This is a genomic window from Rhodopseudomonas palustris, from assembly GCF_003031265.1.
GTDB classification, from domain to species: Bacteria; Pseudomonadota; Alphaproteobacteria; order Rhizobiales; family Xanthobacteraceae; genus Rhodopseudomonas; species Rhodopseudomonas palustris_H.
This window is the reverse complement of sequence record NZ_CP019966.1, coordinates 3,527,047-3,582,005: the sequence shown is the minus strand read 5'-3', so window position 1 is coordinate 3,582,005 and position 54,959 is coordinate 3,527,047. Positions and strand designations below refer to the sequence as shown.

At 65.7% G+C, this 54,959-nt stretch carries 58 protein-coding genes (2 of these 58 only partly in view); 49 read left to right on the top strand and 9 right to left on the bottom strand.

What is annotated here, in order from left to right:
• From tuf to RPPS3_RS16595, 29 genes are all read left to right on the top strand, one after another.
• Positions 1 to 1,011 carry the 3' portion of an elongation factor Tu gene (tuf, locus tag RPPS3_RS16735; RefSeq protein WP_107345079.1) on the top strand. Its footprint begins 180 nt before the window's first position, so the window shows 1,011 of its 1,191 coding nt (coding positions 181-1,191); its start codon lies beyond the left edge, outside the window; it ends in the stop codon at positions 1,009 to 1,011.
• Between the two features lie 88 nt (positions 1,012 to 1,099).
• Positions 1,100 to 1,408 (top strand): 30S ribosomal protein S10, encoded by a 309-nt coding sequence (gene rpsJ, locus RPPS3_RS16730; RefSeq protein WP_002712302.1) that lies wholly within the window; start codon positions 1,100 to 1,102, stop codon positions 1,406 to 1,408.
• A gap of 50 nt (positions 1,409 to 1,458) precedes the next feature.
• Positions 1,459 to 2,184: a 50S ribosomal protein L3 gene (gene rplC, locus RPPS3_RS16725; RefSeq protein WP_107345078.1), complete on the top strand. Its 726-nt coding sequence runs from the start codon at positions 1,459 to 1,461 to the stop codon at positions 2,182 to 2,184.
• Position 2,185: 1 nt separating this feature from the next.
• Positions 2,186 to 2,806, top strand: coding sequence for a 50S ribosomal protein L4 (gene rplD / locus RPPS3_RS16720; protein ID WP_107346648.1), 621 nt, complete (start codon positions 2,186 to 2,188; stop codon positions 2,804 to 2,806).
• A complete protein-coding gene (locus RPPS3_RS16715; RefSeq protein ID WP_011158793.1) occupies positions 2,803 to 3,102 on the top strand; it encodes a 50S ribosomal protein L23 in 300 nt (99 codons plus the stop codon). The genes rplD and RPPS3_RS16715 overlap by 4 nt, the downstream gene beginning before the upstream one ends.
• Positions 3,103 to 3,115: 13 nt before the next feature.
• Positions 3,116 to 3,952: a 50S ribosomal protein L2 gene (gene rplB, locus RPPS3_RS16710; RefSeq protein WP_107345077.1), complete on the top strand. Its 837-nt coding sequence runs from the start codon at positions 3,116 to 3,118 to the stop codon at positions 3,950 to 3,952.
• A gap of 11 nt (positions 3,953 to 3,963) precedes the next feature.
• The gene (rpsS, locus tag RPPS3_RS16705; protein WP_011158791.1) at positions 3,964 to 4,242 is read left to right on the top strand and encodes a 30S ribosomal protein S19; all 279 of its coding nucleotides are present in this window, start codon (positions 3,964 to 3,966) and stop codon (positions 4,240 to 4,242) included.
• A 10-nt stretch (positions 4,243 to 4,252) separates the two neighbouring features.
• Positions 4,253 to 4,636, top strand: coding sequence for a 50S ribosomal protein L22 (gene rplV, locus RPPS3_RS16700; protein ID WP_011158790.1), 384 nt, complete (start codon positions 4,253 to 4,255; stop codon positions 4,634 to 4,636).
• Positions 4,637 to 4,658: 22 nt separating this feature from the next.
• On the top strand, positions 4,659 to 5,366 hold the full coding sequence (gene rpsC, locus RPPS3_RS16695; RefSeq protein WP_011158789.1) for a 30S ribosomal protein S3: 708 nt from the start codon (positions 4,659 to 4,661) through the stop codon (positions 5,364 to 5,366).
• Positions 5,367 to 5,398: 32 nt separating this feature from the next.
• Positions 5,399 to 5,812 carry a 50S ribosomal protein L16 gene (gene rplP, locus RPPS3_RS16690; RefSeq protein WP_011158788.1) on the top strand — a complete coding sequence of 138 codons (414 nt, stop codon included), beginning with the start codon at positions 5,399 to 5,401 and terminating at the stop codon, positions 5,810 to 5,812.
• Between the two features lie 5 nt (positions 5,813 to 5,817).
• Positions 5,818 to 6,027 carry a 50S ribosomal protein L29 gene (gene rpmC, locus RPPS3_RS16685; protein WP_011158787.1) on the top strand — a complete coding sequence of 70 codons (210 nt, stop codon included), beginning with the start codon at positions 5,818 to 5,820 and terminating at the stop codon, positions 6,025 to 6,027.
• A gap of 12 nt (positions 6,028 to 6,039) precedes the next feature.
• On the top strand, positions 6,040 to 6,288 hold the full coding sequence (gene rpsQ / locus RPPS3_RS16680; protein WP_013501923.1) for a 30S ribosomal protein S17: 249 nt from the start codon (positions 6,040 to 6,042) through the stop codon (positions 6,286 to 6,288).
• A 63-nt stretch (positions 6,289 to 6,351) separates the two neighbouring features.
• Positions 6,352 to 6,720, top strand: coding sequence for a 50S ribosomal protein L14 (gene rplN, locus RPPS3_RS16675; protein WP_011158785.1), 369 nt, complete (start codon positions 6,352 to 6,354; stop codon positions 6,718 to 6,720).
• On the top strand, positions 6,720 to 7,034 hold the full coding sequence (rplX, locus tag RPPS3_RS16670; RefSeq protein WP_011158784.1) for a 50S ribosomal protein L24: 315 nt from the start codon (positions 6,720 to 6,722) through the stop codon (positions 7,032 to 7,034). The genes rplN and rplX overlap by 1 nt, the downstream gene beginning before the upstream one ends.
• Positions 7,027 to 7,584 (top strand): 50S ribosomal protein L5, encoded by a 558-nt coding sequence (rplE, locus tag RPPS3_RS16665; RefSeq protein ID WP_011158783.1) that lies wholly within the window; start codon positions 7,027 to 7,029, stop codon positions 7,582 to 7,584. Before rplX ends, rplE begins: the two co-directional genes overlap by 8 nt.
• A gap of 43 nt (positions 7,585 to 7,627) precedes the next feature.
• On the top strand, positions 7,628 to 7,933 hold the full coding sequence (rpsN, locus tag RPPS3_RS16660; protein WP_012496648.1) for a 30S ribosomal protein S14: 306 nt from the start codon (positions 7,628 to 7,630) through the stop codon (positions 7,931 to 7,933).
• 15 nt (positions 7,934 to 7,948) lie between these two features.
• Complete coding sequence (gene rpsH, locus RPPS3_RS16655; RefSeq protein WP_107345076.1) at positions 7,949 to 8,347, top strand: 30S ribosomal protein S8; 399 nt, start codon at positions 7,949 to 7,951, stop codon at positions 8,345 to 8,347.
• A gap of 112 nt (positions 8,348 to 8,459) precedes the next feature.
• A complete protein-coding gene (gene rplF / locus RPPS3_RS16650) occupies positions 8,460 to 8,993 on the top strand; it encodes a 50S ribosomal protein L6 (protein ID WP_107345075.1) in 534 nt (177 codons plus the stop codon).
• An 11-nt stretch (positions 8,994 to 9,004) separates the two neighbouring features.
• Complete coding sequence (gene rplR / locus RPPS3_RS16645; protein WP_107345074.1) at positions 9,005 to 9,367, top strand: 50S ribosomal protein L18; 363 nt, start codon at positions 9,005 to 9,007, stop codon at positions 9,365 to 9,367.
• A 60-nt stretch (positions 9,368 to 9,427) separates the two neighbouring features.
• Positions 9,428 to 10,003: a 30S ribosomal protein S5 gene (gene rpsE / locus RPPS3_RS16640; RefSeq protein ID WP_011158778.1), complete on the top strand. Its 576-nt coding sequence runs from the start codon at positions 9,428 to 9,430 to the stop codon at positions 10,001 to 10,003.
• A 58-nt stretch (positions 10,004 to 10,061) separates the two neighbouring features.
• A complete protein-coding gene (rpmD, locus tag RPPS3_RS16635; protein WP_011158777.1) occupies positions 10,062 to 10,256 on the top strand; it encodes a 50S ribosomal protein L30 in 195 nt (64 codons plus the stop codon).
• A gap of 12 nt (positions 10,257 to 10,268) precedes the next feature.
• A complete protein-coding gene (gene rplO / locus RPPS3_RS16630; RefSeq protein ID WP_107345073.1) occupies positions 10,269 to 10,754 on the top strand; it encodes a 50S ribosomal protein L15 in 486 nt (161 codons plus the stop codon).
• Positions 10,755 to 10,906: 152 nt separating this feature from the next.
• A complete protein-coding gene (secY, locus tag RPPS3_RS16625) occupies positions 10,907 to 12,238 on the top strand; it encodes a preprotein translocase subunit SecY (protein WP_107345072.1) in 1,332 nt (443 codons plus the stop codon).
• A complete protein-coding gene (locus RPPS3_RS16620; RefSeq protein ID WP_107345071.1) occupies positions 12,235 to 13,374 on the top strand; it encodes an adenylate kinase in 1,140 nt (379 codons plus the stop codon). Before secY ends, RPPS3_RS16620 begins: the two co-directional genes overlap by 4 nt.
• A 188-nt stretch (positions 13,375 to 13,562) precedes the next feature.
• Positions 13,563 to 13,931: a 30S ribosomal protein S13 gene (rpsM, locus tag RPPS3_RS16615; RefSeq protein WP_011158773.1), complete on the top strand. Its 369-nt coding sequence runs from the start codon at positions 13,563 to 13,565 to the stop codon at positions 13,929 to 13,931.
• A 130-nt stretch (positions 13,932 to 14,061) separates the two neighbouring features.
• Positions 14,062 to 14,451: a 30S ribosomal protein S11 gene (gene rpsK, locus RPPS3_RS16610; protein ID WP_011158772.1), complete on the top strand. Its 390-nt coding sequence runs from the start codon at positions 14,062 to 14,064 to the stop codon at positions 14,449 to 14,451.
• Between the two features lie 134 nt (positions 14,452 to 14,585).
• On the top strand, positions 14,586 to 15,605 hold the full coding sequence (locus RPPS3_RS16605; protein ID WP_107345070.1) for a DNA-directed RNA polymerase subunit alpha: 1,020 nt from the start codon (positions 14,586 to 14,588) through the stop codon (positions 15,603 to 15,605).
• Positions 15,606 to 15,761: 156 nt separating this feature from the next.
• The gene (gene rplQ, locus RPPS3_RS16600) at positions 15,762 to 16,181 is read left to right on the top strand and encodes a 50S ribosomal protein L17 (protein WP_107345069.1); all 420 of its coding nucleotides are present in this window, start codon (positions 15,762 to 15,764) and stop codon (positions 16,179 to 16,181) included.
• Positions 16,182 to 16,466: 285 nt separating this feature from the next.
• The gene (locus RPPS3_RS16595; RefSeq protein ID WP_107345068.1) at positions 16,467 to 17,261 is read left to right on the top strand and encodes an SDR family NAD(P)-dependent oxidoreductase; all 795 of its coding nucleotides are present in this window, start codon (positions 16,467 to 16,469) and stop codon (positions 17,259 to 17,261) included.
• Positions 17,262 to 17,493: 232 nt separating this feature from the next.
• Here RPPS3_RS16595 and RPPS3_RS16590 read toward each other — a convergent pair whose 3' ends face one another.
• Positions 17,494 to 18,510: a zinc-binding alcohol dehydrogenase family protein gene (locus tag RPPS3_RS16590; protein ID WP_107345067.1), complete on the bottom strand. Its 1,017-nt coding sequence runs from the start codon at positions 18,508 to 18,510 to the stop codon at positions 17,494 to 17,496.
• Between the two features lie 118 nt (positions 18,511 to 18,628).
• On the opposite strand from RPPS3_RS16590, the gene RPPS3_RS16585 reads away from it, so the two are divergent.
• The 6 genes from RPPS3_RS16585 to RPPS3_RS16560 all read left to right on the top strand — a co-directional run bounded on the left by RPPS3_RS16585 (position 18,629) and on the right by RPPS3_RS16560 (position 26,122).
• Complete coding sequence (locus RPPS3_RS16585; protein WP_012496643.1) at positions 18,629 to 19,018, top strand: winged helix-turn-helix transcriptional regulator; 390 nt, start codon at positions 18,629 to 18,631, stop codon at positions 19,016 to 19,018.
• Between the two features lie 83 nt (positions 19,019 to 19,101).
• A complete protein-coding gene (locus RPPS3_RS16580) occupies positions 19,102 to 20,493 on the top strand; it encodes a DegQ family serine endoprotease (RefSeq protein WP_107345066.1) in 1,392 nt (463 codons plus the stop codon).
• Positions 20,494 to 20,718: 225 nt separating this feature from the next.
• Positions 20,719 to 22,050, top strand: coding sequence for a replication-associated recombination protein A (locus RPPS3_RS16575; protein ID WP_107345065.1), 1,332 nt, complete (start codon positions 20,719 to 20,721; stop codon positions 22,048 to 22,050).
• 299 nt (positions 22,051 to 22,349) lie between these two features.
• Positions 22,350 to 24,320 carry a putative bifunctional diguanylate cyclase/phosphodiesterase gene (locus RPPS3_RS16570; protein ID WP_107345064.1) on the top strand — a complete coding sequence of 657 codons (1,971 nt, stop codon included), beginning with the start codon at positions 22,350 to 22,352 and terminating at the stop codon, positions 24,318 to 24,320.
• Between the two features lie 69 nt (positions 24,321 to 24,389).
• The gene (locus tag RPPS3_RS16565) at positions 24,390 to 24,809 is read left to right on the top strand and encodes a secondary thiamine-phosphate synthase enzyme YjbQ (RefSeq protein WP_107345063.1); all 420 of its coding nucleotides are present in this window, start codon (positions 24,390 to 24,392) and stop codon (positions 24,807 to 24,809) included.
• Between the two features lie 104 nt (positions 24,810 to 24,913).
• On the top strand, positions 24,914 to 26,122 hold the full coding sequence (locus RPPS3_RS16560) for an ABC transporter substrate-binding protein (RefSeq protein WP_107345062.1): 1,209 nt from the start codon (positions 24,914 to 24,916) through the stop codon (positions 26,120 to 26,122).
• Between the two features lie 128 nt (positions 26,123 to 26,250).
• On the opposite strand, the gene RPPS3_RS16555 is transcribed toward RPPS3_RS16560, so the two are convergent.
• The 5 genes from RPPS3_RS16555 to RPPS3_RS16530 form a co-directional block, all read right to left on the bottom strand.
• A complete protein-coding gene (locus RPPS3_RS16555; RefSeq protein ID WP_107346647.1) occupies positions 26,251 to 28,311 on the bottom strand; it encodes a hybrid sensor histidine kinase/response regulator in 2,061 nt (686 codons plus the stop codon).
• A 204-nt stretch (positions 28,312 to 28,515) separates the two neighbouring features.
• Complete coding sequence (locus RPPS3_RS16550; RefSeq protein ID WP_013501945.1) at positions 28,516 to 29,193, bottom strand: nitroreductase; 678 nt, start codon at positions 29,191 to 29,193, stop codon at positions 28,516 to 28,518.
• 145 nt (positions 29,194 to 29,338) lie between these two features.
• Complete coding sequence (locus tag RPPS3_RS16545) at positions 29,339 to 30,106, bottom strand: hypothetical protein (protein ID WP_107345061.1); 768 nt, start codon at positions 30,104 to 30,106, stop codon at positions 29,339 to 29,341.
• Between the two features lie 215 nt (positions 30,107 to 30,321).
• Entirely contained in the window at positions 30,322 to 30,768 is a 447-nt protein-coding gene (locus RPPS3_RS16535) for a hypothetical protein (RefSeq protein WP_107345059.1), read from the bottom strand.
• Between the two features lie 28 nt (positions 30,769 to 30,796).
• Entirely contained in the window at positions 30,797 to 34,201 is a 3,405-nt protein-coding gene (locus RPPS3_RS16530) for a CHAT domain-containing protein (protein WP_107345058.1), read from the bottom strand.
• Positions 34,202 to 34,397: 196 nt separating this feature from the next.
• On the opposite strand from RPPS3_RS16530, the gene RPPS3_RS16525 reads away from it, so the two are divergent.
• The 7 genes from RPPS3_RS16525 (at position 34,398) to RPPS3_RS16495 (ending at position 40,682) form a co-directional block, all read left to right on the top strand.
• A complete protein-coding gene (locus RPPS3_RS16525) occupies positions 34,398 to 35,294 on the top strand; it encodes a dienelactone hydrolase family protein (RefSeq protein WP_234819968.1) in 897 nt (298 codons plus the stop codon).
• Positions 35,295 to 35,366: 72 nt separating this feature from the next.
• The gene (locus RPPS3_RS16520) at positions 35,367 to 35,645 is read left to right on the top strand and encodes a hypothetical protein (protein ID WP_107345056.1); all 279 of its coding nucleotides are present in this window, start codon (positions 35,367 to 35,369) and stop codon (positions 35,643 to 35,645) included.
• Between the two features lie 205 nt (positions 35,646 to 35,850).
• Positions 35,851 to 37,218: an RluA family pseudouridine synthase gene (locus tag RPPS3_RS16515; RefSeq protein WP_107345055.1), complete on the top strand. Its 1,368-nt coding sequence runs from the start codon at positions 35,851 to 35,853 to the stop codon at positions 37,216 to 37,218.
• A gap of 157 nt (positions 37,219 to 37,375) precedes the next feature.
• The gene (locus RPPS3_RS16510; protein WP_107345054.1) at positions 37,376 to 37,738 is read left to right on the top strand and encodes a hypothetical protein; all 363 of its coding nucleotides are present in this window, start codon (positions 37,376 to 37,378) and stop codon (positions 37,736 to 37,738) included.
• A gap of 17 nt (positions 37,739 to 37,755) precedes the next feature.
• Positions 37,756 to 38,541 (top strand): ATP12 family chaperone protein, encoded by a 786-nt coding sequence (locus RPPS3_RS16505; RefSeq protein WP_107345053.1) that lies wholly within the window; start codon positions 37,756 to 37,758, stop codon positions 38,539 to 38,541.
• 69 nt (positions 38,542 to 38,610) lie between these two features.
• A complete protein-coding gene (locus RPPS3_RS16500; RefSeq protein WP_107345052.1) occupies positions 38,611 to 40,410 on the top strand; it encodes a flagellar hook-length control protein FliK in 1,800 nt (599 codons plus the stop codon).
• Entirely contained in the window at positions 40,407 to 40,682 is a 276-nt protein-coding gene (locus RPPS3_RS16495; protein WP_107345051.1) for an EscU/YscU/HrcU family type III secretion system export apparatus switch protein, read from the top strand. The genes RPPS3_RS16500 and RPPS3_RS16495 overlap by 4 nt, the downstream gene beginning before the upstream one ends.
• Before the next feature lie 3 nt (positions 40,683 to 40,685).
• Here the strand turns inward: RPPS3_RS16495 and RPPS3_RS16490 are convergent, their stop codons facing one another.
• Positions 40,686 to 41,102, bottom strand: a complete 417-nt coding sequence (locus tag RPPS3_RS16490) for a DUF4260 domain-containing protein (protein ID WP_107345050.1) — start codon at positions 41,100 to 41,102, stop codon at positions 40,686 to 40,688.
• A gap of 277 nt (positions 41,103 to 41,379) precedes the next feature.
• Here RPPS3_RS16490 and RPPS3_RS16485 point away from each other — a divergent pair, with 277 nt between their 5' ends.
• The 7 genes from RPPS3_RS16485 (at position 41,380) to RPPS3_RS16455 (ending at position 54,292) form a co-directional block, all read left to right on the top strand.
• On the top strand, positions 41,380 to 42,912 hold the full coding sequence (locus tag RPPS3_RS16485; RefSeq protein ID WP_107345049.1) for an acyl-CoA carboxylase subunit beta: 1,533 nt from the start codon (positions 41,380 to 41,382) through the stop codon (positions 42,910 to 42,912).
• A 198-nt stretch (positions 42,913 to 43,110) separates the two neighbouring features.
• On the top strand, positions 43,111 to 43,968 hold the full coding sequence (locus RPPS3_RS16480; protein WP_107345048.1) for an SDR family oxidoreductase: 858 nt from the start codon (positions 43,111 to 43,113) through the stop codon (positions 43,966 to 43,968).
• A 498-nt stretch (positions 43,969 to 44,466) separates the two neighbouring features.
• Entirely contained in the window at positions 44,467 to 49,332 is a 4,866-nt protein-coding gene (locus RPPS3_RS16475; protein WP_234819967.1) for an ATP-binding protein, read from the top strand.
• Positions 49,333 to 50,097: 765 nt separating this feature from the next.
• Complete coding sequence (locus RPPS3_RS16470) at positions 50,098 to 50,937, top strand: formate/nitrite transporter family protein (RefSeq protein WP_107345047.1); 840 nt, start codon at positions 50,098 to 50,100, stop codon at positions 50,935 to 50,937.
• A 69-nt stretch (positions 50,938 to 51,006) separates the two neighbouring features.
• Positions 51,007 to 52,740 carry a bifunctional protein-serine/threonine kinase/phosphatase gene (locus RPPS3_RS16465; RefSeq protein ID WP_107345046.1) on the top strand — a complete coding sequence of 578 codons (1,734 nt, stop codon included), beginning with the start codon at positions 51,007 to 51,009 and terminating at the stop codon, positions 52,738 to 52,740.
• A gap of 87 nt (positions 52,741 to 52,827) precedes the next feature.
• On the top strand, positions 52,828 to 53,376 hold the full coding sequence (locus RPPS3_RS16460) for a hypothetical protein (protein WP_107345045.1): 549 nt from the start codon (positions 52,828 to 52,830) through the stop codon (positions 53,374 to 53,376).
• A 106-nt stretch (positions 53,377 to 53,482) separates the two neighbouring features.
• Positions 53,483 to 54,292, top strand: a complete 810-nt coding sequence (locus RPPS3_RS16455; RefSeq protein WP_107345044.1) for a DUF1295 domain-containing protein — start codon at positions 53,483 to 53,485, stop codon at positions 54,290 to 54,292.
• A 64-nt stretch (positions 54,293 to 54,356) separates the two neighbouring features.
• Here RPPS3_RS16455 and RPPS3_RS16450 read toward each other — a convergent pair whose 3' ends face one another.
• Both RPPS3_RS16450 and RPPS3_RS16445 read right to left on the bottom strand, forming a co-directional pair.
• Positions 54,357 to 54,644 (bottom strand): GCG_CRPN prefix-to-repeats domain-containing protein, encoded by a 288-nt coding sequence (locus RPPS3_RS16450; RefSeq protein ID WP_107345043.1) that lies wholly within the window; start codon positions 54,642 to 54,644, stop codon positions 54,357 to 54,359.
• 192 nt (positions 54,645 to 54,836) lie between these two features.
• A protein-coding gene (locus tag RPPS3_RS16445) for a hypothetical protein (RefSeq protein WP_107345042.1) crosses the window boundary here: on the bottom strand, positions 54,837 to 54,959 show its end. It continues 279 nt past the right edge of the window; only the last 123 of its 402 coding nucleotides appear in the window; its start codon lies beyond the right edge, outside the window — the gene reads right to left on this strand; its stop codon occupies positions 54,837 to 54,839.

The window sequence follows — 54,959 nt, the reverse complement described above, 5'->3', positions numbered from 1 at the left end:
ATCACGATTTCGACCGCGCACGTCGAGTACGAGACGCAGAACCGTCACTACGCGCACGTCGACTGCCCCGGCCACGCCGACTACGTGAAGAACATGATCACCGGTGCGGCGCAGATGGACGGCGCGATCCTGGTGGTGTCGGCGGCCGACGGCCCGATGCCGCAGACCCGCGAGCACATCCTGCTGGCCCGTCAGGTCGGCGTGCCGGCGCTGGTGGTGTTCCTGAACAAGTGCGACATGGTCGACGATCCGGAACTGCTCGAGCTGGTCGAGATGGAAGTGCGCGAGCTTCTGTCGAAGTACGACTTCCCGGGCGACGACATTCCGATCGTCAAGGGCTCGGCTCTCGCCGCGCTGGAGAACTCGGATCCGAAGCTGGGTCACGACGCGATCCTGGAGCTGATGCGCCAGGTCGACGCCTACATCCCGCAGCCGGAGCGTCCGATCGACCAGCCGTTCCTGATGCCGGTGGAAGACGTGTTCTCGATCTCGGGCCGCGGCACCGTGGTGACCGGCCGTGTCGAGCGCGGCATTCTGAAGGTCGGCGACGAAATCGAAATCGTCGGCATCCGCGACACGCAGAAGACCACCTGCACCGGCGTCGAAATGTTCCGCAAGCTGCTCGATCAGGGCCAGGCGGGCGACAACATCGGCGCGCTGCTGCGCGGCACCAAGCGTGAAGACGTCGAGCGTGGCCAGGTGCTGTGCAAGCCGGGTTCGGTGAAGCCGCACACCAAGTTCAAGGCCGAAGCCTACATTCTGACCAAGGAAGAGGGCGGCCGCCACACCCCGTTCTTCACCAACTACCGTCCGCAGTTCTACTTCCGCACCACCGACGTGACCGGTGTGGTGCACCTGCCGGAAGGCACCGAGATGGTGATGCCGGGCGACAACATCGCGATGGAAGTGCACCTGATCGTGCCGATCGCGATGGAAGAAAAGCTGCGCTTCGCCATCCGCGAAGGCGGCCGCACGGTGGGCGCCGGCGTCGTCGCCGCGATCATCGAGTAAGCGGGGAATAGCGAATAGAGGGCGGCGGACGGATGTCCGTCCGCTGCTCACTACTCACCATTCGCGACACGAAAGAAAGAATACGGCAATGAACGGCCAGAATATTCGCATTCGCCTCAAGGCGTTCGACCATCGGATTCTCGATACGTCGACCCGTGAGATCGTCAACACCGCGAAGCGAACCGGTGCGCAGGTGCGTGGGCCGATCCCGCTGCCGACCCGGATCGAGAAGTTCACCGTCAACCGTTCGCCGCACGTCGACAAGAAGAGCCGCGAGCAGTTCGAGATGCGCACTCACAAGCGCCTGCTCGACATCGTCGACCCGACCCCGCAGACCGTCGATGCTCTGATGAAGCTCGACCTGGCCGCCGGCGTCGACGTCGAAATCAAGCTCTGAGATTGTAACGTCCGGTTATCGAACGGACAGAAAGAACAGGAAGCACGCCGATGCGCTCCGGAGTGATCGCACAGAAGGTCGGGATGACGCGGGTCTTTACAGAGGCCGGCGAGCATATCCCTGTGACCGTGCTGAAGCTTGGCAATTGCCAGGTGTTGGGCCACCGCACCACTGAGAAGAATGGCTACGTGGCGCTGCAAGTCGGTTCCGGCTCGCGCAAGACCGTGTATATGCCGAAGGCCGAGCGCGGCCAGTTCGCCGCCGCCAAGGTCGAGCCGAAGCGTAAGGTCGAGGAGTTCCGCGTTTCCGAGGATTCGCTGCTCCCGGTCGGCGCCGAGATCCAGGCCGATCACTTCGTCGTCGGCCAGTTCGTCGACGTCACCGGCACTTCGACCGGTAAGGGCTTCGCCGGCGGTATGAAGCGCTGGAACTTCGGCGGTCTGCGCGCCACGCACGGCGTGTCGGTGTCGCATCGCTCGATCGGTTCGACCGGTGGTCGTCAGGACCCCGGCAAGACCTTCAAGAACAAGAAGATGCCGGGCCACATGGGCGTCGATCGCGTCACCACGCTGAACCTGCGGGTGGTGCAGACCGATGTCGAGCGCGGGCTGATCCTGGTCGAGGGCGCCGTGCCCGGCACCAAGGGCGGCTGGATCCGCGTGCGTGACGCGGTGAAGAAGGCGCTGCCGGCGGATGCGCCGAAGCCGGGCAAGTTCCGGCTCGCCAATGGCGATGCGGCTGCGGAAGCGCCGGCCGCCGAGCAGGAAGGTGCGTGAGATGGAACTGAAAGTCACCACCCTCGAGGGTAAGGAAGCCGGTTCGGTCCAGCTCTCCGACGAGATCTTCGGTCTGGAGCCGCGCACCGACATCATTCAGCGTTGTGTGATCTGGCAGCTCGCGAAGCGGCAGGCCGGCACCCACAAGGCCAAGGGCCGCGCCGAAGTCTGGCGCACCGGCAAGAAGATGTACAAGCAGAAGGGCACCGGCGGTGCTCGTCACGGTTCGCAGCGGGTTCCGCAGTTCCGTGGCGGCGGTCGCGCCTTCGGCCCGGTGGTGCGTTCGCACGCCATCGACCTGCCGAAGAAGGTGCGTATCCTGGCGCTGCGTCATGCTCTGTCGGCGAAGGCCAAGGGCGGCGGTCTGATCGTGCTCGACAAGGCCGAGCTCGAAGCCGCCAAGACCAAGACGCTGGTCGGTCACTTCTCGGGCCTCGGCCTCGAGAGCGCGCTGATCATCGACGGTGCCGAGGTGAACAACGGTTTCGCCGCGGCGGCCCGCAACATCCCGAACATCGACGTGCTGCCGGTTCAGGGCATCAACGTCTATGACATTCTGCGCCGCAAGAAGCTGGTGCTGACCAAGGCGGCGGTCGATGCGTTGGAGGCGCGCTTCAAATGAAATCCATCGATCCGCGCCATTACGACGTGATCGTTGCGCCGGTCGTGACTGAAAAGTCCACGATGGCGTCCGAACACAACAAGGTCGTGTTCAAGGTGCAGGGCGGCGCGACCAAGCCGCAAATCAAAGAAGCCGTCGAAAAGCTGTTCGACGTCAAGGTGAAGAGCGTGAACACGCTGGTGCGCAAGGGCAAGACCAAGGCCTTCCGCGGCACCTTCGGCACGCAGTCGGACGTCAAGCGTGCGGTCGTGACCTTGGAAGAGGGCCACCGCATCGACGTCACCACCGGACTGTGAGGCGGGACCGACCATGGCATTGAAGACCTTTAATCCCACGACGCCGGGCCAGCGCCAGCTGGTGATGGTTGATCGTTCGGCGCTGTACAAGGGCAAGCCGGTCAAGCGGCTGACCGAAGGCAAGAACTCGAACGGCGGTCGTAACAACACCGGCCGCATCACCGTTCGGTTCCGCGGCGGCGGTCACAAGCAGACCTACCGCATCGTCGATTTCAAGCGCACCAAGGTCGACGTTCCGGCCAAGGTCGAGCGTCTGGAATACGATCCGAACCGCACCGCCTTCATCGCGCTGATCAAGTACGAGGACGGTGAGCAGGCCTACATCCTGGCGCCGCAGCGTCTGGCGGTCGGCGACACCGTGATCGCGGGTGCCTATGTCGACGTGAAGCCGGGCAACGTGATGCCGCTGGGCAACATGCCGATCGGCACCATCGTGCACAACGTCGAGCTGAAGATCGGCAAGGGCGGCCAGCTGGCCCGTTCGGCCGGTACCTACGCTCAGATCGTCGGTCGCGACCACGACTACGTGATCCTGCGCATGAACTCGGGCGAACAGCGCCTGGTTCACGGCCGCTGCATCGCGGCGATCGGTGCGGTGTCCAACCCGGACCACATGAACATCTCGATCGGCAAGGCCGGTCGCAAGCGCTGGCTCGGCCGTCGCCCGCATAACCGCGGCGTCGTCATGAACCCGATCGACCACCCGCACGGCGGCGGTGAAGGCCGCACCTCGGGCGGCCGTCACCCGGTCACCCCGTGGGGCAAGCCGACCAAGGGTAAGAAGACCCGTTCGAACAAGTCGACCGACAAGTTCATCCTCATCAGCCGCCACAAGCGGAAGAAGAAGTAAGGAAGCCGGACATGGTTCGCTCAGTCTGGAAGGGCCCGTTCGTCGAGGCCTCGCTGCTGAAGAAGGCCGATGCCGCGCGTGCGTCGGGCCGTCACGACGTAATCAAGATCTGGAGCCGTCGCTCGACCATCCTGCCGCAGTTCGTCGGCCTGACCTTCGGCGTCTACAACGGCCAGAAGCACGTCCCGGTGTCGGTGAACGAGGAAATGGTGGGTCACAAGTTCGGCGAGTTCTCGCCGACCCGCACTTTCCACGGCCACGCCGGCGACAAGAAGTCGAAGAAGGGTTGAGGACGAGACGATGAGCAAACCCAAGCGCGAACGTAGCCTGCCTGATAACGAGGCGAAGGCTGTCGCCAGGATGCTTCGCGTCTCTCCGCAGAAGCTCAACCTGGTCGCCCAACTGATCCGCGGCCGCAAGGCGTCGGCGGCTCTCGCCGACCTCGCGTTTTCGCGCAAGCGGATCGCGGTCGATGTTAAGAAGTGCCTCGAATCGGCTATCGCCAACGCCGAGAACAATCACGACCTCGACGTCGATGCGCTGGTCGTCTCCGAGGCCCACGTCGGCAAGGGCATCGTGATGAAGCGTTTCACCCCGCGCGGCCGTGGTCGCTCGGGTCGTATTTTCAAACCCTTCGCGCAGCTGACGATCGTCGTTCGTCAGGTCGAAGAAGCAAGCGCTTAAGCGAAGGCGCGGGAGACTTTCGATGGGTCAAAAGATCAATCCGATCGGGCTGCGGCTGGGTATCAACCGGACGTGGGATTCCCGTTGGTTCGCCGGCAAGAACGAGTACGGCAAGCTGCTGCACGAGGACGTCAAGATCCGCGAGATCCTGCACAAGGAACTGAAGCAGGCGGCGGTCGCGCGTATCGTGATCGAGCGCCCGCACAAGAAGTGCCGCGTGACGATCCACTCGGCGCGTCCCGGCGTGGTGATCGGCAAGAAGGGCGCCGACATCGACAAGCTGCGTAAGAAGGTTGCCGACATCACCTCTTCGGACGTGGTGATCAACATCGTCGAAATCCGCAAGCCCGAGCTCGACGCGACCCTGGTCGCCGAGTCGATCGCGCAGCAGCTCGAGCGCCGCGTTGCGTTCCGCCGCGCGATGAAGCGGGCGGTGCAGTCTGCGATGCGTCTCGGCGCCGAAGGCATCCGGATCAACTGCTCGGGCCGCCTCGGCGGTGCCGAAATCGCCCGTATGGAGTGGTATCGCGAAGGCCGCGTGCCGCTGCACACCCTGCGCGCCGACATCGACTACGGCGTTGCGACCGCGTTCACGACCTTCGGCACCTGCGGCGTCAAGGTCTGGATCTTCAAGGGTGAGATCCTCGAGCACGATCCGATGGCCCAGGACAAGCGCATGGCCGAAGGCGATGGTGGCGGTTCGTCCCGTCCGCGCCGCGACGCCGCCTGATCGCGCAGAATTCGAATTGAGGGCGTAAAGCCATGATGCAACCAAAGAGAACCAAGTTCCGTAAGGCGCACAAGGGCCGCATTCACGGCGTTGCGTCCTCGGGCGCGACCCTGGCTTTCGGCCAGTTCGGCCTGAAGGCGATGGAGCCGGAGCGGATCACCGCGCGTCAGATCGAAGCCGCCCGTCGTGCGCTGACCCGTCACATGAAGCGTGCCGGCCGCGTCTGGATCCGCGTGTTCCCCGATCTTCCGGTGTCGAAGAAGCCGGCCGAAGTCCGCATGGGCTCCGGCAAGGGTTCGCCGGAATTGTGGGTCGCGCGCGTCAAGCCGGGCCGGGTGATGTTCGAGATCGACGGCGTCAACCAGCAGATCGCTCGCGAGGCGCTGACCCTGGCCGCCGCCAAGCTGCCGATCAAGACGCGCTTCGTCGCGCGTATCGCGGAGTAATCCTCATGGCTGAGATGAAGACTGCCGACATCCGTGCGATGAGCGAAGACCAGATGGACGACGCGATTCTGTCGCTCAAGAAGGAACGCTTCAACCTGCGCTTCCAGCGCGCCACGGGTCAGCTCGAGAACACCTCTCGGCTGCGCGAGGCTCGCCGCGACATCGCTCGCATCAAGACCATCGCCGCGCAGAAGCGCGCCGGCAAGACGAAGTAAGGACCTTTAGACATGCCGAAGAGGACCCTGCAGGGCGTGGTCGTCAGCGACAAGCAAGAAAAGACGATCGTGGTGCGCGTCGACCGCCGCTTCACTCACCCGATCTACAAGAAGACCATCCGGCGCTCGAAGAACTACCACGCGCACGACGAGAACAACCAGTTCAAGCCGGGCGACATGGTGTGGATCGAAGAGAGCAAGCCGATCTCCAAGTTGAAGCGCTGGACCGTCGTCCGGGGCGAACCGAAGAAGACCGCCTAAGCGCGCATTTGCGCATCAGTTTAGCGCGCGAATAGCGCAGCAGAGAGAGGACGAGGTGCATCAATGATTCAGATGCAGACCAACCTCGACGTGGCCGACAATTCAGGCGCACGCCGTGTCATGTGCATCAAGGTGATTGGGGGATCCAAGCGCCGGTATGCGACCGTGGGTGACGTCATTGTGGTCTCGATCAAGGAAGCGATTCCGCGGGGCAAGGTGAAGAAGGGCGACGTGATGAAGGCCGTGGTGGTCCGTGTCCGCAAGGACATCCGCCGCGCCGACGGCTCCGTCATCCGTTTCGACCGCAACGCCGCCGTTCTGATCAACAATCAGTCCGAGCCGATCGGCACCCGTATCTTTGGGCCGGTGCCGCGCGAGCTGCGTGCGAAGAACCACATGAAGATCATTTCGCTGGCGCCGGAGGTGCTGTGATGGCCGCCAAGATCCGTAAGGGTGACAAGGTGATCGTGCTGAGCGGTCGCGACAAGGGCCGCACCGGCGAGGTGTTTGAAGTCCGTCCGGACGCCGGCAAGGCGCTGGTTCGCGGCATCAACGTGGTCAAGCGTCACCAGAAGCAGACCCAGACCCAGGAAGGCGGCATCATCTCGAAAGAGGCGCCGATCGACCTGTCGAACATCGCGATCGTCGGCAAGGACGGCAAGCCGACCCGCGTCGGATTCAAGATTCTCGCGGACGGCAAGAAGGTCCGCGTTGCCAAGCGTTCGGGAGCAGAGATCGATGGCTGAGACCGCTTACGTTCCGCGGCTGCGCACGGAATACGACCGCCACATCCGCACCCAGCTGACTGAGAAGTTCGGCTACGCCAACGTCATGCAGGTTCCGAAGCTCGACAAGGTCGTGCTGAACATGGGCGTGGGCGAGGCGGTGAACGACCGCAAGAAGGCCGAGCAGGCGGCGGCGGATCTGTCGCTGATCGCCGGTCAGAAGGCCGTCATCACCTATTCGCGCGTCGCGATTTCGACCTTCAAGCTGCGCGAAAACCAGCCGATCGGCTGCAAGGTGACGCTGCGCCAGGCGCGGATGTACGAGTTCATCGACCGCCTGATCACGGTCGCGCTGCCGCGCGTCCGCGACTTCCGCGGCCTGAACCCGAAGAGCTTCGACGGCCGTGGCAACTATTCGCTCGGCATCAAGGAGCACATCATTTTCCCCGAAATCGACTTCGACAAGACCGGCGAGTCGTGGGGCATGGACATCACGGTGTGCACCACCGCGCGGACCGACGACGAGGCGCGTGCGCTACTCACCGCTTTCAATTTCCCGTTCCGGCAGTGAGACGCTGAAAAGCCTCTCAAACGCGGAAACCCAGGAGCCTGATATGGCAAAGAAGAGTGCGATCGAGAAGAACAACCGCCGGAAGAAGATGACCAAGAACGCTGCGCCGAAGCGCGCGCGTCTGAAGGCCATCATCGCCGACAAGTCGAAGCCGATGGAAGAGCGCTTCGCGGCCACGCTGAAGCTCGCCGAGATGCCGCGAAACTCGTCGGCGACTCGCATCCGTAACCGCTGCGACCTCACCGGCCGTCCGCGTTCGGTCTATCGTCTCAACAAGCTCAGCCGTATCGCGATCCGCGATCTCGGTTCGCGCGGCCTGGTTCCGGGCCTCGTGAAGTCGAGCTGGTAAGGGGAGGGTCGTCAGATGTCTACGCACGATCCGATCAGCGATCTCATCACCCGCATCCGCAACGCGCAGATGCGCTCCAAGTCCAAGGTTTCGACCCCGGGCTCCAAGATGCGCGCCAACGTTCTCGATGTGCTGAAGTCCGAGGGCTACATCCGCGGCTACGCCACCGTCGAGCATCCGTCGGGCCGCAGCGAGCTCGAGATCGAGCTGAAGTATTTCGACGGCGAGCCGGTGATCCGCGAAATCGAGCGCGTGTCGCGCCCGGGCCGTCGGGTTTACGCCTCGGTGAAGAACTTGCCGCGCGTCAACAACGGCCTCGGCATCTCGGTGCTGTCGACCCCGAAGGGGATCATGGCCGATCACGACGCCCGCGACGCCAATGTCGGCGGCGAGGTTCTGTTCACGGTGTTCTAATCGAAAGCGCGAACGGCCGGACGGTCCGGCCCGGGCGCGCGAAAGAGCGGAAATTGGCGCATCGTCCCGGGCGGGAATTCGCCGGATGATGCAGGGTTAAGAAGGATCGACCATGTCACGCGTTGGCAAGAAGCCCGTCACGGTCCCGTCTGGGGTGACGGCGACCGTCGAGGGACAGACCGTCAAGATGAAGGGGCCGAAAGGTCAGCTTCAGTTCGTCGTGCACGACGACGTCGACGTGAAGTTCGAGGACGGTGCGGTCAAGGTGGCGCCGCGGCACGAGACCAATCGTGCCCGTGCGCTGTACGGGACGGCTCGCGCTCAGATCGCGAATCTGGTGGAAGGCGTCACCAAGGGCTTCGAGAAGAAGCTCGAGATCACCGGCGTCGGCTATCGCGCGGCGATGCAGGGCAAGAAGCTGCAGCTCGCGCTCGGCTACAGCCACGACGTGCTGTACGACATCCCGGAAGGCATCACCATCACGGTGCCGAAGCCGACCGAGATCAACGTCGCCGGCATTGACTCTCAGAAGGTCGGTCAGGTCGCCGCCGAGATCCGCGACTACCGTCCGCCGGAGCCGTATAAGGGTAAGGGCGTGCGTTACGCCGACGAATTCATCTTCCGCAAGGAAGGCAAGAAGAAGTAACGGAGCCGGTCATGTCGAAGATGAAGGTTACGAATGCCCGGCGCACCAACCGGGTCCGGACTGCGCTGCGGCGCACCGCCAACGGCCGTCCGCGGTTGTCGGTGTTTCGCTCGTCCAAGCACATCTATGCCCAGGTGATCGACGACGCCAAGGGCGAGACGCTCGCTTCGGCCTCGTCGCTGGAGAAGACGATGCGCGAGGCCGGCAACACCGGCGCGAACATCGACGCCGCCAAGGCCGTCGGCAAGCTGGTTGCCGAGCGTGCGGTGGAGAAGGGCGTCAAGGAAGTCGTGTTCGACCGCGGCGGCTATCTGTATCACGGGCGCGTCAAGGCCCTGGCAGATGCGGCCCGCGAGAGCGGCCTGAGCTTCTAAATTTCGGTTTGAACGGATACCAGGATCGGGGCGCGAGCCTCGCAAGGATTGGAACACACCATGGCAGCTGAACGCGAACGCGGCGGACGCGAACGGAGCAGGGAGCGCGAGGAGCGCGACAGCGAGTTCGTCGACAAGCTCGTCCACATCAACCGTGTGGCGAAGGTGGTGAAGGGCGGCAAGCGCTTCGGCTTCGCTGCGCTGGTCGTGGTCGGCGATCAGAAGGGCCGGGTCGGCTTTGGCCACGGCAAGGCGCGCGAAGTGCCGGAAGCGATCCGCAAGGCCACCGAGTCGGCGAAGCGCAACCTGACCCGCGTCGCGCTGCGCGAGGGCCGCACCCTGCATCACGACATTGCCGGCCGTCACGGCGCTGGCCGCGTCTATCTCCGCGCCGCCCCGGCCGGTACCGGCATCATCGCCGGCGGTCCGATGCGTGCGGTGTTCGAGACCCTCGGCATCGCCGACGTGGTCGCGAAGTCGGTCGGTTCGTCGAACCCCTACAACATGGTTCGCGCCACCTTCGACGCGCTGAAGCACCTCGACTCGCCGCGTTCGGTTGCCGCGCGCCGCAACATCAAGGTTTCCACTCTGCAGGCCCGCCGCGTCGGTGGCGATGCCGAAGTGGTGGCCGAATAACAGCGTGATCGAGGGCGATCACGCGGTCTTCTGACAAGACGCGATCGGAGTGAACGAGATGGCCAAGGCCGCAAACATGATCAAGGTCGAGCAGATCGGCAGCCCGATTCGGCGCCATCACTCGCAGCGCGAGACGCTGATCGGCCTGAAGCTGAACAAGATCGGCCGCGTCGCCGAACTGCAGGACACCCCTGAAGTTCGCGGCATGATCGGCAAGGTGCAACACCTCGTCCGCGTCGTCGACGAGAAGTAAGGAGACAGGGCGATGAAGCTCAGCGAGATCGCCGACAACGTCGGTTCGCGCAAGAAGCGCATGCGGATCGGCCGCGGCATCGGTTCGGGCAAGGGCAAGACCGGCGGCCGTGGCGGCAAGGGCCAGACCGCGCGTTCGGGCGTGCGCATCAAGGGCTTCGAAGGCGGTCAGATGCCGCTGCATCGTCGCCTGCCGAAGCGCGGCTTCAACAACATCTTCGCGCTCGAATTCGCCGAAGTGAATCTCGACCGCCTCCAGGAGGCCGTCGATGCCAAGGCGATCGACGCCGGCAAGGTGGTCGACGCTGCGGCGCTGGTCGAGGCGGGCGTTCTGCGTCGCGCCAAGGACGGCGTCCGTCTGCTCGGCCGCGGTGAGCTCACCGCGAAGCTGAACATCGAAGTGCACGGTGCGACCAAGTCGGCGATCGCCGCGGTCGAAAAGGCCGGCGGTTCGGTGAAGATCCTCGCCCCGAAGGCGGAAGAAGGCGAGGCAGCGTAATATCCCCGTCAGCGCCCGCTGCTAAAGCGGGCGCCCGGCTTCGCCGGTACGGTGGATTTTTCGACACGCGCGCACCAAATTGAGGCCCGGCGCCGACCCGACCGCCGCATCCGGCGGCGGATCGGGACGAGCAGCGCGGGAGAAAGCCGGATATGGTCTCAGCAGCTGAACAACTAGCGGCAAACCTCAACTTCTCGGCGCTTGGTAAAGCCGAAGAGCTGAAGAAGCGGATCTGGTTCACGCTCGGCGCGCTGCTGGTGTACCGCTTCGGCACGTACATCCCGCTGCCGGGAATTGATCCGAACGTGTGGGAGCAGGTGTTCCGCCAGCAGGCTGGCGGCATCCTCGGCATGTTCAATATGTTCGCCGGCGGCGGCATCCACCGCATGGCGATCTTCGCGCTCAACATCATGCCGTACATTTCGGCATCGATCATCGTGCAGCTGCTGACCACCGTGTCGCCGCAGCTCGAAGCGCTGAAGAAGGAAGGCGAGAGCGGCCGTAAGACGCTCAATCAATACACCCGCTACCTCACCGTGATCCTGGCGCTGTTCCAGTCCTACGGCATCGCCGTCGGCCTCGAAGGCGCGGGCAATGTGGTGTCCGACCCGGGCATGTTCTTCCGGCTGTCGACCACTATCACGCTGACCGGCGGCACCATGTTCCTGATGTGGCTGGGTGAACAGATCACCTCGCGCGGCATCGGCAACGGCATTTCGCTGATCATTCTGGCCGGCATCGTCGCCGAGCTGCCGTCGGCGCTCGCCAACATGCTCGAGCTCGGCCGTCAGGGCGCGCTGTCGACCGGCCTGATCCTGGTCGTGCTGGTGATGGCCGTCGTCGTGATCGCCTTCATCGTGTTCATGGAGCGTGCCCAGCGCCGGCTGCTGATCCAGTATCCGAAGCGCCAGGTCGGCAATAAGATGTTCGAGGGCCAGTCCTCGCATCTGCCGCTGAAGCTCAACACCTCGGGCGTGATTCCGCCGATCTTCGCGTCGTCGCTGCTGCTGCTGCCGACCACGATCGCGAACTTCAACGCCGGCAGCGGGCCGGAGTGGTTCCAGTGGATCGTGACCCAGTTCGGTCACGGCCGGCCGCTGTTCTTGCTGTTCTACATCGGCATGATCGTGTTCTTCGCGTTCTTCTATACCGCGATCGTGTTCAACCCGACCGAGACCGCGGACAATCTGAAGAAGCACGGCGGCTTCATCCCGGGCATCCGGCCGGGCGAGCGCACCGCCGAGTACATCGACTACGTGCTGTCGCGCATCACCGTGGTCGGTGCGATCTACCTGGCGATCGTCTGCTTGATCCCGGAGATCATGATTTCCTACGCCTCGGTCCCGTTCTATTTCGGCGGAACTTCGCTTCTGATCGTCGTCAGCGTGACGATGGATACGGTGGCGCAGGTGCAAGGCTATCTGCTGGCCCACCAGTATGAAGGCCTGATCAAGAAGTCGAAGTTGCGGGGGCGCAAGAAATGAGACTGATCCTCCTCGGACCGCCAGGCGCGGGCAAGGGCACGCAGGCGGGCCGACTGGTCGAGCGGCACGGCATCGTGCAGCTCTCCACCGGCGACATGCTACGCGCCGCGGTCGCGGCCGGCACGCCGATCGGCCTCAAGGCCAAGGACATCATGGCGGCCGGCGGTCTGGTGCCGGACGAGGTGGTGATCGGGATCATCTCCGACCGAATCGATCAGGACGACGCCGCGCAGGGCTTCATCCTCGACGGTTTCCCGCGCACCGTGCCGCAGGCCGAGGCGCTCGACCGTCTGCTCAAGGACAAGGGCTTCGATCTCGACGCCGTGGTCGAGCTCAAGGTCAATGAGGGCGCGCTGCTCGACCGGGTCGAAACCCGCGTCGCCGAGATGCGCGCCCGCGGTGAGGAGCCGCGCGCTGACGACAACGCCGAAGCGCTGGCGAAGCGTCTGTCCGCCTATCGGGCGCAGACCGAGCCGCTGGTCGACTACTACTCCGAGAAGCGCAAGCTGCTGACCGTCGACGGCATGATGACGATCGACGAAGTCACCCGCGAGATCGGCCGGGTGCTCGAGGCTGTCCGCGCTGCGGATGCCAAGAAGGTGACCAAGGCCTCCCGCGCCAAGCGCACGGTCAAGACCGGCGCCAAGAAGGCTGCGACCAAGGCCAAGGGTTCCAAGGCTGCAACCAAGGCCAAGGCTCCGAAGAAGGCTGCGGCGAAGCCCGCCGCCAAGTCGGGCGCGAAGCCCGATTCGGCCAAGAAGGCTTCAGCTAAGAAGCCTTCAGCCAAGAAGTCGTCGGCCAAACAGACGGTTGGCAAGAAGGCTTCAGGCAAGACCGCCGTTGCCAAGAAGGCCGCCGGCAAGCCGGCCGCTTCCAAGGCAGGCAAGGCTGCGGTCGGCAAGACTGCAAAGGCCGGTCTGAAGAAGGCGGCCAAAGCCGTTGCAAAGGCTGGCAAAAAGGCCGCCAAGGCAGTCGTGAAGGCCGCCAAGGGCGCGGCCAAACCGGCAGCCGGTAAGAAGGCGGCTGGCAAGAAGGCGACCAAAAAGGCCGCCGCGACCTCGAAGGCCAAGGCGGTTGCCAAGGCCCCGGCGCGCGGCAACAAGAAGGCCAAAAAGGTCACGAAGAAGCGAGCTTGAATTGGGATTCGGTTGACGAAGCGAAACTGAATCCTTTAATAAGGCCCGAAATCCCGTCGGATTGTTTCAGACGATGCCGGGCCCCAAAACTGAGCGAGGGGTCGGCGTCGTGTTCGCGTTTGTGAACGCCAGCCCGAGTTAGCAAGGAATTGACCGGCCCGTTACGGTCGGTGACAGGAGAGAAGTCTGTGGCCCGTATAGCCGGCGTGAATATCCCGACCAACAAGCGCGTGCTGATCGCGCTTCAGTACATCCATGGCATCGGCCAAAAGAACGCGGCCGACATCCTGGAGAAGGTGAAGATCCCGCTCGATCGTCGCGTCAATCAGCTCAGCGACGCCGAGGTGCTGCAGATCCGCGAAGTGATCGACCGCGACTATCTGGTCGAGGGTGACCTTCGCCGTGAGACCGGCATGAACATCAAGCGTCTGATGGACCTCGGCTGCTATCGCGGCCTGCGTCATCGTCGCGGCTTGCCGGTGCGCGGTCAGCGCACCCACACCAACGCCCGTACCCGCAAGGGTCCGGCGAAGGCGATCGCGGGCAAGAAGAAGTAAGTTTGCGAGTTGCGAATGGCGAATGGCGAGTAGGGGACTTCCCCTATTCGCCACTCGTTGTTCGCCATTCGTCGTTTCGGTGGAGCCGCTGGCGTTACGGCGGCGTTGAGATCACGTAGAAAGGTAGACTATGGCCAAGGACGCCACCCGCATTCGCCGTCGCGAGCGCAAGAACATCGCTTCCGGCATCGCGCATGTGAATTCGTCGTTCAACAACACCACCATCACCATCACCGACGCGCAGGGCAATGCGATTGCCTGGTCGTCGGCCGGCACGATGGGTTTCAAGGGCTCGCGCAAGTCGACCCCGTACGCTGCGCAGGTCGCGGCCGAGGACGTCGCCAAGAAGGCGCAGGAGCACGGCATGCGCACCCTCGAAGTCGAGGTGGCGGGCCCCGGTTCGGGCCGTGAGTCGGCGCTGCGCGCGCTGCAGGCGGCGGGCTTCACGGTGACCTCGATCCGCGACGTCACCACCATTCCGCACAACGGTTGCCGTCCGCGTAAGCGTCGTCGCGTCTGAGTTTTGTTCGCCGGCGGTGTTCACCCCGCCGGCGATTCCATTCGTTGTTTCCCGCGGATTGATCCGCAGTTTCCAATGCTAGCAGCGATGCGCCGGGGCCCCGGCTTCGATCGCCTGGCCAGGAAGGTGACACAGTGACGATCCAGAAAAATTGGCAGGAATTGATTCGGCCGAACAAGCTCCAGGTCACCCCCGGGAGCGATGCCACCCGGTTCGCGACGCTGGTCGCCGAACCGCTCGAGCGCGGCTTCGGCCAGACGCTCGGCAACGCGCTGCGTCGCGTGCTGTTGTCGTCGCTGCAGGGCGCGGCGGTGCAGTCGGTCCACATCGACGGCGTTCTGCACGAGTTCTCCTCGATCGCCGGCGTGCGCGAGGACGTCACCGACATCGTGCTGAACATCAAGGACATCTCGCTGAAGATGCAGGGCGAAGGCCCGAAGCGGATGGTCGTGAAGAAGCAGGGTCCGGGCGTCGTCACCGCTGGTGACATCCAGACCGTCGGCGACATCGTCGTGCTGAACCCCGACCTGCAGCTCTGCACGCTGGACGACGGCGCCGAGATCCGCATGGAGTTCACCGTCAACACCGGCAAGGGCTACGTCGCCGCCGAGCGCAACCGTCCCGAGGACGCGCCGATCGGCCTGATCCCGGTCGACAGCCTGTACTCGCCGGTCCGCAAGGTGTCGTACAAGGTCGAGAACACCCGCGAGGGCCAGATCCTCGACTACGACAAGCTCACCATGACGGTCGAGACCAACGGCGCGATCTCGCCGGAAGACGCGGTGGCGTTCGCCGCCCGCATCCTGCAGGATCAGCTCAACGTCTTCGTCAACTTCGAAGAGCCGCGCAAGGAAGTCACTCAGGAGATCATTCCGGATCTCGCCTTCAACCCGGCCTTCCTCAAGAAGGTGGACGAGCTCGAGCTGTCGGTGCGTTCGGCGAACTGCCTGAAGAACGACAACATCGTCTACATCGGCGACCTGGTGCAGAAGTCGGAAGCGGAAATGCTCCGCACCCCGAACTTCGGCCGCAAGTCGCTGAACGAGATCAAGGAAGTGCTGGCGCAGATGGGCCTGCATCTCGGCATGGAAGTGCCGGGCTGGCCGCCGGAGAACATCGACGAGCTCGCCAAGCGCTTCGAAGATCACTACTAAGCAACTCGGCCTCATGGTTCGCCATGAGGCCTCTTCCTCGGCCTGAAGGAGCGGCGCTGCCGCTCTCGAGGGGTGAGGCTCCACCAGGGCGAACGCAGGTAGCCCGCCTGCAACTCCGACGAACCGTCGGGTATCATCGAGTGAAGGACTGACAACATGAAGCACGGCAAGGTTCATCGGAAGCTCAACCGCACGGCCGAACACCGCAAGGCGATGTTCGCCAACATGTGCGCCGCTCTGATCAAGCACGAGCAGATCGTCACCACGCTGCCGAAGGCCAAGGAACTGCGGCCGATCGTCGAGAAGCTGGTCACTCTCGGCAAGAAGGGCGGCCTCGACAAGCGCCGCCAGGCGATCGCCGAAATGCGCGACATCGAGCAGGTCAAGAAGCTGTTCGACGTGCTGGCGCCGCGCTACGCCGATCGCAACGGCGGCTACACCCGCATCATCAAGGCCGGCTTCCGCTACGGCGACAACGCCGCGATGGCGGTGATCGAATTCGTCGATCGCGACGAAGACGCCAAGGGCAAGGATTCGGGCCCGACGCAGGACAGCAGCGAAGCCGAAGCGGCGTAAGCTGCTTCCTTCCAGTCTGAGTTTTCAAAAGGCGGTGCCGCAAGGCGCCGCCTTTTTCGTTGCGGCATAAGGTTCTGTCCCTACGTCATCCCCGCCCATGCGGGGATCTAGTATTCCAGAGCGCCGGTGATGAGCATGAAGGCTCTGCGATATCGGGTCGCCCGCCTTCGCGGGCGATGACGGCTGGTGGGTGAGGGCGCACGTCCTCGTGTCTGGCGCTGGCGATCGGCGGTCCTGATCGTTACTTCCGTCATCAACGTTGATGATTGAAAACGGGAGCACTCCATGCACATCGATCTTTCCGGCAAGACCGCGCTCGTCACCGGTTCGACCGCCGGCATCGGCCACGCCATCGCCAAGGGCCTCGCCGCGACCGGAGCCAATGTGGTGATCAACGGCCGCGGCCAGGCCAAGGTCGACGCGGCGGTCGCCGCAGTTTCCAAGGTCGCCAAGGGCGGCAAGGTCAGCGGCGTGGCGGCCGACGTCTCGACCGCGGATGGCTGCGCCAAGCTGGTCGCGGCCCAGCCCGACGTCGATATCCTGATCAACAACACCGGCATCTTCGAGCCGAAGCCGTTCTTCGAAATCCCGGATGAGGATTGGCAGCGCTTCTTCGACGTCAACGTGATGAGCGGCGTGCGACTGTCGCGGGCCTATATGCCGGCGATGTTGAAGCGTAACTGGGGCCGCATCGTCTTCATCGCTTCGGAATCCGCCCTGATGATTCCGCAGGAGATGATCCACTACGGCATGACCAAGACCGCTCAGCTCTCGGTCTCCCGCGGCCTCGCCGAACTCACCCGCGGCACCGCGGTCACCGTCAATGCGGTGATGCCCGGTCCGACGATGAGCGAGGGCGTGCAGACCTTCGTGGCCGATCTTGCCAAGCAGAACGGCCAGTCGGAGAGCGAAGCCGCCGCCAACTTCATCAAGCAGCATCGCCCCGGCTCACTGATCCAGCGCTTCGCCACCGTCGAGGAGATCGCCAACATGGTGGTCTATGTGAGCTCGAAGGAGTCCGCCGCCACCAACGGCGCCGCACTGCGGGCCGAAGGCGGCCTGCTGCAGACGATCGCGTAGTTAGGTTCTCGAGTCACAGCCCGCGGCAGCCCTCACCCCAACCCTCTCCCGCAAGCGGGAGAGGGAGCCCGCCGTCGCTCGGGCGGACGCTCCGGACAACAACAATGTTGATTAGCACGACGCCATCAAATGAGCCGTGCAGCGTCGCCTCATCGGCAGCCTGCTCCCTCTCCCGCTTGCGGGAGAGGGGTGGGGTGAGGGCGACGCGGGCACGGCGCTCGTTGAAGAGCGCCTAACCCCATCCCTCCAACACAATCTTCCCGATCGACGTGCCGCTCTCCAGCAACGCATGTGCGCGTTTCAGGTTGGCGGCGGTGATGGTGCCGAAGGTCTGTTGATGGGTCGTCCGCAGCACGCCGGTGTCGATCAGGCCGGCGACCTCGTCGAGCAAATCGTGCTGCGCGATCATGTCGGCGGTCTGGTACGAGGAGCGGGCGAACATCGCTTCCCAATGCAGCGACGCTGATTTCGGCTTCAGCAGCATCGGGTTCAGTGCCGCCGGATCGTCGATCAGTCCAATCTTGCCCTGCGGCGCGAGGATATCGATCAGGCCGGCGAAGTGCCCTTCAGTGCCGGTGAGGCTGGCGATCAGCGCGACCGGCGGCAGCTTCAGCGCGTCGACCTGCGGCTTCATCGGCTTGGAGTGATCGATCACCGCGTGGGCGCCGAGGTCGAGGCACCATGCCTGCGTTTCGGGCCGCGACGCCGTGGCGATGATGGTCAGCCCGGTGAGCCGCCGCGCGAGCTGGATCAGGATCGAGCCGACGCCGCCAGCGCCGCCGACGATCAGCAGCGTGCGCGGATCGAACGCCTTGCTCGGCACCACGCCGAGCCGGTCGAACAGCAATTCCCAGGCGGTGATCGAGGTCAGCGGCAGCGCCGCGGCCTCGGCAAAGCCCAGCGTCTTCGGCTTGCGGCCGACGATGCGCTCGTCGACCAGATGCAGTTCGGCATTGGTGCCGGGCCGCTGGATCGAGCCGGCGTAAAACACCTCGTCGCCCGGCTTGAACAACGTCACCTCGGCGCCGACCGCCTCGACCACGCCCGCCGCGTCGTAGCCGAGGATCTTGTGTTCGCCAGCGGGTGGGGCGGCGCGCTTGCGCACCTTGAAGTCGACCGGATTGACGGAGATCGCCTTCACCGCCACCCGCAGGTCGCGTGGACCCGGCTCGGGCGTGGGCAGCTCAAGATCCAGCAGCGCCTCCGGATATTCGATCGGGAGGCTCTTGGTGTAGCCGACAGCTTTCATGGTTGGGCTCCGTGCAGGGACGTTTGTCGCCGTGCAAGGTCGCCTTCACCGGCCTTTATTGCAAGTACTGTCGTTTTGGGGATATAGTCACCGATCGGATACTATTGGGCCACTCCGCATGAAACGTCGCAACTTTGCCTGTGCGCCGGGCTGCTCGGTCGAGGTGACGCTCGACCTGATCGACGGCAAGTGGAAGGGCGTCATCCTGTACCATCTGCAGGACGGCCGGCTGCGGTTCGGGGAGCTGCGCCGGCGGATGCCGGGCATCACCCAGCGGATGCTGACCAAGCAGCTGCGTGCCCTGGAAGACGACGACCTGATCACCCGCGAGGTGTTCGCCGAGGTGCCGCCGCGGGTGGAATACGCGCTGTCGGAGACCGGCGAGCGGCTGCGCCCGGTGATCGACGCGCTCAAGCGCTGGGGCGAGGAACACCGTGCCCGCCAGCAGCAGCTCGCGCCGCGCGCCGCCGAGCCGCCGTCCGAAACCGCCGAGGCTCAGCCGGCGTGAGCGCCGGCCGCTTTTCCTTCTCCTGGCTGGGCCGGCGGACTATATCTGCTGCGCCATCGATGCCCCCTGTAACGGATTCCCGCATGAACCCGATCCGCACCTTCGCCGTCCTCTGTGTGTCACTCGCCCTCACCACGCCGCTCGCGGCGCAGGATCGGCGGGTGCCGTCGTCGCCGGCGGAGCTGAAGCTGTCCTACGCGCCGATCGTGCAGCACGTGCAGCCGGCGGTCGTGAACGTCTATGCCGCCAAGGTGGTGCAGAACCGCAATCCGCTGCTGGAAGATCCGATCTTCCGCCGGTTCTTCGGCGTGCCCGGCCAGCCGGAGCAGATCCAGCGCTCGCTCGGCTCGGGCGTGATGGTCGATGCCTCGGGCCTGGTCGTCACCAACAACCACGTCATCGAGGGCGCCGATCAGGTCAAGGTCGCGCTCGCCGACAAGCGCGAGTTCGAGGCCGAGATCGTGCTGAAGGACAGCCGCACCGATCTGGCGGTGCTGCGGCTGAAGGACACCAAGGAGAAGTTTGCCACGCTCGACTTCGCCAACTCCGACGACCTGATGGTCGGCGACGTGGTGCTGGCGATCGGCAACCCGTTCGGCGTCGGTCAGACCGTGACGCACGGCATTGTCTCGGCGCTGGCGCGGACCCAGGTCGGTATCACCGACTATCAGTTCTTCATCCAGACTGACGCGGCGATTAATCCCGGCAATTCCGGCGGCGCGCTGGTCGATGTCTCGGGCAAGCTGGTTGGTATCAACACCGCGATCTTCTCGCGCTCGGGCGGCTCGCAGGGCATCGGCTTCGCGATCCCCGCCAACATGGTGCGCGTCGTGGTCGCCTCGGCCAAGAGCGGCGGCAAGGCCGTGAAGCGGCCGTGGCTCGGCGCGCGGCTGCAGGCGGTGACGCCGGAGATCGCCGAAACCCTCGGGCTGAAGCGGCCGGGCGGAGCGCTGGTCGCCAGCGTCACTAAGGGCAGCCCGGCGGAGCGGGCAGGGCTGAAGCTGTCCGACCTGATCGTGTCGATCGACGGTTTTGCGATCGATGATCCGAACGCGTTCGATTATCGCTTTGCCACCCGTCCGCTCGGCGGTGCCGCGCAGCTCGACGTGCAGCGCAGCGGCAAGGCGGTGAAGCTGTCGATCCCGCTCGAGACCGCGCCGGACTCCGGCCGCGATGAGCTGGTGATCACCTCGCGCTCGCCGTTCCAGGGCGCCAAGATCGCCAACATCTCGCCGGCGATCGCCGATGAGATGCGGCTCGATCCGAGCGTCGAAGGCGTCGTGGTCACCGAGCTTCCAGAAGACAGCACGGCGGCGAATGTCGGCTTCCAGAAGGGCGACATCATCGTTGCGGTCAACAACACCCGCATCGCCAAGACCAGCGACCTTGAACGCGTCGCCGGCCAGACGGCGCGGCTGTGGCGCATCATGCTGGTCCGCGGCGGCCAGCAGATCCAAGTCACCCTGGGCGGATAGCCCTTCGGGACACGACCCCCTCCAGAGAGCTCTGCCGATGAATTCCGGCACTGACTTCGCCCCACGTCATGCCCGGCCTTGTGCCGGGCATTCACGCCTTGCAGCGGCCGTTGCAGGGAAGACGTGGATGGCCGGGACAAGCCCGGCCATGACGAAGGTGAGTGGACGGGGCAACTGTCCAGTCGGCACGCAGAATCTTCGCGAAGCGGATGGGGGCACAACGGCATGAGCCCCAAGCGCCCGCAGCAATCCGAGAACCTGTTCGCCGCCGCCGGGCTGGAGCGGGAGGCGCCGCGTCCGTTGCCGGATCGGCTGCGGCCGCGCTCGCTCGCCGACGTGGTCGGCCAGGATCACATCCTCGGCCCGGACGGCGCGCTGACGCGGATGCTGCAGACCCGCACACTCGGCTCGCTGGTGTTCTGGGGCCCACCCGGCACCGGCAAGACCACCGTGGCGCGGCTGCTCGCCGACGCCACCGAGCTGCAGTTCGAACAGATCTCCGCGGTGTTCTCCGGCGTCGCCGATCTGAAGAAGGTGTTCGATGCCGCGCGCGCCCGCCGCGAGATGGGCAAAGGCACGCTGCTGTTCGTCGACGAGGTGCACCGCTTCAACAAGGCGCAGCAGGACTCGTTTCTGCCGGTGATGGAAGACGGCACCGTGGTGATGGTCGGCGCCACCACCGAGAACCCGTCGTTCGAACTCAACGCGGCGCTGTTGTCGCGCGCGCGCGTTCTGATCTTCAAGCCGCTCGATGCGGCCGCAATCGAGCAACTCTTTGCCAAGGCGGAAGCCGCCGAGGGCCGCAAGCTGCCGCTCGACGACGAGGCGCGGGCGGTGCTGGCGCGGATGGCAGACGGCGATGGCCGCGCCTCGCTGACGTTGGCCGAGGAGGTCTGGCGCTCGGCCCGCGAGGGCGAAGTGTTCAATGCCGCGCAGCTTCAGGAGATCCTGCAGCGCCGCGCGCCGATCTACGACAAGAGCGCCGACGGCCACTACAATCTGATCTCGGCGCTGCACAAGTCGGTGCGCGGTTCCGATCCGGACGCAGCACTGTACTATCTGTGCCGGATGCTCGACGCCGGCGAGGACCCGCTGTTCCTGGCGCGGCGGGTGGTGCGGATGGCGGTCGAAGACGTCGGGATGGCCGATCCGCAGGCGCTGGTGATCGCTAACGCCGCCAAGGACGCTTACGATTTCCTCGGCAGCCCCGAGGGCGAGCTGGCGATCGCGCAGGCGGTGATCTACGTCGCCACCGCGCCGAAATCGAATGCGGCCTACACTGCCTACAAGTCGGCGATGCGGCTCGCCAAGCAGGCCGGCTCGCTGCTGCCGCCCAAGCACATTCTCAATGCCCCGACCGGACTGATGAAGAACGAGGGCTACGGCTCGGGCTATCAGTACGACCACGACACCCCGGAAGGTTTCTCCGGCCAGGACTACTTCCCGGAAACGCTCGGCCGCCAGACCTTCTACGATCCGCCCGACCGCGGCTTCGAACGCGAGATCCGCAAGCGGCTGGACTATTGGGCCAAGCTGCGCGCCGCCAAGGGCAGTTAGTCCGCAACTTGTTCGCAGTTGCGGCGAGTTCCAGGTAGCTAAGCCACCATTGAAATCTGCGTATTAGTCGCATTCGAGCGTCGAGAGGCGGGGGGCTGGCCGCTTAGTGCACGCGAAGGCCGAATGCCGACGTCCGCGGTTGCTTTGGCTGGTTGATCTTTCCAAACCGGAAACCAATCGGTTCGGATTGTCACGGCGCGGTCATTTTACCGCTGCGTGCAAAGCCAATGTTAAAAAGCCGCTGGTTGATTAGCTGGCGTGAAGATCAGCCGCATTTCCCATCACCGATAGTTTGCCGCATGACCCGTGCCGACAGCAGCTTCAAGGCGATCGCTCTCGCCAAGGCCCAGGCCCGCACGGCGCTGCGCAATGTCCGGCTCACCTTGATCTCCAACATCGCGATCGCACTGTCGCTGGCCGCGCTGCTGTATCGCGAGAACGGCGAGACGCCGATCCTGTGGTGGCTCGGCGTCGCGATCTCGCTGGCGCTGTTTCGTGCCTGGTGGGTGTCGCGATTGGCAACGGGCGGGGCGGTCGAGACCGCGCCGTATCAGGTGCTGCGCCATTTGACGCTGCTGGCGCTCGCCAGCGGTTTGTTGTGGGGCTTCGTGCCGGCCGCGGTCGGCCTGTTCACCGCGTATCAAGGCATCGACTACGTCACCTTCATCATGATCGGCGCCACCACCGGCGCGATCATTCAGGGCGCGGCCTATTCCCCCGTCGCACTCGCTTTTGCGACGCCGGTGATGGCGGCGACGCTGTTCCGGATCATGATGTCGGGCAACAGTTCCGACTACATCATCCTGTTCGACGGGGTGTTCCTCACCTTCATGCTATTCCGCGCCGCGATCGGCGGCGAGCGGGAGTTCACCGCCAGCCAGATGACTGCGCTGGAGGCGACCGACCTCGCCAATTCGCTGGCGAGCGCCAACAATGAAGTGCTGAGTTCGAACCGCGCGCTGGAGCAGATCGCGCGGGCCGATCCGCTCACCGGGCTGGCCAACCGCAGTCACTTCCGCGACGCCGCGGCGGCCGCGTGTCGCTCCGGGCAGGGCGTCGCCTTCGTGCTGTTCGACGTCGACAACTTCAAGACCATCAACGACACCCGCGGCCACGACGCCGGCGACCGCGTGATCGCCGCAGTGGCTGAGCTGTTGCGCTCATCCTGCGGGCCGCACGATCTGCCGGTGCGGCTCGGCGGCGACGAATTCATCGTGGTGCTGCAGGGCGACGACGTTGCCGCGCGGGCACTGGCGTTGGCGCGGCGGCTGAGCGGCGCGCTGACGCGGCCGCTGCGGGTCGCCGGCCAGCCGTTGGCGATCAGTTGCTCGATCGGCATCGCGGCGCATCCGGGCGGCCCGATCGATGTCGAGGACGTATTCTCCCGCGCCGACGCGGCGCTGTATCGCGCCAAGGACGACGGCCGCGCCTGCATCCGGCTGTTCGACGCGCGGATGCAGGAGGAGTTTCTGCTGCAGCGCTGCATCGACGGCGATCTGCCGGGCGCGCTGGCGCGCGGCGAACTGCATCTCGAATTCCAGCCGCAGGTGGTGCTCGCCACCGGGCAGGTGGTCGGGTTCGAGGCGCTGCTGCGCTGGCGCCATCCGACCGCCGGGCTGATCCCGCCGCCGGACATCATTCACGCCGCGATCCGGCTGCAGCTCTCGGCGCGACTGCTGTCGTTCATCGGCGATGCGGCGTGCGACTTCCTGCGCGCGCTCGACGCCAGCGGCGCGCCGCCGGTCAATGTCGCGGTCAACGTCTCGCCGCGCGAGCTGACGCTGCACTCGCCGGCCAAGATCCTGATGGATCTGACGCAGCGCCACGGCATCGATCCGCGCCGGATCGAAATCGAGATCACCGAAGAAGCGCTGTTCGATCCCAAGCAGTGCGCCCGCGAATTGCAGCGCATCGAGCATTACGGCTTCGGGCTGGCGATCGACGATTTCGGCGTCGGACACTCGTCGATCTCGAATTTGATGAGCGTGGCGCTCGACACCATCAAGATTGACCGCTCGTTCGTGCACGGCGTTAGCGCCAACCGCCAGAACCAGCAACTGATCGCCGCGATCACCGCGGTGGCGCGGCCGCTCGGCCACCGCATCATCGCCGAGGGCGTCGAAAGCCAGGGCGAGGCCGAGACGCTGCGGATGCTCGGCTGCTCCTACGGCCAGGGCTGGCTGTACGGCCGCCCGATGCGCGCCGCCGACGCAGTGGCGTGGCTCGCCGGGCTCGACGAGGAGCGGCGCAGCGAGCGGCAGCTCGCCTAGGCTTGATGCTGCGCCGCGGCCGCCGCATGGTTCGCCGCAACCGATCACACGCAAAAGGAGAACCGCGCGATGAAGTCGTATCGCAAGGAGCTGTGGTTTCAGACCCCGGGGCGGCGGGCGTTCATCAACATCACCGGTGAGGTCGAGCAGGCGCTCCGCGACAGCGGCGTGCGCGAGGGGCTGGTGCTGGTCAATGCCATGCACATCACCGCGTCGGTGTTCATCAACGACGACGAGAGCGGCCTGCACGCCGATTACGAGAAGTGGCTCGAACAGCTCGCGCCGCACGAGCCGGTGTCGTCCTATCGCCACAACCGGACCGGCGAAGACAACGCCGACGCGCATATGAAGCGGCAGGTGATGGGCCGCGAAGTGGTGGTGGCGATCACCGAAGGCCGGCTCGATTTCGGCACCTGGGAACAGATTTTCTACGGCGAATTCGACGGCGGCCGCCGCAAGCGGGTGCTGATCAAGATCATCGGCGAGTAAGATGATACAGCGGCTGCGCGCAAGACCCGGTTAGTTCCGGTTTCCCATCCTCCCTGAAAACAAAAGCGATCACCGCATCGCAACAAACAACAGGGAGAGAACAAATGAGGAGTCTTCGGCTCTGGCTCGGCGCTGCCGTCGCGGCGGCGCTCGCCACCACGGCGCAGGCGCAACAGAACGCGCCCGGCGTCACCGCCACCGAGATCAAGATCGGCAACACCATGCCGTATAGCGGCCCGGCCTCGGCGCTGAGCTCGACCGGCAAGGCGATCGCCGCCTATCTCGACCAGGTCAACGAGCAGGGCGGCGTGAACGGCCGCAAGATCACGATGATCTCGCTCGACGACGGCTTCTCGCCGCCGAAGACCATGGAGGCGACACGCCGGCTGGTCGAAGGCGACGGCGTCGCGTTCATCGCCGCCACCATGGGCACCGCGCCGAGCTCGGCGATCGCCAAATATCTCAACACCAACAAGGTGCCGCAGATCTTCCTGATCAGCTCGGCGTCGAAGTGGAACGACCCCGCCAACATGCCGTGGTCGATGGCGCTGCCGTGGGCGCCGAACTACATGAGCGAGGCCAAGATCGAAGTCGCCTATGCGCGCGCCAAGAACCCGAACGCGCGGTTCGCGGTGCTGTATCAGAACGACGACGCCGGCAAAGACTTCATGCGCGGCGTCAAGGATGCCCTCGGCCCCGACGCCGACAAGGCGATCGCGCTGGCGTCGAGTTTCGAGGTCTCCGATCCCACCGTCGACTCCCAGGTGCTGACACTCGCCAACACCAAGGCCGACGTGTTCATGATCTATAGCGTCACGCCGCGCGCCTGCGCCCAGGCGCTGCGCAAGGCGCACGAGATCGGCTGGCGGCCGATCCGCTTCCTCGCCAGCGGCTGCGCCAACAAGGCGACCGTGATGGACCCGGCCGGCGTCGACGCCGGCAAGGGCGTTCTGTCGCTCGGCTCGCTGAAGCCCTATGTGGCCGAGCCGAAGGACGACAAGGCGATGAGCGCCTATATCGCGTTCATGAAGGCGCGGTTGCCGGGCCTCGACCCGAACAACATCGGCATGGTGTACGGCTACACGGTGGGCGAGGCGCTGGTGGCGCTGCTGAAGCAGTGCGGCAACGATCTGTCCCGCGACAACATCATGCGGCAGGCGGCGAATATGAAGAACGTGCCGCTGTCGCTGCTGCTGCCCGGCATCACCCTGAACACGTCGCCGACCGACTTCCGCCCGATCAAGGACGGCTACCTGCTCGAATTCAACGGCAACGACTGGGTGGTGGTCAGCGAAATGCTGCGCGGTACCTGATGTCCGCGCTGTAGCCCGCTGCAGCCCGCGTCAGCACAGCGATATGCGGGGATCGGACTTCCCACGGGTTCGGTCCCCGGATTTCGCGCCGCTGCATCCGGGCTACTCGGCGTGTTTGCACGACCTTGCTACTTCCCGATCAGCTCGCGGATCCGCGCCGCCAGCGTGTCGACCGCGAACGGCTTGGTCAGCACCGCCATGCCGGGTTCGAGCTGGCCGTTGTTGAGCAGCGCGTTCTCGGCGAAGCCGGTGATGAACAGCACGTTGAGCCCGGGGCGGATCTGGCGGGCGGCGTCTGCGAGCTGGCGGCCGTTCATGCCGCCGGGCAGGCCGACGTCGGTGACCAAGAGGTCGATCCGCGCGTCGGATTGCAGCAGCTTCAGGCCGCCGACGCTGTCGGAAGCTTCCAGCGCGGTGTAGCCGAGGTCTTCGAGCACGTCGGCGACCAGCATTCGCACCGTGGGTTCGTCGTCGACCACCATCACGGTCTCGCCGGTCTGGGCGAACGGGATCTCGGTGGAGTCGGGGAAGCGTTCGTCCTCGGCGGCCTCGCCGCGGTGCCGCGGCAGATAGATGCACACCATCGTGCCCTGGCCGACCTCGGAATAGATCCGCACCTGGCCGCCGGATTGCTGCGCGAAGCCGTAGATCATCGACAGCCCGAGCCCGGTGCCCTGGCCGATCGGCTTGGTGGTGAAGAACGGATCGAACGCCTTGGCGATCACGTCCGGCGTCATGCCGGTGCCGGTGTCGGAGACGCACAGCGAGACGTATTGCCCGGGCGGGATATCGTACAGCCGCGACTGCGCCCGGTCGATCCAGCGGTTGCCGGTCTCGATCGTGATCTTGCCGCCGCTGGGCATCGCGTCGCGGGCGTTGATACACAGATTGAGCAGCGCGCTTTCAAGCTGCGGCACGTCGACCAGCACGCTCCACAGCCCGGCGGCGCCGACATGCTGCACGTCGATGCCGGGGCCGACGGTGCGCTGGATCAGGTCGATCATGCCGCTGACCAGCCGGTTGACGTTGGCGGCGGTCGGCGTCAGCGTCTGGCGGCGTGCGAAGGCGAGCAGGCGGTGGGTCAGTGACGCGGCGCGCTTCACCGCGCCTTGCGCCGCCACCACGTATTTGTCGATCTCGCCGATGCGGCCCTGGCGGATCCGCGAACTCATCAGTTCGAGACTGCCGGAGATGCCGGCGAGCAGATTGTTGAAGTCGTGCGCCAGCCCGCCGGTGAGCTGGCCGACGGCTTCCATCTTCTGCGACTGGCGCAGCTGCTCGGCGGAGCGCAATAGCTCGGCGCGGGCTTCGGCGACGCGCTGCTCGAGCGTCTCGTTCAGCGCGCGCAGCTCGGCGATGGCGCGGTCGCGCTCGGCCACCAGCGCGCGGCGGTCGTCGACGTCGATCAGCACGCCGGGAAAGCTCAGCGGCGTGCCGTCGGGGCCGTGCTCGACGCGGCCGTTGGCCTCGAGCCAGTAGTACTTGCCGTCGGCGCGGCGCACCCGATACTGATGCGCGTAAGGCCCGCCGCGCTTGACTGCTTCCTCGATCGCGGCCGCGAGGCCGGCCTGATCGTCGGGATGCACGGTGGCGACGACCTGCGCCAGGCTGAGACCGTCGCGGCCGAGTGCCGGATCGAGCCCGAACGCGCGCGCAAACGCTTCGTCGACGGTGAAGCGGTCGCTCGCCAGGTCCCACAGCCAGGTGCCGATGATCGCGCCGGCGGCGAGCGCGAGCTGCACCCGCTGCACGTTCTCGCGCGCCAGCTTCTCGCTGTCGCGCAGCGCTGCCTCGGCGCGCTTGCGCGCGGTGATATCGCGGAACAGCACCGAGACCTGACGCAGCTCGGGCGGCTCGATCCGCGTCGCCGATACTTCGATGATGCGGTTCACCGCGATGAACTCGCGCTCGAAATGGATCGGGCGGCCGGTCAGCAGCACGCTGCGATACAGTTCCGCCCATCCGTCGGCCTCGTCGGGCACGAGATCGCGCAAGGTACGGCCGATGATGTTGGGAATCCCGGTCTGCTTCTCGTAGCCGGCATTGGCTTCGATATGGCGATAGTCGCTGAGCGGACCGTGCGGGCCGTCGAAGAATTCAATGATGCAGAAGCCGTCGTCGATCGCTTCGAACAGCGCACGATAGCGCGCCTCGCTCTGGCTGACCGCGGGACTGGAGGGGGACTGCATCGGGATCGACAACCGGCGAGCGTGACACGAACTGTGCGATACAGGACGGGAAGGGCGGCCGCGTTGTTGCGGCCGGCCCGTGCGATGACCGCTCGGGCGCGGCTGCTTGCATTACTCTCCGAATTGCGAGGGTTTGTCAAAGCTGCTTGACACACGCCGCACCCCGCGGCCCCGGGCCGCGGAGCGATGTCACGTCACATCTTGTCAGCCTTCGAAGCCGACGAAACGCGCGGCGTCGCGCACCGGCTTGCGCTCCGACACCACCGCGTTGGCGGGGAACTCGTCGTCCGGCCAGCCGAGCGCGATCGCCTTCATGATCACCTGATCGTCGGCGATGCCGGCATGTTCGCGCACCACCGGTGATTGCATGATGCCCTGGCTGTTGATCACCGCCCCTAAGCCGCGCGACCACGCCGCGTTGACCAGTGCGTTGGTGACTGCACCGCAATCGAATGCGGTGTCGTCGCTGTCGCTCAGCACGCGGTCGTAGGTGATGATGATGCACACCGGCGCATCGAACTGGCGGAAGCCGCGCAGCACCCAATCCTGCCGTTTGGCCTGATCGTCGCGCGCGATCCCCATCGCCGAGAAAAGCTGCTTGGCGACGGTGACCTGCCGCTCGCGATGAGGGCCGGCGAACGGCTGTCCGATCCGGAATTCGCGGCTGTGCGGCACGCCGGCGAGATTGCGCTCGGTGTTGCCGGCGCGAATGCGGTCGAGCGGCTCGCCGGTGAGCACAGTGAAATTCCACGGCTGGCTGTTCATCGAGGAGGGCGCCCGCATCGCCAGTTCGAGGATTTCCTCTATCAATTCCCGCGGCACGGGATCAGGCTTGTAGCCGCGGATCGAGCGGCGGCCGCGGACCACATCGTCGTATTGCATGCGTCTGGTTTCCCCCAAAGCTTCTGATTGGTGGTGATCTTCTGTGGTTTGCGAAGCTTGCGCAAGACGATGCTGCGAATTGCCAAATGCGAATGCAGCTCATCGCGCGAGCTTCGCCTCAGCCCATTCCGAAGACCAAGCGATGCTACCCGCCGATGACGCCCTTCAGGCCGGTGTAGAGCGATCCGACGCCGGTGGCTACCACACCAGCGAGGGGGCCGGCGGTCTGCAGCAGATCCTGAATCATCCGCGCCCTGCGGCGCAGCTGATCTTCGCCGACGTGTGGGCCGAGGAGCCGTGCCACGCGGAACGCAGCGGCGTTAGGTTTGCCAGTCTGCGCCAGGGTCGTCGGCAGCACGCGGAACACCGTGAGGCCGAGAATATGTCCTGATAAGAAGGCGAGCAAGATGCTGGCGCCGTATTCGATCACTTCGCGCCACTCCACCCACACCGTCGGTAGGATCGGCACGTTGTCGTGCAGTCCGGTCACCATCAGCATCGATAGCACGCTGACCAGTGAGGTGCAGAAGCCGAGCAGCGCGGCGCCAAGCAGTCCGACCTTATGGATCGGATAGGTGGCAAGTCCGAACAGCAAGGGGATCGCCACCGAGGCGATACGCAGCCACACCGGAGACACGTCGAGGACGATGGTCACCATCCAATGCGCGCCGACCAACAGCAGGACCGGCAGCAGCATGTAGATGAACGTGTGGAGGCCGTAGTAGCGCAGCGGATGTGCCAATCGTTCGAGCGTTACGCGGGCGCGATCGAGCTGGCGCTGTAGATCGTCAAGTTCGGAGACCAGCTCCTCGATCTCCAGCAATGTCGGTCGGACGTAGCGGAGGTCGCGCGAACAGTTCTTGCAGGCAATCGCCTCGTCCTTGATGGTCTCTACGCAGAACGGGCATTCCATCAGATGTCTCGTCGGGTCTTTGAAGGACGCAGGGCGTCTATCTGCTCGCAGACTCTCCGCAACTCTTCCCGCAGCGCGTCGCGCTTGCTGGCGAGCTGGTCACGCTCCGTAATCAGAGAGGCGGGGATCGCGATGTCGCGCGAACACACGCTGCATACCAGCACATCCGGCGGGTTCTGGCTCTGGCAGTAGAAGCAAGTGATCATTGCTGGCGATCAGGGTGAGACCTTGAGCACGAAGCTGGTCGTACCTGGGCGCCCATCGGAATCCTTTAGGTCGACTCGCAGCATGTGTTCGCCCTGCGGCAGCTCGGCATCCGGTATGTCGATGCCGTTGGCCTGGATGAACGGCTTTAACCGCGGCGTCAGATCGACGTTCGGTGTACGCAGATAAGTCACCTTCACCGAATCCGGATCGATCTTGGTCCCGCCGAAGGACTCGAATTTTAAATGGAGCCTCGTCGGCGAGTGCACGGTATCGCCATCCGCGACGAACTGGATCTTGGGTCCGCGCAGGATGCCGCGGCGGTCGGCCGCGACCGCGCCCTTGGGCGGCGGCAGCTTGGCTTCGTCCTCGGTGATCAGGACCTGACCGGCCATCCCCGGGCCGGCCATCGGAGCAAGAGCGATGCAGGCGACGAGGCCGCGTAGCAATGTCTTCAAGGCAGTATCTCCCGTCAAAAACCGATCGTCAGCGAACACCGCCGTCTCCGATGATGGTGTATGGCGCCCAGAACAGCGGATGGGCGTAGGTGAAATCGGTTTTGCCGTCGCTGCCGACATGGCCGGGGCCGTCGACCAGCGCCATCATCGCCTGCCGCAGGGCTTCGCTGCGCGCCAGCTTGGCGTCACCAGCCTGGCGCTTGAACAAATCGGAGACGAGTTCACGCGCCGACTGCGAGTGTACTGACCAGTTGGTAACGAGCAGGGCTCGCGTGCCGGCGTAGAAGAACGCTCGGCCGAGACCTGAGGCGGCCTCGGCACCGGCGCCGGCGGCCGCGCCGGTGTTGCAGGCCGATAGAACCACCCAGTCCGCATCTAGCTTGAGGCCGAGGATTTCCTCCATGGTCAGCAGGCCGTCGCCGCTGTCGCCAGTGACGGAAGGCGACGACAGCGCCAGCGCCGGCTGCTGCAGCCCGTTGAGCTCGCCCGGGACGAGGCCGTGGGTAGCGAAGGCCAGGACCTTGAAGCCGGACAGGTTCATCGACTTCACGGTCTTCTCTGAGGCGTCCTTGCCGAGGAATAGCACTTTGGACGGATCGGCCTGCAGCGCCAGCGCGATCGATTTGAGCTCGTCGGACGTATCGGGGAGTCGCGGCAGCAGGCCGATTTCGGCGCTGTCGACACCGTCGAGCTTTGGGCTGTTGCGCCGCCTCAGCGGGCCCCCGCGCGTCAGCGTTTCGGGCGCCGTGTTGCCGCCGACATCAGCAACCTTGACCGTGGCGGCTTCCGCCGCCTGTTCCGTGTTGAAGTAGGGATCGCCAAAAGCCACTAGGTCGCCGCGATTCGGTTTGCTGGCCGGCAATTGCCGCAGCGTTCGCAGCGCCGCGGCGGACGGCACAGTGGTCACCGCATGGCTACGCGCCAGCCACGGCACGTCGCGGTAGGAGGCGAACAGAGGATCGGCATCGGGAGCGGCTTCCGCCGGCGCGACCGGCAGCAGTGACAGGGGCAACAGGCCCAGCGCGCCATTAGTGACCACGATCAGCTTCTTCGCTGGCTTCCAGCCGCTTTCGACCGGCTGCAGGAGGAGCGCGTAGAGTTCGTAGCCGAGCTTGAGGTCGAACTCGGGGATATCGGAGATCATCGCCGCCTGGGGCTCGAGTGCCTCGCGCAGCTTGCGTACCTTGCTCTCGATGTCGCCGGTGCTCGCCTTGATCGCCGCGAACGCCACCGGCCCGGATTTCGGCACGGCCCAGACGAAGCAGCCGCTCTGGCCGAAATAGAACGACAGCATCGCCTCGTCATCGGACAGTGTCGCGCGGATCTCCGCCACCGTGGGCGGCTTCGGTGACACCAGGTCGGCATAGGCCGGGAACTTCTGATTGATGTCCTGGCGCGCCTTGTTGCGCTCCGTGCGCAGTGCGTTAATCGATGCGTTGATCGCCTGCACGCTCTTGTCGTCGCGCTCGGAAGAGGGCAGCGACAGCACGTTGTTCAATGTGCCGAGCTGGGCGTTGACCTGCTTGGAAAGGTCCTGCTCCTTTCGCACTAGTGCGGCCAGCGCCGGGTCCTTTGCCGCCGCGCGCGCGCTGGAAGCGGCGAGCGCTTGCTGCACCGAGCGGCCGCGCACCGCATCGGCTAGGCCGAATGTTTCTTCGCCGACCTCACTACGCGACGATGCATTGCGCGCTAGCATCAGGAAATAGGATTCAACCACACCCTGCAGCCGCTGGCTTCGCGCTGCGACGCCGGTGGTGTCGTCGTCGTCCGCGGCCTCGCGCGCCGCCGCCATCATCACCGGGATTGCGGCCTGGAACTCGCGCGTCGCCTCGGCATCGCGACCAGCGCGCATCAGGCCCACTGCTAGCGTGCCGCGCGCCGACGCCGTGTCGAAATGTGTCTCTCCGACGCGGGCAATTTGCCGTTGTACCAGCTGTTCGGCAGCGGCGATGCCCTTGTCGGTCTGGCCTGATGCATAGAGCGAGATGATGCGCGCCGGATTGAGCTCGAAGGAGCGGCGCCGCTGCGGGTCCCAATTAGCGATAGCCTTGTCAATCTGCGCAAACACTGCATTGGCCTCGCGGCCCTTGCGCTGCAGGTTGAGCACGCCGCCGAGCTGCGTCAGCAGCTGGACGTTGGTGACGGCGTCGTCGGCGACGCCGACGGTGGCGTTGATCTCGAGGCAGGCGCGCGCCAGCTTCTCGGCCTCGGCGTAGCGGCCCTGTTCGATCAGGATGTCGGTCAGCGCCATGATGTAGCGCGGCGTGGACGGGTTGTACTTGCCAGTGTCCTTCAAGCGCGACAGCAGCGCGCGGCGGGCATCGGTCTCGGCCTCGGCGAGCCGGCCTTGTCGCGCCTTGGTCCGCGCCTGACTAATGATGGTGAGATCGACCGCCTGCAGTAATTGCGATTCAGATGGCGGGTTTTCCGAGCCGAGGAGCGGCTTGATAGCGGCCCTCCGTCGTTGCTCGCCGAGCCGATAGGCAGACTCGGCCTCGCGGACCTGGCCGCGAGCCTCGAACAGCAGGGCGCGGCCGGTCTCGATTTCGGCTTCCCAGCTCTGGCCAAACACGGCGTAGGACTTGCGCCACCCGGGCAGGAAGCTGGTCCGCGCTTCCTTGATCAGCGCATCGTTGCGGCGAAGATAGGCCTCCGCCTGCGGGATGTCGCCCATCTGGATCAAGAATTGCGCGATGCTGCGGTTGGCGCCGAATTGATAGCCTTTGGAGCCCGCCTGAGTGCCGATCTCCCTGTTCTGACGTAGATAGAGATCGAGCGCCTTCTTCGGATCGCCGGCGCCGGCGTATTGGAGGGCGGCGAGCTGGATCAAGCGACCCATGAGGTTAGGGCTCACCGCGCCGCGGCCGACCTCTATCGCCTTGTCGGCGTCGGCCAGCGTGTCGGCCAGACGGCCAAGCTGGGCGCGGGCATTCGCGCGGTCGAAATAGAACTGGGCCAACTCCGCCTTCGATTCCTTCCCTGTTGGAATCGCGTCGGCAGCAGCCTTGACCTCGGCGATTTTGGCGGCGTTCGGCTTCTCGCTATCGAGAATGGCGGTGATGTCGGCGATGGTGCGGGGCGGCGCGACGAAGCCTGCACTGGCGGCGGTGCCGGTTGGCAGTTTGGGAGCAGCTTCGGTCGGGATCGCTACCGCCACATTGGCCCGCCCGTTGGCGGATTGCATCGCTGCCATCACGCAGGCGCGTACCCGCGGCGTCGCCCGCGCGCGGCACGCTTCGAGACCGCCGCCGCTGCGCATGCACTCCATCACGATCGGACGGCCGACCGACATGCGGCATTGTTCCACAGCGGCTTCCTTGGTCAGGGCGAGTGCCGGCGAGCTTGCGATACTAATTAAGCCGGCCGCGAGGAGACGGCGGCGGAGCCTTGAGCCAACATGGCACTTGCGGAGGAGGAGGGCCTGCTGTTGCATGGCGCTGCTTTCGACAAATGCATTCTCTAAAATACTAGTATTCTAGCGACATCCTGCTTTCGATCACAAGCGAAATAGCGACCCGGTAATTCCGAAAATCCGGAACAATCGTGGTGATCGTCGGGTGCCTTGTGCGCGACGAACCTGGTTTGGAGTGGGGAACCGGACCGCTGGAGGACAGGAAGTGCTCCTGCCGATGCTGTTAGGTGCTGCCTGGATTATCCTCGCGCTGGCGCAGCCGGCGGCAGCGGGAGAGGACGCCGATACGCTCGTGCTGCCGCACGACATCGTGCAGCGAGCGGCATCCTTCGCCGATGACCTGGTGCTGCCTGATCACGCCGAGGCGATCGATGCGCTCACCGCGCCGCGAATGGCGTTGCTGAAGCCGTCCGGCGATGGGCCATTTCCCGCGCTAGTGCTGCTGCATCAATGCGCTGGACTAAATAGTGCGGTTGCGGCTTGGGCGCGGCGGGCGGTCGCGCGAAACTACGCGGTTCTATTGCTCGATGCGTTCAGCGCGCGCGGCGTCACCAGCGTGTGCTATGGCCCGAAGGCCGGGGTCAATCTCGTGCGCGGCGCCAAGGACGCGTTGCAGGCGGCGCAGCATTTGCGCCGAAAGCCCTTTGTTGATCCCAAACGAGTTGCGCTGGTCGGGCTTTCCTGGGGCGGCATGGTCGGCCTGTTGGCCGCGCGCCGCCACTATATAGACGCCTTCGGAACGGGACCGGGCTTTGCGGCCGTCGCTAGCTTCTATCCTGGCTGCTTCCGCATCAAGCCGCCCGGCGGCCGCGACTACGAGCTGGTCGGCCCCGACATCGCCCAGCCGCTGCTGTTGATGATGGGCGACGCCGACACCGAGACGCCCGCCGCCGAATGCGTCGACAAGCTGACGCCGCTCAAGGCCGCCGGCGCCCCGGTGGAGTGGCACGTCTATCCCGGCACGACGCATTGCTGGGACTGCCAGCAGCTCGACGGGCGGAGCAAGACCGATGTCCGCGGCAACCACGTTGTCTACCGCTATCAGCCGGACGTGGTCGCGGATTCGGAGCGGCGGCTGTTCGCGTTTCTGGAGCGAAGCTGGGCGCGAAAGTAAGCGGGCGTCGCCGCACGATTGCAGCCTTTGCCGGTGCGTGCAAGATTGCCAGCCGTGAGGACAGGGGGGCAGGTGCTGAAGACCATCGCGACGCTGGCCGTCGGCCTGCCGCTGGTTGCGTTGACGACGGCGCTGGCCGCATCCCGCCTGTATCAAGGCCTGGCGATCGGACGGATCTCCACTCGCATCAGCGGCCTCGACACCGGCTACGCCCGGCTGATCAGCTTCGACAGCGACCCAATCCAGTTCACGCTCGCCCTCATCGCCGCCGCCCTTGTGGTGGCCTTCGGGCTGTTTGTATTCGCCGGGGTGATGGCGAAGGGTTGGCGGTGGTTCAGTCGCCGTCAATAGCCCTCGGTAGCCCGCATGAGCGCAGCGACATGCGGCGCGGGCTACGCTTCCTGATGCCTAGCCTGGAGATAAGTTAGCCGAAGCGTGGTCTTTGACATGCTGTCGGTCAGAAGAAGTGGCGATCGGGCCCGCGGCGCGGCAAATCCACCGTGACCGGCGGCCGCTTTTGCGCTAGGCACGGCACGAATTTCCCCCGGAGCATCCCATGAGCCGCCGCGTCAAGAAACCTCTCGCCAAGCGTGGCCCCGACGGCGCGCGCGGCAAGCCGGCGCGCGCCGGGCTGGGCGCTAAGACCGGGAAGCCGGGGGCCGGCAAGGCGATTGCGGGCACGCCTGGCGCGGGCAAGCCCGGTGGCGCCAAGCCGTCGCGCGATGCCAAGCCGTTGCGCGCGGGGGGGCCTGCGAAGACCTCGCGCGGCGAGGGAGCGGGGCGGCCGCCGCGGTCCGGCGACAAGCCGGTGCGGTTCGGTGCGGGGCCGGCGCGATCGTCGCTGCCCGCGGGCGAGGGCAGGCCGCGCGCGGCGCAGCCGGCGCCGGTCGAGATCCACGAGCGGCCCGAGGCCAAGCCCGAAGCGCCGCTGCCGACCAAGGTTGAGACAGTCACCGTCACCGCCGACGAAAACGGCATGCGGGTCGATCGCTTCCTCGAAGCGCGGTTTCCCGGCCTGTCGTTCTCCCACATCCAGCGCATCGTCCGTAAAGGCGAGCTGCGGGTGAACGGCAAGCGCGCCGATTCGAAGGACCGGCTGGAAGAAGGCCAGAGCGTACGGATTCCGCCGCTCAAGCTCGATACGCCGAAGCTGCCCGGGCATCTGTCCGAAGCCGAGCAGAAGACGCTTCAGACGCTGAAGGCGATGACGCTGTTCGAAGACGCCGACGTGCTGGTGCTGAACAAGCCGGCCGGGCTAGCGGTGCAGGGCGGCTCGGGCACCACCCGGCACATCGACCAGATGCTGGAAGTGCTGCGCGACAGTAAGGGCCAGAAGCCGCGCCTGGTGCACCGGATCGACAAGGAGACCGCTGGCTGTCTGCTCGTCGCCAAGACCCGCTTCGCCGCGACCGCGCTGACCGGTTCGTTCCGCCACCGCTCGGCGCGCAAGATCTATTGGGCGCTGGTCGCCGGCGTGCCGAAGCCGAAGCAGGGCCGGATCTCGACCTATCTGGCCAAGGACGAGAGCGAAGAGGATTCGATCATGCGCGTCGCCAAGCACGGCGACGACGGCGCCAGCCACGCGGTGACGTACTACGCGGTGGTCGAGACCTCGGGGCAGAAGCTGGCCTGGGTGTCGCTGAAGCCGGTGACCGGGCGCACCCATCAGCTGCGCGCCCACATGGCGCATATCGGCCACGCCATCGTCGGCGATCCGAAGTACTTCAATATCGAGAACTGGCAGCTCCCCGGTGGCCTGCAGAACCGGCTGCATCTGCTCGCGCGCCGCATCGTGATCCCGCATCCGCGCGGCGGCGTGATCGACGTCTCGGCGCCGTTGCCGCCGCACATGCTGCAGAGTTGGAACCTGCTCGGCCTCGAGCACGACCGGTTCGATCCGATCGAACATGCGCCGGAAGAATGACGCCCCGGCGCCGCTTGCGGCGGGGCGCGGCGATGCCGACATGGCTAAGATGACAGCGCTTCCTCTCCACTCACTCTCCCGTCATGGCCGGGCTCGTCCCGGCCATCCACGCCTTGCGACGGCGGCCAAGACGTGGATGCCCGCGACAAGCGCGGGCATGACGAAGGTGAACTATCTGGCCGGTTGCGCACTCGCTGGTCTGATCACCTTGTTTGTCCTCGCCGGCCCGGCCGCCGCGCAGATCATCATTCCGGGCACCGCGCCGTCGAGCATCACGCCGCCGCCGCCACCTCCGTCTGCGCCGCCGCCGGTGATCACCGTGCCGGTGGTGCCGAAGCTCGCCGATCCGCCGCCGCTGACGCATGAGCGGATCCAGCCGGCGCCGGATCTGCCGAAGGCGCAGCTGCGGCGCGGCCGCTCGTTCGGCGACCGGATTCAGGACTGCCTGAACGACTCCACCGCGGCCCAGCTCAATTCGGCCGACCGCGCCGCGTATTCGCGCGCCTGTGCTCAACAGTAGTAGTTCGAGAAACCAAGATGCGTGATCTGTTCGACGAGGTGGCAGGCAAGTCGCCGCTCGATCCCAACGAAGCGGTGCGGCGCACCAGCCGCGCGCAACTGCCGAAGCGGTTCTACACCGAGGCCGGCGTTGCCGAGGAGAACGGCGGCTTCGCGGTGCGGCTCGACGGCCGCTCGGTGAAGACGCCGTCGCGCAATGCGCTGGCGGCGCCGGAGCGGGCGCTCGCCGAAGCGATCGCCGCTGAATGGCAGGCGCAGGGCGAGACCATCGATCCGTCGACGATGCCGCTGACCCGTCTCGCCAACAGCGTGATCGACGGCGTTACCGGCCAGATCGATGCGGTGACCGACGACATCGCCAAGTACTTCGGCTCCGACCTGCTATTCTATCGCGCCGAGCATCCGGAAGAACTGATCGCGCGCGAAGGCGCGCATTGGGACCCGGTGCTGTTCTGGGCCAAGGACGCGCTCGGGGCGCATTTCATCCTGGCGCAGGGCATCGTCCATGTCGGCCAGACGGAGACCGCGGTCGCCGCGGCCGGCGCGGCGCTGCCGGCCGATCCCTGGCTGCTCGGCGCGCTGCATGTCGTCACCACCATCACCGGCTCGGCGCTGCTGGCGCTGGCGCTGGCGCACGGCCGGCTCGAGGCCGATCAGGTGTGGGCCGCGGCGCATGTCGACGAGGATTGGAACATCGAGCAGTGGGGCCTCGATGAGGAGGCCGCCGCGCGCCGCGCCGCCAAGCAGGCGGAGTTCGCCGCCGCCGCCCAGGTGATCGCAGCGCTGGGTTCCCGGAGAAGTTAACGACGGGTTTACGTCCCTCGCTTAGTCTGGGCGGATCGCACTCAGCGCAGCCGCCCGCAAAGGACAGCGATGGCGATTTCGGTCAATCCGAACCTTTCCCTCGTTGCGCTGCAAGGCGTGACCGCAGACGTGCTGCTGCAGCCCGGGTCGGTGCTGCAGGCCAAGGTGCTGTCGGTCGGCGATAACAACCAGGTTCGAATCGCGGTCGGCGGCCAGACCGTCGAAGCCACCACGCAGGTGCCGCTGCAGGCCGGGCAGACGCTGCAGGTTTCGGTGTCGCAGACCGATGCCGGGGTGCGGCTCGCGATCGTCAATCAGCCGGTGACCACCACGACCGCGCAGGCGGCGTTGGCGGCGTCCGGGGCCGCGATCGACAGCGTCACGCTCGGGCCGCAGGCGATCGTGCTGGCCTCGGCGCAGGCGGCGCCGAGCATCGTGCCGACCACGACCGCGCTGACGCCGCAGCAGGCGGCCGCGGTGGCGACCGCCGCCGAAACCGCGGTGACGCAGCAGACCGGGCTGTCGGCGCTGTTTGCCAATCTCGGCGCGGTGGCGAATTCGTCCGGGCTGCCGGCGGCGGTGCGCGACGCCGCGGCGCAGGTGCTGGCGCAGCAGCTGCCAACCGGAGGCGGCCTGACCGGCGCCGACATCCAGAAAGCGTTTCAGAATTCCGGGATCTTCCTGGAAGCCGCGCTGGCGACCGGGTCCGCCAGCACCGGCGCCGGCACCGACCTGAAGGCGGCGCTGCTGGTGCTGCGTCAGGTGCTGACCACCGCTCTCGGGGCCGCGACCGCGCAGGCCGGCGGTCCCACGGCGACGCCGGTTCTGCAGAACGGGCAGGGCACCTCGCTGCTGGCGCTCACCGCCAAGCTCGAGGCCGAGGCCAATCTGCTCGGCGCCACCACTTCGACCGCTGCCGCGACGACCGCGAATGGCACCACCACCTCGCTGCCGCTGACCGCGTCGCCGTCGCTGGCGGCATCGGCCACCGCTGCGGGCGCGGCCGCAACCGGCAGCGCGACTGCCTCCGAGCAATCGCTGGTGCAGAACGTGATCGCCCAGCTCACCGGCACCGCGACCTCGGCGACGGCGTCCACGGCGCAGGCCCAGACCGCGGCGACCAGCACTGCGGCGACGCTGAGCGCGTTGCAGCAGGCGCTGCAGGCCGATCCGCAGACCGCGGCGGTGCTGGCCAAGGCCGGCCTCAGCAATCCGGTGCTGCTGTCGCTGCTGCCAGCGCTGACCGGTAACCGGGTCATCAAGGACGACAGCGGCATCGCGCGCACCAACACGCCGCCGCCGCCGTTTCCCGGCGCGCTGCCGGCCGCCCAGCCGGTGATGCCGGCCAATCTGACGCCGCACGCGCCGGTCGACGCCAATTTGCGCCGGATTCTGACCGAGACCGAAGGCGCGCTGGCGCGGCAGACGCTGCTGCAGGTCGCCTCGCTGCCGGATCGTACCGACGCGGCGCCGGCCCGGGTCGATGCCGCGCAGCCGCGCTGGGCGTTCGAGATTCCGCTCGCCACCCCGCAGGGAACGGCCGTGGCGCAGTTCGAGATTTCGCGAGACCGCGACGAAGCCGCTCAGGCCGGGACGTCGTCCGGGACGGTGTGGCAGGCGCGGTTTTCGCTCGACGTCGAGCCGGCCGGGCCAGTGCACGCCCTGATCTCGCTGCGCGGCGAGAAGACCTCGGTGCGGCTGTGGGCGGAACGCCCCGCCACAACCGCGCTGCTCCGCGCCGGCGCCGCCGACCTCGGCCGCGCGCTGGCTCGCGCCGATCTGGTCTCCGGCGACATCGTGGTGCGCGACGGCGCGCCGCCCGCGCCACGCCCGGCGGTCGCCGGCCATTTCCTGGACCGCGCGCTGTGACCGCAACCGACACCAAGAACCCGCTCGCGATCGCGCTGCACTATGACTACGCCGGAGCCCCGCGCGTGGTCGCCAAGGGCAAGGGCGTGCTCGGCGCCAAGATCATCGAAGTCGCCAAGCAGCACGACATTCCCATCGAGGAGAACGAAGTGCTCGCCGGCGCGCTGTCGCACGTCGAGCTCGGCGACGAAATCCCCGAGGAGCTTTACAAGGCGGTGGCCGAAGTTCTGGCCTTCGTGCTGCGGCTGTCGGGGCGCGGCCCGGTGCGCTGAGCCTCAGCGCGGCTGCGCCGGCGCCTTGCCGATCGGGCCGAGATGGGTGAAGCGGAAGCCGGTCTTGTATTTCAGGCCGTAGCCGAGCGCCCGGTCGAAGCCGATATGGGCCAGCCAGATCATCGCCACTGTGCCGGCATAGGGCACCACCAGCACGATCCCGGCGATCGCCAGCAGCAGCGGCCCGATGGTCGAATGCAGCACGTTGTAGACCACCGCGCCGACTTTGGGCCCGGCCAGATAGCCGAGGAAGCCGAGATCGGGCGCGAAGAACAGCAGCGCATACAGCTCCCAGGGCGCGTCCGAGATCACATAGAACAGCGTGCAGCCGGCAAACACCGCCAGCCCCTCGGCCCGCAGCACGGTCATGATGCCGCCGCTGGCCACGGACGGATCGGCGGAGGGCAGGGCGACGGTCATCGGTCGGCTCCAGCTGGCGGCCCCGCGATATACAGGGCTCGCGACCGAAGCCGCCATCGCGGTTTCGCATCCGGCCGATGCAGATTTGGGGGCGGTGTCGGGGTGCCGTCCTCCGGTCCCGGCCGAACCGGCTCAGGACACGCCAAAAGGGCTAGGCCGGTTCGGTCCAAGGCGGTTTCCTCCTGCGAGGCGCCCTGCTAGAAGGCCTTGATTGTTGCGGTGAAAAGGGCAAAACCTCCGCACGCCCAACCAAGAAAAGAAAACCGGCTTATTGATCATGAAGCACATCCTGGAAGCATTGGACGAACGGCGCACGGCAGCCAAGCTCGGCGGCGGCGAAAAGCGCATCAATGCGCAGCACGCCCGCGGCCGGCTCACCGCGCGCGAACGGATCGACCTGCTGCTCGACAAGCATTCGTTCGAGGAGATGGACATGTTCGTCCAGCACCGCTCGACCGAATTCGGGATGGCGAAGACCAAGATCCCCGGCGACGGTGTCGTCACCGGCTGGGGCACGGTCAACGGCCGCAAGGTGTTCGTGTTCGCCAAGGACTTCACCGTGTTCGGTGGCTCGCTGTCCGAGACCCACGCGGCGAAGATCACCAAGATCCAGGACATGGCGCTGAAGGCACGGGCCCCGATCATCGGCCTGTACGACGCCGGCGGCGCGCGCATCCAGGAGGGCGTCGCGGCGCTCGCCGGTTACTCCTACGTGTTCCGCCGCGTGGTGCAGGCCTCCGGCGTGATCCCGCAGATCAGCGTCATCATGGGCCCGTGCGCCGGCGGCGACGTCTATGCGCCGGCGATGACCGACTTCATCTTCATGGTGAAGAACACCAGCTACATGTTCGTCACCGGCCCGGACGTGGTGAAGACGGTGACCAACGAAGTCGTCACCCCGGAAGAACTAGGCGGCGCGTCGGTGCACGCGACCAAGTCGTCGATCGCCGACGGCGCATTCGAGAACGACGTCGAGACCCTGCTGCAGATGCGCCGGCTGCTCGACTTCCTGCCGGCGAACTCCTCCGAAGGCGTGCCGGAATGGCCGAGCTTCGACGATATCGAGCGTGAGGACTTCTCGCTCGATACGCTGATCCCCGACAATCCGAACAAGCCCTACGACATGAAGGAGTTGATCCTCAAAGTCGTGGACGAGGGCGACTTCTTCGAGCTGCAGGACACCTTCGCCAAGAACATCATCACCGGCTTCGGCCGCATCGCCGGCCGCACGGTGGGCTTCGTCGCCAACCAGCCGATGGTGCTGGCCGGCGTGCTCGACAGCGATGCCTCGCGCAAAGCGGCGCGGTTCGTGCGGTTCTGCGACAGCTTCAACATCCCGATCGTCACCTTCGTCGACGTGCCGGGCTTCCTGCCGGGCACCGCGCAGGAATATGGCGGCCTGATCAAGCACGGCGCCAAGCTGCTGTTCGCGTTCTCGCAGTGCACCGTGCCGCTGGTCACCGTGATCACCCGCAAGGCCTATGGCGGCGCGTTCGACGTCATGGCGTCGAAGGAAATCGGCGCCGACATCAACTACGCCTGGCCGAGCGCGCAGATCGCGGTGATGGGCGCCAAGGGCGCAGTCGAGATCATCTTCCGTCAGGACATGGACGATCCGGAGAAGATCGCGGCGCGGACCAAGGAATATGAGGACCGCTTCCTGTCGCCGTTCATCGCCGCCGAGCGCGGCTATATCGACGACGTCATCCTGCCGCACGCCACCCGCCGCCGCATCGCCCGCGCGCTGGCGATGCTGCGCGACAAGAAGATGGAAATCCCGCAGAAGAAGCACGACAACATGCCGCTGTAACGGCATCGGCTCGTTCGAGTTTGGAAAAGGGCGGTGATCGCGACACGATCACCGCCCTTCGTGTTTGAAGGGGCCGCGTGGCTCCTCGCCTGGCTTATTTCATGGTCCAATCACGATGCGGACTTATAAGGACGCAGCCATTGGCTCAGATGTCTGGTATCCGTGCGCATCGTCGGGCCTAGATGAGATGATGTCCGGATGAGAATTCTGATTTTTGGCTTGGGCTATTCGGCCAGCTACATCGCGCAGCATTTGCAGGACGTCGGGATCGAGGTCACTGCAACCGTCAGAACAACTGCCAAGGCCGAAGAGTTGGGTCGGCGCGGGATCACTGCGCGGGTGTTTTCATCCTCTTTTGCCGATCCTCTGATCGTTGATGATATCAAGTCGAGCGACGCCATTCTGTCGTCGGTCCCTCCGAGTGAATCCGGCGATCCGGTTCTCGCGTCCTTCACTCGCGCGATCACTAGTGATTCCAGGTCGCGGTGGATCGGCTATCTCTCGACGATTGGCGTGTACGGTGATCACCTCGGCAATTGGGTCGACGAAACAACGGCTGCGACGTCGGAAAAACCCCGCTCGCAGCTCCGGATCGCCGCCGAGCAGGCCTGGCTGGCGTTGGGCGCGCAAGTCTTTCGTCTATCCGGGATCTACGGCCCGGGCCGCAACCAATTGGAGAAGCTCGCAGCCGGAACGGCGACGCGTATCATCAAGCCCGGCCAGGTCTTCAATCGAATTCACGTTGCCGATATCGCCGCGGTGGTCGCCGCGTCACTTTCGCGGCCGCGACCCGGCGCCATCTACAATGTCACCGACAACGAGCCGGCACCGCCGCAGCAGGTCGTCGAATTCGCTGCGAAACTATGCGGACGAACACCGCCTCCTGAAATTGCCTTCGAGCACGCCGATCTGTCCCCGATGGCGCGCAGCTTCTATCTGGAGAACTGCCGAGTCCGCAACGATCTGATCCGTACCGAATTAGGGGTTACCTTGGCCTATCCATCCTACCGGGAAGGACTCTCGGCCTTGCGAGCGCTTGGGGAGGGGCCAGCTTAGAGCGGTGCGGAGAGCTTCTGTGCTGTTGGAGCCCTATTCTGGAGCTGAATGCGGGACTGCGCTGCCTTACGCTGTAACGGCAGCTGAACCGAGAATCGGACTAACAAAGGCGTGGTCATAACCTGCTTGCCGCGAGTTGAACGGCAAGATTAAGGCCGCCGGCCTGTTATACTTCGTTGGTTGGGCTGTCCTTCAACAGGGTTAAGTGATCCCGTCGGGTGGCGGCGGGACGAAAAGACCCAGTGGTGAGATTCAGGGCCGGGCGCTCGTGTCTCGAAGCGGCTCTGCATTCAGGCGACGTTGTGCGACCGGACTGGGCTGGCTTCGAAGTGCAGCTAACGCGCCCGAAGTTGGCAACCTCCACCCTCCACAGCCAACGCGTTGCAAAATTTGTGAGTCTCGAAATAACTTCGACGCCCAGTTTTAGGGAATGCCATGGCTAGCGGAGCTCCTCAGACATCTAAGATGCGGGCGGGTGGACGGGCGACTGAAGCCGGGATGGCTTTTCAAGCGGAAGTTGGGACATGGCTCGCCGCCCATCTGCTCGCACGGATGCCGGTCGGCGGGCGGTTCGGCCTCGCCAACGCACCATTGCCGGTCTCGATCCAGCTCGAAACCGGCGACGGGCTCGACGACATCCGCGTGGATCAGGACGATTGCAGCCGTATCGACTTGCAGAGCAAGACCAGCGCCGGGCTGGCCACCAGTCTCAAGAGCCCGCTCGGCAAGACTATCAGCCAGCTTGTTCGCGTCATGATCGACGCCCGCGCCGCCGGCGTCGCGGTCGATCCAGCGAAAGCGCGCGCCGTGCTAGCGGTTGCCGCCGACGCACCGCGCACGCTCGATGTGCTGGAGCGCGGGTGCCGAGCGTTCGATCTAGGCGGCAGCTGGGCAACTACGAAGGCTGGGCGGTCTTCGGCCGAGCGCGACGCGCTCGATCTCTTCGAGACCCATGCGCGGGCAGCATGGGCGACGCATTCGGCCACGACGCCGACCGACGAAGAACTCGCGGCGATGGCACGGCTGTTCCGCATTGTGCGCTTCTCGATGACCGAGGGCGAAGACAATTGGCGCGAAGTCTCGCGTCTGCTCGGCGCACGTCTCTATGGTGCCGAAGCTGCCGGCGATGCGCCGTTGCGCGAGTTGAAGGGCATCATCCGGGGCATGATCGGCAGCGGCGCGCCCGCGAATCGCGCCGGACTGCTGCGCGAGCTTCGCCGGCTAGGGCACAATGACGTCGGCGCCGCCGACTACACCGCCGACCTGGAGCGTCTGTCGGCCGCGACCGAGGTCGAGCTTGCGCGCCTCGAAGGACATACGCGCCTGCCGATCGGCGGGGGCGTTCCCATCACGCGGGCCAGCGATGGTCCCCTCAGTGCGGCTGTCAATACCGGCTCGTTGATCGTCATAGGTGAACCCGGTGCGGGCAAGACCGGCGCGCTCGTGGCACTCGCGCAGGCCCGCCGCGCAGCAGGCGATAAGGTTGTATTCCTCTCGGTCGATCGCTTCCCCGGCGTGGCCATTGCCGCCGATCTCCAGTCTGAGCTGAAGTTGGCGCATCCGCTGACCGAGGTGCTTGCCGCCGCGCCCGGTTCAGGGCGCAAGCTGCTTATCATCGATGCTCTTGACGCCGCGCGTGGCGGTCCGGCTGAAGGCGTCTTCGCCCAGCTGATTGAGGTGCTGGGAGCCTCGGCGCCAGATTGGACCGTGATCGCCTCGATCCGCACGTTCGATCTGCGCAACGGTCGGCGATTCCGTGACGCCATGCCCGGCTCGCCGCCTGATCCGACCTTTGCGGAGTCGGGTCTTGCCTCAGTGCGACATTTCCAGGTGCCGCGGCTTGCGGATGCGGATCTTGAGGCTGCGGCCGTGGCCGCCGCCGATGTGGGCGCTTTGCTTGCCGCCGCGCCGGACAAGCTGCGGGATCTGCTGCGCAATGTCTTCAACCTCTCGCTTGCCGCGCAACTGCTCGCCGATGGCGCGAGCCCCGACAGCATTCGGACCGTCGCCACCCAGGCAGACCTGATCGACGCCTATGAGGATCGCCGCCTCGTCGGCACCGCAGTGCATCAGGCCGCGGCTGCTACCGTCCGCGCCATGGTTGATCGGCGCCGGCTTGCGGTGCGCAAGGTTGTCGTTGGGCACGATCAGCTCGACGCAATCATCCGGACCGGCGTGCTTGCTGAATCCGGCGATCTAGTCAGCTTCGCCCATCACGTGCTGTTCGACCATGTCGCCGGCCGTTTCTTCCTCGAATGGGACGATCCCGAGCGGCTGATCCCCCAGCTCGGCGGCGACAGCTCCATTGCGCTCATGCTCGCCCCGGCGCTCCGCTTCGCGATCGAGCGGCTGTGGCGGCAGGATGATGAGGGCAAGGCGCATGTCTGGCGCCTGATCGCAGATATCTACGCCGATCCGGTAGTTGATCCAGTGCTAGCCAATGTCGCGCTGCGCACCGCGATCGAGCGGGTGGGCGCGAAGGCCGATATCGCCGGGCTGGTCGCGCTGATCGCGGCCCGCCCGAATGACGCAGCGCTGGCCACCATGCTTTCGCGGCTTGCCCGCTTCGTCGGTCTTGCGGTCGATACCGCCGGCACCGTCGCACCGGGGGAAGCACTCGCCTGGGCGTCGATCGCGGACGCTGCGATTAGAGCGGGTTCGCGCGACCTTTCCGACGCCACGCGTGTTCTGCTCCACACCCTGTTCGACAAGGCCGATCTTGCCGAAGCTGAATTGCTCGGCGTGTTCAACCGCGCGGCGCGGGCGCTGCTCGCCTTTGCCTGGGCCGCCGATCCGCCGATGCAGCAGACGGCGACCAACTCGATCCGCTTCGTTGGCAAGAGCTTCGCGGCCGATCCCACCGAGTCGCGGGCATTGCTCGACCGGATACTCCGCGACCCGCATTTCTCGGCCCATGCCGATAGGGAAGCGGCTTGGCTTTCTGAGCAGATCATGCCGATCGCGCGCGCCGACGCCAATTTCGCGATCGAGATTTACCGCGTCCTCTATTCGCGCGACATCACAGACGACAGCACCTCGTTCATGGGCGGGCAGGCGAGCCGGATCATGCCGCTCTCGTCCAACCGCCGCCAGGATTACCGTCGCTGCCGCTACGATCTGGGCCGGCGGGTCACGCGCCTTCTTGAACTGTCGGTGCCACTCGGCACGCGCGCGATCGTCGAGGCATCGCTCGGTGATACTGATCGCGCGATGCCCTTGGGCGAAAATCGCAAACAGGTCGTGGTGCCGGGCCGCGCGCCGTTCGACCTACTCGGCCACGATCGTGAGTATAAGGCCTGGGACGACACTGAGGATCGCCACGGCACGCAGGACGACGATGTGCGCCAGCAACTCGTCGCGCATCTGCGTACCTGCTCGTCTGCGGCCTTTGCCGAGACAGTCGATGCGGCCGCAACCGGCTATGCCGGACCGGCGGTGTGGACGCGTATCCTCGGCGTCGGCGCCGAGCGTATCGGCGAGGTCGCCGACCTGTTGTGGCCGTTCGCCTGCAATATCACGATCCTGGCGCACGGCGACATCGTGCGCGACGCCGTGCGCTTTCTGGCCGCGGTCTATCCGTCGCGTTCGCTTGCCGAGCGGGCGGCATTCGATGACAAAGCGCTGCAGGCCGGTCTATTTACGGACGAAGCCGAGCAGCGCTGGTGGCGCCGCACGCTCAGCCGGTTCCTGTCGCTGGTCGATGCGGACGCGATCGCGACCGATCCGATGCATGCGCTGCGCGAGGAACTTGTCGCGGCCGACGAACTGACCGGCAATCCGCCGACGCGCTCGATGTCGATGCGCTGGGGATCGTCGCGCGGGGTCGTGCGCAGTTTGCTTGCCGGCGAAGGCGTCAATGTCGAGGAAGGCATGGACGCGCAGATGTTGTCCTGGTCCGAGGCGCTCTACGAGAAAGTGGAGGCCACTCCCTCGGGTAGCGGCGGCACGGGGCTGGCAGAGCTTTGGACGGAAATGTCGGCGACCATCGCCTTCTATGACGCCCACACCGATACTCTCCACGAGAAAGTCGAGGAGCCGGTCTGGGGGCATGTAAGCAATGCCGTCGAACGCATCGCCGGTGCCAAGGCCTATGCCCCCGGTGTCGATGGCATGCCGCCGATCGAGGAACTGCTCGCCGTGTTGCGGCGGCTTTGGGCGAGCCGCTTCCCGGAGGCCAAAGAGAAGGACGAAAATTCCAGCCTAAGCGGGGGCAATTGGCAAGTCCGCGTTTATGCGGCCGACGCCTATGTCTCGCTCGCTGACCGATTCGGCGAAGATCATGGCGCGATCGTAGAAATGTTCGACGCGATCCTCGCCGATCCAGCGCCGCAGGTCCGTCTGCGGGCCGCGCAGAACCTGCAGGTGCTGAGCCGCATTGCGCTCGGTAAAATGTGGGCGCTGGCCGAGCGTGTCGCGCGCGACGAGCCACACATCGGCGTGCTCTGCGCCTTCCTGCACCATGTCATCCCGCGCTTTACCTGGCATGATGTCGAGAAGTGCAAGGCGATCATCGAGATTGTCCGCGCACGCCGCGAGGCGGTCGAGCGCGACGGCAAGCCCGGCCGCGACAACGTCGCCGAACAGCTCGGCAGCCTGACCGCGCAGCTCTGGTGCTGGCAGGAAGATGCCACCGCACTCGAATGGCTCAAGGCCTGGGCCGGCGATCCCGCCTTGCACCGCGAGTTCTTCATCTCCTTCCTATCGATGCTGCGCGGCGCCTTCTTCGCCCGCTATGTGGGTGGGCAGGAGCGCGACGCCGGGCTTGCAGATCGCTCGCAGCAAGCGGCGATGGCCATCCTGGAAGCGTGCTCTGCGAAGGCCGAAGCCAGCCATGCCGCGGTGATGGGCGGCCGGGTCGAGGGCGCCGAGCGCGAGGCCGCCATTGCCACCTACCAGGCTGCGGAGTCAGTGATCGGCCACCTCATGAACCAACTCTATTTCGGCTCGGGCGCGCATGCCGACAATCGCGCGGCGGCGGTAGGACTCGCTTCAGCGGACGTAATGCGCCGGTTCCTCGGCGATTATCGCCCGATGCTCGCGCTGCTGGCGGCGTCGCACGAACCGTCGACGCACCATCACCTCGTCGAACTTTACGAGTTTCTGATTCCCGGCGATCCGGCCGGCGTCTTCGACGCGCTCCATGCGCTGCTGACAGGCCCGGCCGCGCGCGAGGGCTATCATCACGAAGGCCTCGCCGCGCCGGTCATCGTGCGGATGATCACCCGTTACATCGCTGATTACCGCTCGATCTTTGAGGACGACAAGCGGCGCGCCGCGCTCGTAGAGATCCTGCGCTTGTTTTCGGACGTTGGTTGGTCAGACGCGCTAAAGCTGCTCTACGAACTTCCGGATCTGCTTCGCTGACGTGACCCTACTTTGCGCCGCCTGTTGCTATGCTGTTCCCGTGGCTCGCTCCAGGCAACCTTCGATCTGATCGATTGAGCCTCTTCAGTTCGTCGGCGTTGTCGTCTTTCGCGACTTCCAGCAAGCGTAGCCAGGATGAGCGAAGCGACTTCCAGATTTGGCGGTCCCGCATGTCGCTACGTTCATGCGGGCTACTGATTCACACTACGCTTTTCCAGATTTGCACGACAGGCCAGACCTCATCATGAGGAAAGCGCGAATTGCCGTCTTGAACTATGTGCCGCGGGTCCATGCGTGGCCGCATCCCTCGAGACCTCGGCTCCTTGTATTCGTGCGATCTGCTCAGGATGAGGACCAAGTAGCCAGCGAAGGTCCAGATCCGCGCCCACCATCGAGACGCGCTTAGGGGGCCCCAGGGGCTAATTGTTGGGCTGCCTCAAATGCGAGCTATGCGCGGGCCTGTTGCGCAGAGTCTGGGCATCGGTGCCGCCGGCGGCTGAGCCGGAGGGGCGTTATCTGAGGAATTTCTCGGGGGAAATGCGCGTAGCCGGAGCCGTCAGGCGCTGGCACGGCGATTGCTTAGTAAGTTCCGGTCAACGACGACCGCCGTCCGAGAATTGCCAAGCCGGTGTCCGGCAGACAGCAATGGGACAGCTCTCCCGCCGATGGAGAGCCGCGGTGTCGTCGAGGCTCCGCCCCCTTGTTGCTTCCTCCGCTTGTGCGTTCCGACGCGGCCTTTTCAGCAGCAAACGGAGCACGGAGCAGATGTCCTACCTCGCGCCTTCTGAATTCGTCACCAAGATGGTCGACGCTGGCGAATCCAAGATCTTCATGTCCACCCGCGACACGGTGATCCGCGCCTATATGGCCGGCGCCATTCTGGCGCTCGCCGCCTGGTTCGCGGTCACGATCAACGTCAATACCGGCCAGCCGCTGATCGGCGCACTGCTATTCCCGGTCGGCTTCACCATGCTGTATCTGCTCGGCTTCGATCTGCTCACCGGCGTATTCGTGCTGTCGCCGCTGGCGTGGCTCGATAAGCGTCCCGGTGTCACGATCGGCGGCGTGCTGCGCAACTGGGGCCTGGTGTTCATCGGCAACTTCGCCGGTGCGCTGACGGTGGCGTTCCTGATGGCGTTCGTGACGACGTTCGGCTTTACGCAAGATCCCGACAAAGTCGGCACGGTGATCGGCAATATCGGCGAGGGGCGGACGCTCGGCTATGCGGCGCACGGCGCGGCCGGCATGGCGACGCTGTTCTTCCGCGGCATGCTGTGCAACTGGATGGTCTCCACCGGCGTGGTGATGGCGATGATCTCGACCACGGTGCCGGGCAAGGTGCTGGCGATGTGGATGCCGATCCTGGTGTTCTTCTACATGGTGTTCGAGCACTCGGTGGTGAACATGTTCCTGTTTCCGTCGGGCCTGATGTTGCACGCCAAGTTCTCGATCCTCGACTATTTGGTTTGGAACGAGATCCCGACCGTGCTCGGCAATCTGGTCGGCGGGCTCGCCTTCACCGGGCTGACCCTCTACACCACCCACGTCCGCACCGCGGCGAAGCGCCGGATCGAAGCTGCGCCGATGCCGCGGGTTGCGGCATAATCCGATCGCGTCCGGGAGCTTCGCCCGCGTAGGGTGAAGCTCCCATTTTCTTGGGTCGCAGCAGGGCGCATGGCGCAGCAGCTCACAGTCTCGATCGGGCAGGCGTCGTCGCCAGGGCGCAAGCCCGTCAATCAGGACTTCTATGGCGCGCTGATTCCGGCCGAGCCGCTGCTGACCACGAAGGGCATCGCGCTCGCGCTCGCCGACGGCATCTCGTCGAGCGACGTCAGCCAGGTCGCGAGCGAGTCCGCGGTCAAGAGCTTTCTCACCGATTACTACTGCACGTCGGAAGCCTGGTCGGTGAAGTCGTCGGCGCAGCGGGTGATCGCGGCGACCAACTCATGGCTGCATGCCGAGACCCGGCGCAGCGATTATCGCTACGATCGCGACAAGGGCTATGTCTGCACCTTGAGCGCGGTGGTGCTCAAAGGCGCGGCAGCGCATCTGTTTCACATCGGCGACAGCCGGATCTACCGGCTGGCCGGCGCCTCGCTGGAGCAGCTCACCGAGGATCACCGCGTTCGGCTGTCTGCCGAGCAGAGCTATCTGGGCCGCGCGCTCGGCGTCAATCCGCAGGTCGAGATCGACTATCTGGCGGCGCCGGTCGCCCCCGGCGATCTGTTCGTGCTGGCGACCGACGGCGTGTACGAGCATGTGACCCAGCGCTTCGTCGTGCAGATGCTGCGCGATCATGCCGACGACCTCGACGCCGCGGCGCGGGCGATCATCGGCGAGGCGTTCGCCAACGGCAGCGACGACAATCTCACCGTGCAGCTGGTTCGGATCGAGACCGTGCCGGATGCGGATTCGATCGACCTGTTCGGCCGGGCGGCCGACTTGCCGTTGCCGCCGCTGCTCGAGCCACGCGCCGAGTTCGATGGCTATCGGATCCTTCGCGAGCTGCACGGCTCGAGCCGCAGCCACATCTATCTCGCCAGCGACCTCGCCACCGAAGAGCTGGTAGCGCTGAAGATTCCCTCGGCCGATCTGCGCGACGATCCGGATTATCGCAAGCGTTTCATGCTGGAGGAATGGGCGGCGCGGCGGATCGACAGTCCGCACGTGCTGAAGCCGTGCGCGGTGCAGCGGCCGCGCAGTTATCTTTACGTCGCCTTCGAGTACATCGAAGGCCAGACGCTGGCGCAATGGATGATCGACCATCCGCGCGCGGAGCTCGAAACCGTCCGCGGCCTGATCGAGCAGATCGCCAGGGGCCTCTACGCGTTCCACCGCAAGGAAATGGTGCATCAGGATCTGCGTCCTGCCAACGTGCTGATCGACCGCAGCGGCACGGTGAAGATCATCGACTTCGGCTCGGTGCGTGTCGCCGGCGTCGCCGAGCTTGGACCGGCGGGGGGCGACGAGCTGCTCGGCACGGTGCAATACATGGCGCCGGAATATTTCGCCGGGCAGGGCGGCTCGGCGCTGTCGGATCAGTTCTCGCTCGGAGTGATCGCCTATCAGATGCTGACCGGCCGGTTGCCCTATGGCGCCGAGCTGGCGCGCGCCAACCAGGCGCTGAAATCCCGCAAGCTGCGCTACAGCCCGGCCGCCGACCACAATGCCAAGGTGCCGGTCTGGGTCGACCGCGCGCTGCAACGCGCCGTCAGCCTGGAGCCTGCCAAGCGCTATCCGGCGCTGTCGGAATTCGTCCACGACCTGCGGCATCCGCGGGCCGACTATCTCGACGCCCGGCCGCAGCCGCTCGCCGCGCGCAATCCGCTATTGTTCTGGCAACTGTTATCGGCGCTGCTCGGATTGATCGTGGTGGCGCTGCTGGCGCGGCTGCATGGCGGCATTTGAGCGATCACGCCGCGACTGGAGCGATATTGAACAGGCTGCGGTTCTCGGGCAAGCTTCGCCGCCTTCAATCATCCGGGCTCATCGTTCATGCTCCGCATTGCCGTTCTGTGCCTGATCGCGACGGTTGCCGCCGCCTGCGCCGCGCGCGCCGCCGATACCGAGAAGCTGCTGCTGCAATCGCCTAAGGGCTTCAAGGTGGCGGCCGAAGCCAGCAACGCCAAAGAAAGCACGACTGTGTTGGTGCCCGGCACCGAGAACATCGCCAGCGCCAGCACGCGGATCACGGCGCAGACGCTGTTCAAGCAGACCGACCAATCGCCCGAGGCGTTTCGCGAGGCGAGCCAGAAGAGAGCTGCGGCGGAGTGCCCGGGCGCGCGCTTCGAGCAGCTGCGGCACGGCAATGAAAACCTGTATCCGATGGTGATGTGGAGCGAGAGTTGCCCGCAGGCCAAGGAGGCCGGCAAGCCGGCGCTGACCTGGTGGAAGGCGGTGCAGGGCCGCGAGAATTTCTATGCACTGCGGATGACCGCGGTCGCCGAGCCGGATGCCAAGCAGCGCAAGCTGTGGACTCGGTTCTTCGAGGTGACGCGGGTCTGCGACAGCCGCGTTCCCGGCCAGCGCTGTACGACCAAATAATCGGGCGGGCGGCCGGCCGATCGGGTGCGGCTTTGATGCCGGACATGGCGGGGTCATCATCGGCGGCCTATAAGGTCGTCACCGGGGCAAGGACGCGTGCATCGACATGACTGTACCGTGGCATCTCGTTGCGCTGGCTTTCGCCGTCTGCCTCGTCGTTGCGGCACCCGGGTTCCGGCGCGTCTATTACTTCGTTAGCCTGTGCTATGCGGGCGCGATCGCGGCGCAGAGCCTGGTGTTCGCTCTGCTGTTCGCCACCACCATCTCCGGCTGGGTGATGCTGCAGCTGTTGCTGCTGCTGGTGTACGGCGTGCGGCTCGGCGCGTTCCTGGCGGTGCGCGAGCGCAATCCCGCTTATGCGGCCGAACTCGCCCGCGCCGAGCGCCGCACCGCCGAGCTGAAGCTGTGGCATCAGATCGCGATCTGGCTTGGCGTCAGCCTGCTGTTCACGCTGCTGTTCCTGCCGGCGCTGCTGACGTTGTCGCTGCAGGCGCAGGGCGTGTGGCCGGTGTCGACGCCGCTCGGCGTGATGATCATGGTGGTGGGGCTGTGGGTCGAGAGCCTCGCCGACTGGCAGAAGTATCGCTACAAGGCAGAGCACCCGGCGCATTATTGCGACACCGGGCTGTATCGCTTGGTGCGTTGCCCGAACTATCTCGGCGAGATGGTGTTCTGGTTCGGCGTGTGGTTCTCCGGCCTGTCGGCCTATGGCTCCGGCGCGGCCTGGGCGCTGTCGCTGCTCGGGATGCTGTACATTCTGGCGCTGATGACCGCCGCATCCGCTGGGCTTGAGCGCAAGCAGGACGAACGCTACGGCGATCGGCCGGACTATCAGGAGTACGTTCGGACCGTGCCGATCCTGTTTCCGTGGGTGCCGCTCTACACCTTGCGCAAGCTGCTGATCCGGTTTCGCTGAAGTTGGCCGGACGCACAAAAAAGCCCCGCGCGAGCGGGGCTTTTCGTGAGCGATGCGAGGCCGATCAGAACCGGCGGAAGCAGCGGCCGTGACGCCAGGCGTAGCCAGGAGGGCAGGCGCGGGGCGCGACGACGCGCGGCGGCACAACGACCGGACGGCCATAGCCGGGACGCGCATACATCGGACGGCAGCGGCCCATCGGACCACGCGCCCAGCCCGGACCGCAGCCTTGCGCGACCTGGATCACGTCGCCGGACGCGGGCGAGCCCAGCGGCGCCAGCGGCATCGCATTGGCGGCACCGGCTCCCACCAGCGTTGCGGCAAACAAGGCTGCGGCAAAGATCTTCTTCATTTGTCAGTTCTTCCCTTCACTGGCCGATCAGCGGCTCTGTGACCCTCGCGGCCGCTTCGATCCGAAGCCGGCACGCGTGTTATTCGTCCCCAGATTTCGTTTAGCCGATTCGGTCTGAACACGGCATGAATGCAGCCGCACCCGTCTGCACGCTGGCGGACACAGCGATGCGGTGAAGTCGCGAGCGAGCTGTTAGTTGGCGTTGCCGCTGCTCGGAGCGGCGCGGGGCGCGGGGGCTGCGCCGGTGGTGACGCCGTTCTGGGCGTTCGGATCGGCGCCGCGAGGCGTCACGTCGCGAACGCCCGGCGGCACCGG

What these genes read in the sequence shown, in the direction of transcription:
- rpsK (WP_011158772.1), top strand. Translation starts at nt 14,062, where the DNA reads ATGGCCAAGGACGCCACCCGCATTCGCCGTCGCGAGCGCAAGAACATC.
- RPPS3_RS16515 (WP_107345055.1), top strand. Translation starts at nt 35,851, where the DNA reads ATGAGCCGCCGCGTCAAGAAACCTCTCGCCAAGCGTGGCCCCGACGGC.
- RPPS3_RS16585 (WP_012496643.1), top strand. Translation starts at nt 18,629, where the DNA reads ATGAAACGTCGCAACTTTGCCTGTGCGCCGGGCTGCTCGGTCGAGGTG.
- rpsS (WP_011158791.1), top strand. Translation starts at nt 3,964, where the DNA reads ATGGTTCGCTCAGTCTGGAAGGGCCCGTTCGTCGAGGCCTCGCTGCTG.
- RPPS3_RS16590 (WP_107345067.1), bottom strand. Translation starts at nt 18,510, where the DNA reads ATGAAAGCTGTCGGCTACACCAAGAGCCTCCCGATCGAATATCCGGAG.
- rpsE (WP_011158778.1), top strand. Translation starts at nt 9,428, where the DNA reads ATGGCAGCTGAACGCGAACGCGGCGGACGCGAACGGAGCAGGGAGCGC.
- rpsC (WP_011158789.1), top strand. Translation starts at nt 4,659, where the DNA reads ATGGGTCAAAAGATCAATCCGATCGGGCTGCGGCTGGGTATCAACCGG.
- rpsQ (WP_013501923.1), top strand. Translation starts at nt 6,040, where the DNA reads ATGCCGAAGAGGACCCTGCAGGGCGTGGTCGTCAGCGACAAGCAAGAA.
- secY (WP_107345072.1), top strand. Translation starts at nt 10,907, where the DNA reads ATGGTCTCAGCAGCTGAACAACTAGCGGCAAACCTCAACTTCTCGGCG.
- rplB (WP_107345077.1), top strand. Translation starts at nt 3,116, where the DNA reads ATGGCATTGAAGACCTTTAATCCCACGACGCCGGGCCAGCGCCAGCTG.
- RPPS3_RS16510 (WP_107345054.1), top strand. Translation starts at nt 37,376, where the DNA reads ATGACGAAGGTGAACTATCTGGCCGGTTGCGCACTCGCTGGTCTGATC.
- rplC (WP_107345078.1), top strand. Translation starts at nt 1,459, where the DNA reads ATGCGCTCCGGAGTGATCGCACAGAAGGTCGGGATGACGCGGGTCTTT.
- RPPS3_RS16550 (WP_013501945.1), bottom strand. Translation starts at nt 29,193, where the DNA reads ATGCAATACGACGATGTGGTCCGCGGCCGCCGCTCGATCCGCGGCTAC.
- RPPS3_RS16565 (WP_107345063.1), top strand. Translation starts at nt 24,390, where the DNA reads ATGAAGTCGTATCGCAAGGAGCTGTGGTTTCAGACCCCGGGGCGGCGG.
- rplP (WP_011158788.1), top strand. Translation starts at nt 5,399, where the DNA reads ATGATGCAACCAAAGAGAACCAAGTTCCGTAAGGCGCACAAGGGCCGC.
- RPPS3_RS16460 (WP_107345045.1), top strand. Translation starts at nt 52,828, where the DNA reads ATGCTCCGCATTGCCGTTCTGTGCCTGATCGCGACGGTTGCCGCCGCC.
- RPPS3_RS16470 (WP_107345047.1), top strand. Translation starts at nt 50,098, where the DNA reads ATGTCCTACCTCGCGCCTTCTGAATTCGTCACCAAGATGGTCGACGCT.
- rpsH (WP_107345076.1), top strand. Translation starts at nt 7,949, where the DNA reads ATGTCTACGCACGATCCGATCAGCGATCTCATCACCCGCATCCGCAAC.
- rplD (WP_107346648.1), top strand. Translation starts at nt 2,186, where the DNA reads ATGGAACTGAAAGTCACCACCCTCGAGGGTAAGGAAGCCGGTTCGGTC.
- RPPS3_RS16570 (WP_107345064.1), top strand. Translation starts at nt 22,350, where the DNA reads ATGACCCGTGCCGACAGCAGCTTCAAGGCGATCGCTCTCGCCAAGGCC.
- RPPS3_RS16465 (WP_107345046.1), top strand. Translation starts at nt 51,007, where the DNA reads ATGGCGCAGCAGCTCACAGTCTCGATCGGGCAGGCGTCGTCGCCAGGG.
- rplQ (WP_107345069.1), top strand. Translation starts at nt 15,762, where the DNA reads ATGAAGCACGGCAAGGTTCATCGGAAGCTCAACCGCACGGCCGAACAC.
- rplV (WP_011158790.1), top strand. Translation starts at nt 4,253, where the DNA reads ATGAGCAAACCCAAGCGCGAACGTAGCCTGCCTGATAACGAGGCGAAG.
- RPPS3_RS16485 (WP_107345049.1), top strand. Translation starts at nt 41,380, where the DNA reads ATGAAGCACATCCTGGAAGCATTGGACGAACGGCGCACGGCAGCCAAG.
- RPPS3_RS16620 (WP_107345071.1), top strand. Translation starts at nt 12,235, where the DNA reads ATGAGACTGATCCTCCTCGGACCGCCAGGCGCGGGCAAGGGCACGCAG.
- rplE (WP_011158783.1), top strand. Translation starts at nt 7,027, where the DNA reads ATGGCTGAGACCGCTTACGTTCCGCGGCTGCGCACGGAATACGACCGC.
- rplF (WP_107345075.1), top strand. Translation starts at nt 8,460, where the DNA reads ATGTCACGCGTTGGCAAGAAGCCCGTCACGGTCCCGTCTGGGGTGACG.
- RPPS3_RS16575 (WP_107345065.1), top strand. Translation starts at nt 20,719, where the DNA reads ATGAGCCCCAAGCGCCCGCAGCAATCCGAGAACCTGTTCGCCGCCGCC.
- rpmC (WP_011158787.1), top strand. Translation starts at nt 5,818, where the DNA reads ATGGCTGAGATGAAGACTGCCGACATCCGTGCGATGAGCGAAGACCAG.
- RPPS3_RS16530 (WP_107345058.1), bottom strand. Translation starts at nt 34,201, where the DNA reads ATGCAACAGCAGGCCCTCCTCCTCCGCAAGTGCCATGTTGGCTCAAGG.
- RPPS3_RS16475 (WP_234819967.1), top strand. Translation starts at nt 44,467, where the DNA reads ATGGCTTTTCAAGCGGAAGTTGGGACATGGCTCGCCGCCCATCTGCTC.
- RPPS3_RS16455 (WP_107345044.1), top strand. Translation starts at nt 53,483, where the DNA reads ATGACTGTACCGTGGCATCTCGTTGCGCTGGCTTTCGCCGTCTGCCTC.
- RPPS3_RS16555 (WP_107346647.1), bottom strand. Translation starts at nt 28,311, where the DNA reads ATGCAGTCCCCCTCCAGTCCCGCGGTCAGCCAGAGCGAGGCGCGCTAT.
- RPPS3_RS16480 (WP_107345048.1), top strand. Translation starts at nt 43,111, where the DNA reads ATGAGAATTCTGATTTTTGGCTTGGGCTATTCGGCCAGCTACATCGCG.
- rpmD (WP_011158777.1), top strand. Translation starts at nt 10,062, where the DNA reads ATGGCCAAGGCCGCAAACATGATCAAGGTCGAGCAGATCGGCAGCCCG.
- RPPS3_RS16715 (WP_011158793.1), top strand. Translation starts at nt 2,803, where the DNA reads ATGAAATCCATCGATCCGCGCCATTACGACGTGATCGTTGCGCCGGTC.
- RPPS3_RS16545 (WP_107345061.1), bottom strand. Translation starts at nt 30,106, where the DNA reads ATGGAATGCCCGTTCTGCGTAGAGACCATCAAGGACGAGGCGATTGCC.
- rplN (WP_011158785.1), top strand. Translation starts at nt 6,352, where the DNA reads ATGATTCAGATGCAGACCAACCTCGACGTGGCCGACAATTCAGGCGCA.
- rpsN (WP_012496648.1), top strand. Translation starts at nt 7,628, where the DNA reads ATGGCAAAGAAGAGTGCGATCGAGAAGAACAACCGCCGGAAGAAGATG.
- rplR (WP_107345074.1), top strand. Translation starts at nt 9,005, where the DNA reads ATGTCGAAGATGAAGGTTACGAATGCCCGGCGCACCAACCGGGTCCGG.
- RPPS3_RS16505 (WP_107345053.1), top strand. Translation starts at nt 37,756, where the DNA reads ATGCGTGATCTGTTCGACGAGGTGGCAGGCAAGTCGCCGCTCGATCCC.
- rplO (WP_107345073.1), top strand. Translation starts at nt 10,269, where the DNA reads ATGAAGCTCAGCGAGATCGCCGACAACGTCGGTTCGCGCAAGAAGCGC.
- RPPS3_RS16560 (WP_107345062.1), top strand. Translation starts at nt 24,914, where the DNA reads ATGAGGAGTCTTCGGCTCTGGCTCGGCGCTGCCGTCGCGGCGGCGCTC.
- RPPS3_RS16500 (WP_107345052.1), top strand. Translation starts at nt 38,611, where the DNA reads ATGGCGATTTCGGTCAATCCGAACCTTTCCCTCGTTGCGCTGCAAGGC.
- RPPS3_RS16525 (WP_234819968.1), top strand. Translation starts at nt 34,398, where the DNA reads ATGCTGTTAGGTGCTGCCTGGATTATCCTCGCGCTGGCGCAGCCGGCG.
- RPPS3_RS16580 (WP_107345066.1), top strand. Translation starts at nt 19,102, where the DNA reads ATGAACCCGATCCGCACCTTCGCCGTCCTCTGTGTGTCACTCGCCCTC.
- rpsJ (WP_002712302.1), top strand. Translation starts at nt 1,100, where the DNA reads ATGAACGGCCAGAATATTCGCATTCGCCTCAAGGCGTTCGACCATCGG.
- RPPS3_RS16450 (WP_107345043.1), bottom strand. Translation starts at nt 54,644, where the DNA reads ATGAAGAAGATCTTTGCCGCAGCCTTGTTTGCCGCAACGCTGGTGGGA.
- rplX (WP_011158784.1), top strand. Translation starts at nt 6,720, where the DNA reads ATGGCCGCCAAGATCCGTAAGGGTGACAAGGTGATCGTGCTGAGCGGT.
- RPPS3_RS16490 (WP_107345050.1), bottom strand. Translation starts at nt 41,102, where the DNA reads ATGACCGTCGCCCTGCCCTCCGCCGATCCGTCCGTGGCCAGCGGCGGC.
- RPPS3_RS16595 (WP_107345068.1), top strand. Translation starts at nt 16,467, where the DNA reads ATGCACATCGATCTTTCCGGCAAGACCGCGCTCGTCACCGGTTCGACC.